Origin of the sequence: Ensifer sp. ENS07, from assembly GCF_014852185.1 — a bacterium.
Classification (GTDB): Bacteria; Pseudomonadota; Alphaproteobacteria; order Rhizobiales; family Rhizobiaceae; genus Ensifer; species Ensifer adhaerens.
The window spans coordinates 172660-229862 of record NZ_JACVBE010000011.1; the positions used below are offsets into that span (position 1 = coordinate 172660).

Sequence of the window (57203 nt, forward strand, 5' to 3'; positions counted from 1 at the left end):
GCGTGCATTGATCAAAGAAGGATTTGAACGCGCCAACACAAACCGGATTGCCGAAGAGGCCGGCGTCAGCATCGGCTCTCTCTATCAGTATTTTCCGGGCAAGGAAGCGCTCGTCGTTGCCGTCATCGAACGCCACAAGAGCGAGATGGTGGATGTCTTGCGGGGTACGCTGGCCAAAGTGGCGACGCTGCCGCTCGACAGTGCCGTGCGCGAACTGGTCAAGACGATGATCGATGCTCATCGTGTGAACCCGGACCTTCATCGGGTGTTGGTCGAGGAAACGCCACGTGCAGGGCGGATCGGTACGATCGACGGTTTTGACAGAGAGTTCTACGGGTTGATCAGGGCTTATCTCGAATTGCACAAGGAAGAACTGCGGCCGATGGATCTGGATCTGGCCGCTTACATTTGCGTCAGCTGCACGGAGGCGCTGACGCACGGCGCGGTGGTCGACAGTCCAGAGAAGCTAAACGATGGGAACGTCGACGCCTTCATCAACGAAGTGACGACGCTGATCACGCGCTACCTGAAGTAACGTCCTTCGGGTAGCAGACATCCAAGATGCGAGCTGGGTCTTGGCGACTTGATGTCGCTCCGTGAACGCCGGCGTCCAACTGCGCGAACTACCGGGGGAATATGAACCGGGAGCGCTCGCAGAGACAGCTTCTCGAACGCGAGTAGATTTTTGCGAGTGATCGCTCACAATTAGGGTTGCACGCGGCCAATCCGACAGCCAACCTCGTGTCGAAATCAAATGCAGCACGAGCGGTCGAGCGACCGCTTCTCGAAGCTCCATACCAAGGTAACAAGAGATGTACGCACACGTCGTGATGATTCATGCCGCGGCCATGGGCACGGCATTTCTGCTGTTTGCAGCAAGGGAGCTCCTTTTCATTTCTGCCCGGCGAGGGCAAATCGGGGCTGCAAAGTTGGCCCTGACCGCAAACAGGATTGCAGGTCTGCTCACCGGCATAGGGATTGCCGGAGGCATTGGCCTCATCGTTTTGGGTGGGTGGCCGCTATCGACACCCTGGCTACTGATGTCATTCACCCTGATCGCCGCCTTGATGATTGTCGAAAGCAGGGTCGTGCGGCCATGGGAGGCACAGGTGCATCCAGCCCTTGAAGGCACGATCGACAAAATGGAAGTCCGAACGCTTCTTAGAAACAAGCGCGCTTTGGGCGGCCGCCTGGCATCAATCTCGCTTTTTGCTGTGATAATAGCGCTGATGGTCGTCAAACCCGACCTACTCGGCGCCTAGGGCGACGCCATCGGACGCATCGGTCGCTCATCAACGGAGTTGAACTCACCGCCCCTATATGCGGAGCGATGAGTTGTCTTTTCAGGGCGTCATCACGCCAGCGCGGGCAGCAGCTGGTCGATGCTCTTCTTGGCGTCGCCGTAGAACATGCGGGTGTTGTCCTTGTAGAACAGGGGGTTCTCGATGCCGGAGTAACCGGTTCCCTGGCCACGCTTGGAGACGAACACCTGTTTGGCCTTCCAGACTTCGAGCACCGGCATGCCGGCGATCGGTGAGTTCGGATCCTCCTGGGCGGCCGGATTGACGATGTCGTTCGAGCCGATGACGATGACGACATCGGTTTCGTGGAAGTCTTCGTTGATCTCGTCCATCTCGAGCACGATGTCGTAGGGAACCTTCGCTTCGGCCAAAAGCACGTTCATGTGGCCCGGCAAACGGCCGGCGACCGGATGAATGGCAAAGCGCACGTTCTTGCCGGCCGCCCGCAGCTTGCGGGTGAGCTCGGAGACCGATTGCTGCGCCTGCGCCACCGCCATGCCGTAGCCCGGCACGATGATGACGCTGTCGGCGTCGTTAAGGGCTGCGGCCACGCCATCGGCATCAATGGCGATCTGCTCGCCGGTGATTTCCATGGCCGGCCCCGTGGTTGCCCCGAAGCCGCCGAGGATGACCGACAGGAACGAGCGGTTCATCGCCTTGCACATGATGTAGGAGAGGATCGCGCCCGAGGAGCCGACCAGCGCGCCAGTGACGATCAACAGGTCGTTGCCGAGCGTGAAGCCGATAGCCGCGGCCGCCCAGCCGGAATAGCTGTTCAGCATCGACACCACCACCGGCATGTCGGCGCCGCCGATGCCCATGATCAGGTGATAGCCGATGAAGAAGGCGGCGAGCGTCATGACAAGCAGCGTCCAGGTGCCGGCACCATTGACGTAGAGCACCAGCAGCACGAGCGAGAGAAGGGCAGCACCGGCATTGAGCAGGTGACCGCCCGGCAGCTTCTTGGCCTTGCCGTCGACCTTGCCGGCAAGCTTGCCGAAGGCGATGACGGAGCCGGTGAAGGTGACAGCACCGATGAAGACGCCGAGGAAGACCTCGACCTTCATGATCGACAGTTCCACCGGTTCCTTGTGGGCAAGGATCGCGGCAAAGCCGGTCAATGCAGAGCGGGCCGCCGCATCGAGGCCGGCGACATCAGCCGCCTCGATATGGGCGTTGAAGCCGATGAAGACTGCGGCAAGACCGACGAAGGAATGGAGTGCTGCAACGAGTTGCGGCATCTCGGTCATCTGGACGCGGGAGGCGACGAAGTGGCCGAGCACGGCGCCGCCCGCGATCATCAGCGCGATGATGAACCAGTTGCCGACATCAGGTCCGAAGACCGTGGCGACAATGGCAAGCGCCATGCCCGTCATGCCGTACCAGACGGCGCGCTTGGCGCTTTCCTGGCCCGAAAGTCCGCCGAGCGAGAGGATGAAGAGAACGGCTGCCGCAATATAGGCGGCCGATACGATACCGATCATCATAGTGAATACCCCTGCCCGATCAGGATTTCTGGAACATGGCGAGCATGCGCCGTGTGACGAGGAAGCCGCCGACGATGTTGATCGTGGCGATCAGCACCGACAGCGCCGCCAGCAGCACCACCAGCCAGTTGCCCGAGCCGATCTGCAGCAGAGCGCCGAGAATGACGATGCCGGAGACCGCATTGGTGACGGCCATCAGCGGGGTGTGGAGCGAATGCGAGACGTTCCAGATGACCTGGAAGCCGACGAAGCAGGCGAGCACGAAGACGACGAAGTGGCTCATGAAGGCAGGCGGAGCAAAGGCGCCGACCAAAAGCAGCAGCGCCGTGCCGACGGCGAGAAGCGTCAGCTGGCTCTTCGTCTGGGCCTTGAAGGCTGCGGTCTCGGTCGCACGCTTTTCCTCCGGCGTCGGCTCCTTCACCTTCTCCTTTGGTTTCTGCGCCGCGATCGCGGCGATCTTCGGCGGTGGCGGCGGATAGGTGATCGCACCCTGGAAGGTGACGGTCGCGCCACGGATGACGTCGTCCTCCATGTTGTGGACGAGTTTGCCATCCTTGCCCGGCGTCAGGTCGGTCAGCATATGGCGGATATTGGTGGCATAGAGCGTGGACGCCTGCGCGGCCATGCGGCTCGGGAAATCGGTATAGCCGATGATGACGACGCCGTTGTCGGAGACGATCCGCTGATCGGCAACGGTCAGGTCGCAGTTGCCGCCACGCTCGGCCGCAAGATCGACCACCACCGATCCCGGCTTCATCGCGGCGACCATGTCGGCAAGCCAGAGTTTCGGTGCATCACGGCCGGGGATCAGCGCCGTGGTGATGACGATATCGATCTGGGGCGCAAGCTCGCGGAACTTGGCAAGCTGCTTCTCGCGGAACTCCGGCGAAGAGGGAGCCGCATAACCGCCGGTGGCAGCGCCATCCTGTTGAGCGCCCCCCTCACCATCGGCAAAATCGAGATAGACGAACTCGGCTCCCATGCTCTCGATCTGTTCGGCGACCTCGGGACGCACGTCAAAGGCATAGGTCTGAGCACCAAGCGAAGTGGCGACCCCGATCGCCGCAAGACCGGCGACGCCCGCACCGATCACCAGGACCTTGGCCGGCGGCACCTTGCCGGCGGCCGTCACCTGGCCGGTGAAGAAGCGACCGAAATTGTTGCCGGCCTCGATCACCGCGCGATAGCCGGCGATATTGGCCATCGACGACAGCGCATCCATCTTCTGGGCGCGCGAAATGCGCGGCACCATGTCCATGGCGATGACGTTGGCGCCCTTTTCCCTGGCGAGCTCCAGAAGTTCGGCATTCTGGCCCGGATAGAAGAACGAGATCAGCGTCTTGTCCGCAGACAGATAAGCGACCTCGCTCGGCTCGGGCGGCCGTACCTTGGCGACCACATCTGCCGAAGCCCACAGCGCCTCTGCCGACGGGGCCACCTCGACGCCCACGGCCCGATAGGCATCATCGGAGAAACCGGCCGCAACGCCCGCGCCCGTCTCAATGATGCTGCTATAGCCAAGTTTCGCAAGTTGCACCGCGCTGTCAGGTGTCAGCGCCACGCGCGCCTCGCTTGCGGTTACCTCCCGCGGCGCGCCAATTTTAATCGCCATGCTTGTCTGTCCTCTCCTGCCGACTAGGCAATGCCTTGTCCCTCAACAATGCGACAGCAGAACAAGCAAACCTTGAGAGTACTGTCCAGTACGCTTTGCCGCGAATCCGTCCATTCTTGTCGCTTTTTAGTTTTCACTAATCGTTTTTATCGGCCAAGCACTCCAGCCGACGGGCCGCTCGGGCACCAATGGCCAACAAAAAGGGGACGGCGACGCCCCCACGAAGAGGGTGCTGCATCGGCTCCAGGGGGCCGCCGATTGCGTATGTGAAGCGACGCTTCACCAGAGAGAGGTCCCGAACCTGCGCGCGTTTCATGAAACGATCATGCCGAGCCGCGACTGACAATCCGGCGCCTGGCGTCGACGCGCCACGGGGCTGCTGCTGCAAGCCCTCCTTCAGGAGTTCTTATTTCAATGCCCTCGGCACGGCACGGCGACGCGGTCTCGCCGCGTGCCGCGCCGTGCGGCCCCTTGGGAGGACGTTCTAGTTGCGGCTTTCGTAGCTGCTCAGATTTAAAGGGGTGACGAGCTCGAACGTGAGCGACCCGCGCGTCCACGTCCTCAAAGGGATTCGTCGACAATGACGACCGGTCGCCCCAGGGAGCAGGCCTCCACCCGCGCCTCGACGCGATAAACCGAGCGCAGCATATCCGCGGTGATGACGTCGTGGGTGGGGCCGCTCGCCAGCACCGACCCGCCACTGATGACGATCGTGTCGTCGCAATAGCGCAGCGCATGGTTCAGGTCGTGCAGCGCGATCAACACCGCCATACCCGACTGCGCCGACAAACGCTTCATGAAGCCAAGGACCTCGATCTGGCGAAAGAGATCGAGCGCCGAGGTCGGTTCGTCCATCAACAGCACTTCGGGCTTACGCACGAGAGCTTGCGCGATGGAGACGAGCTGGCGCTGGCCGCCTGAGAGCTCACCAAGGCCACGAAAGGCGAGATCGGCGATCCGGAGTTCGCCCAGCACTCGGTCGATCTCGGCGAGTTCGGCGTCCTTCACCTTCCACCCTGAGCCTTGCTTGGCCGACAGCAGCACCGACTCGTAGACAGTCAGCACGGCATTGGCGCCGGTATCCTGCGGCATGTAGCAGATGCCTTCGGATCCCTTGACCGTATCGGACAGGTGGACAGTGCCGGGACCGGAGGTCAGGTTTGCTATGCGCTTGAACAGCGTCGACTTGCCGGCCGCATTAGGACCAATCACCGCCGTCAGGCCACCGCCGCGCAAGACACCGGTGTTGACATCTAAGAGCACCGTGCGCCGGCCATAATTCGCGCCGACCTTTTCCAGCGACAGGCTTACCATGCGCGCCTCCTGTTGGTGAAAATCAGCACGAAGAAGAAGGGCACGCCAACGAGCGCGGTGATGACTCCAATCGGCAGGACGGCACCCGGAATAATCATCTTGCTGACGACCGAAGTGACCGAAAGAAGGAGCGCGCCGCACAGCACAGAAGCTGGCAGGAAGAAGCGCTGATCCTCGCCGACCAGCATGCGTGCGATGTGCGGAGCGACGAGACCAACAAAGCCGATCGTGCCAACGAAAGAGACCGGGATCGCCGCAAGCAGGCTGACCGTCATCATTGCTTCGAGCCGGAGCCTTCGAACATTGATACCGAAGCTCGCAGCCTTATCGTCACCAAGCCGAAGCGCGGTCAGCGCCCAGGCGTGCCGTGCAAACAGCGGCAAGGCGAACAGCAGCACGGCGCCGGTGATCCAGACCTTTGGCCAGGTTGCCTTGGTGAGACTGCCCATCGTCCAGAAGACGACGGCGGCCAGCGCCTGTTCGGAGGCGAGATATTCGAGCAAAGACAGCGCGGCATTGAAGGTGAAGACGAGCGCAATGCCGAGCAGAACGATTGTTTCGACCGTAACGCCGCGCATGGTGGAGGCGAAATGGATGAAGAGCGCCGCCAACATCGCCATAAGGAAGGCGTTGATTGGCACCATGTATTGGACGGCGACGGGAAAAACCGCCACGCCGGCAACGAGACCGAGGGCCGCACCGAAGCCGGCAGCGGCGGAAATGCCGAGCGTGAATGGACTTGCCAGTGGATTGGCAAGGATCGTCTGCATCTGCGCGCCTGCGACCGACAATGAGGCACCCACCGTCACGGCCATCAGGGCGATCGGCATGCGAATGTCCCAGATCACCACCCGGAGCTGGTCGCTTACAGTTTCCGGTCGAAAGAGCGCGGTCAGCACATCCGCGAGCGGATAGTTCGCAGGCCCGAGAGCCATGTCGACTGCAACCGACGCAAAGAGCGCGACGATGAGGCAGAAGATCAACACCAAGCGGCGCAAAACGAGAGAGCGGTAGCGCCCTCGCCCTTCAACGCCGGATACTTGTTCGGTCATGGCAACCATCATTCACCACTCTTTGGAAGCGAGGCGAAGTAACCCGCGCGGTAGGTCACCGGCAGAAACTTCTCATGGAACTCGCGGAAAGTCCGGTCAGGGTCTATGTCGGCAAAGAGCTCCGGATGGAACCACTTGGCAAACTGCTGGATCGGAATGAACTCGTAAGGGGCGCCGTAGAACTGATGCCAGACGGCATGCACATTGCCCTCCTTCACCGCCTTCAGGCCGGGAAAGCCCGGGCGCTGCATAAGGCCGCGCAGGCGATCTTCTGCCGCCGCCGCATCGGCGCCGCGTCCGACGCTAACGAACTGGTTGAGATCGGATTCCGCCGACCAGTTACTGCCGGTGATAATGACATGATCCGGATCGCTGACGATCAGCTGCTCAGGATTGAGATCGCCGAAGGTCCCCTTGATGACGTCAGAACCGATATTGTGGCCGCCGGCCTCTTCCACCATTTTGCCGAAGTTGGCCGGACCGAAGGTGCGGCAGCAGACAACGTCGCCGGTGATGCCGGGAGAGCGCTCGATGAAGACTTTCGGCCGCGCAATTTCCCCCGCCTTCTTGAGGCGGTCCGTCACCAGCGCGATTTGAGCATTGCGATAGTCGATGAATTCGCGGGCCTTCGCTTCGGCACCGAAGAGCTGGCCGAGGATTTCGACCGATTTTTCGCTATTGGCGGCAGGATCCACGCGGAAATCGAGATAGACGACGGCAATGCCGGCGGCAGCGGCCTTTTCGATGAAGCCCGATTCTTCGACCGCCTGCTGCGCTTCGAGATTGAGCGTCAGAACGTCAGGCTTGAGCGCAATCGCTGCCTCGAGGCTGAAATCGCCCGAAGGGATATAGCCGAACCGCGGCAGTTTCTCGATTTCGGGGAAGCGCTCCACATAGGCAGCGTAGGAGTCCGGATCCTTCTTCAAAAGATCATCGCGCCAACCGACGATCGTGTCGAAGACATGCTCGCCTTTCAGCGCTGCGGCCACGTGGATCTGCCGCGCCTCGCCCACCAGGACGCGCTTGGCCGGAAGCGCAATTTCGACCCGACGGCCGGTGACGTCGACAATTTCAGCCGCACTGGCGGGCAAAGCCGCCAATACCAGGGCTGCGACCATCGCCGACGCGATTGTCCCGAAGATCGACATTCTCATTCCTTTTTAGTTGCGACGCCGGAGTCCTCCCCTCCTCCAGCTGTCGATCCGCTTACTTGGCTGACGTCAGCGAGACGAAGTAGCCGCTCTTGTAGGGAAGCGGCAGGAAGCGCTCATGCAACTCCTTGAACGTCGCCTCCGGGTCGAGGTCCGCGAAGAGATCCGGGTGCAGCCACTTGGCGATCTGCTGGATGGCCACGAACTGGTAGGGATTGTTGTAGAACTGGTGCCAGATGGCGTGAACCTGGCCGTCTTTCACGGCTTCAACGCCGGTGAAAGCCGGGCGCTTGGTCAGGTTTTCGAGCTTGCGGGCCGCTTCCTTCTCATCGGCGCCATAGCCGACGCCAACCCAGGCACCACCCGGCACATAACCCTGCCAGTTGCCGCCGGTGATGATGATCTGGTCGGGATTGGCAGCGATGATCTGCTCCGGATTGACCACGCCGAAGGTACCGGGAATGATGTCCTTTGCCATGTTTACGCCGCCGGCGAACTCGACCATCTTGCCGAAGTTCTCGTTACCGAAAGACATGCAGCAATCGTCGGAGTAACCACCGGCGCGTTCGACAAAAACGAGCGGCTTCTTCGGATTGGCCTTCGCCAAAACGTTTGTCACCTTGGCGATGCTCTCGGCGCGAAACTTGATGAACTCTTCGGCCTTCTCTTCCTTTCCCAAAAGCTTGCCCATCACGCGCATGCTCGGCTCGGTGTTTTCCATCGGCTTTTCGCGGAAATCGACGTAGACGAGCGGGATACCGACCTTGGCGAGCTTCTCGATGTAGCCAGCCTCCTCCGTCGCCGTCTTGGCGTCGACGTTCATCAGAACGACATCGGGTTTCAAGGCAACCGCCTGCTCGATGTCGAAGGTACCATCCTTCATGCCGCCAAAGGTCGGCAACTTGGCAATGTCAGGGTACTTCGCGAGATAGGCGGCATAGCTTTCAGGGTCTGCCTTTGCCAGATCGTCGCGCCAGCCGACGACGCGCTTGAACGGCTCGTCGCGGTCGAGCGCGCCGAGGAAGTAGATCTGGCGCCCTTCGCCGAGAATCACGTGCTCGACGGGTACGTTGACCTCGACGTCTCGGCCCGTGACATCCTTCAACGTCACGACATCAGCGAAGGCTGCCGTAGAAAAAAGCACGCAAAGGCTTGCGGCGGCCGCAGCCACCCTGTTGAAAAACCGCATTGTTTTAGCTCCGCTGGAAAATTCAGGCGATCTAATGTTTCATGACTTTATTAGTCAACATTTATCTTTTAGAACGCCTCCAAACAGGAACGAGCGGTATCGACATGAGCGATGTGACGGAGCGGCAGAACTACAACCTGCGCGATGAAATCAAGGCCTATTGGTCGGACCGCGCGGCAACCTTCGATCTGTCACCGGGCCACGAGATCTTCTCGGAGGAAGAACGCGCGGCCTGGCATCAACTGTTTCTCCGTCACCTTGGGCCGGGCGCAGGGCGTGCTGCGCTCGATCTTGCGAGCGGCACCGGCGTCATCTCGCATCTTCTCGATGAACTCGACTTCAAGGTGCAGGGCCTCGACTGGGCCGAGCCGATGCTCGAACGCGCCAGGGATAAGGCGCGCAAGCGCGGGCGAGCGATCCGCTTCGCCCTCGGCGACGCCGAAAATACCATGGAGCCCGACAACCACTACGATGTAATCGTCAACCGGCATCTGGTCTGGACGCTCGTGGACCCGGCCGCAGCCTTTGGCGAATGGCTACGGGTCCTGAAGCCCGGCGGCATGTTGCTGATCGTCGATGGCGACTTCGTCAATACAACCGCGCTCGAGCGGCTGTTCTCCAAGCTCAGCACATGGGGGCAGCGCCTCGGCCTGTTCAAGGCTGAGACGCCAACCGGTTCGCCGCAGATGATGGCGACGCACCGCAGTATCCTCTCCCGCGTGCATTTCGCACAAGGCGCCCGCGCCGAGGCCGTCGTCGCGCTGTTGTGCGAAGCCGGCTTTACCGAGATTACGATCGACAGGGACCTTCGCGAAATCCATCGCACCCAGGCCGCAAATTGGAACCTTTTCAAGGGCTTGGCGCGACAGTCGCAGCATCGCTACGCCATTCGCGCGACGAAACCTTAGGGTCGAGGCAAACCCTACGCAGTCAGTGACTGCGTTCCTGCGCAAAAACGACCAGGCTCACGACTGCGCAATCTCCCTGCCAATCCGCAGGACCTCCGAGATTAAAAGGTTCAGGTCGTCCGGGCGGGTGCGATGATTGCAGATCGCCGCGCGCAGGCAATGCTTGCCCCGGATCGTCGTGTCGGAAAGCGCCGCCACGCCGGTTTCCTGCAGGCGCAGCATGATCTCGAGGTTGGTCTCCTTCAGTCGCTCCTCATTTAGACCTTCGGGCGCATAGCGGAAGCAGACGATGTTGATCTCCGGTTCAACGATGAGTTCCAGCGGCGGATTCCAACGGACGAGATCGGCGAGGAAGGCGGCCTGCGCGACGTTCTGGTCGATCAGCCGGCCGAACTTGGCGATGCCGTGCTCCATCAGCGCCATCCAGACCTTCAGCGCCGCAAAGCCGCGACTGGTCTGAAAGCCGAATTCGTGAAGCCATTGGCCGGAAGCGATGCCACGTGACATGCCTTGGAGGTATTCGGGCGACACCGCAAAGGTTTCCCGGTGCCTCGTCCGATCCCGCACAAGCGCGCAACCGACTTCGAACGGGGCATGCAGCCATTTGTGCGGGTCGAGTGCGACGGAATCCGCCCGCTCGATGCCCTTGACGCGCCAGGCGTTCTCGGGCGCGATCGAAAGCAGCGCTCCGATACACCCGTCCACGTGGAACCACAGGTTCTCCTCCGCGGCGATCCCGGCCAAGGCGGTGAGATCGTCTACTGCGCCGGAATTGACCGTACCGGCAGTACCGATGACGCAGGCAGGCCGGAAGCCCCGCGCGCGATCCTCGGCGATCGCCGCGCGAAGCGCCTCAAGGTCGATGCGGTAACGGGTATCGGTCGGGATCCGTCTGAGTGCCTTGTTGCCGAGGCCGAGCGTCTCGACCGCCTTGCGATGGCAGGAATGCACCTGATCCGAGGCGTAGAAGCGCATGGGTTCCTTGAGGGCCGCAACGCCCTCTTCGCGCAGATCGATGCCCGCCATGGCGTTGCGGGCAACCGTCAGCCCGACGAGGTTGGCCACCGAACCGCCACTGACCAGCGTGCCGCTCGCTGCCTTGGGAAAGCCGATCATATCTCGCAGCCATCCGACGACCTGCTGGTCGACGAGGGCAGCGGCATGGCGTCCGCCCCCGAGATTGGAACCCTGGATCGCTGCAAGGAAATCACCGAGCGCTCCGGTGAAGTTGCCGGAGCCCATGTACCAGGACCAGAACCGTGGATGGATGTTGCCCATTGGATAGGCGAGCACCGTGTCCTTGACCTGTCGGTACACGTCCTCGAGGGGCGTCGGCCGATCCGGGACCGGCGCCTGGTACAGCGCTTCGATCTCCTCCGGCAGCGGTTGCCAGACCGGACGCTCGCGCACGCGGCAGAGATGGCCGACGGCATCGTCGACGATCCGGTGGGCGAGCGCCGAGACGGACGCCCAATCGGGTGGGTCGAGGGTCTCGACCGTAGCCAGGAGTTCCGGTTGGGTGAAGGCTCCCGCGCTTTGCCTCGGTGATCGCGCTCCCATCGTTCCTCTCCCTATTCGGCGGCGAGCTGGAAGCCAGGCGTGGATCGCGACAGCTCCATCTCCTCGTCATCCATGTCCGCCGGGATCGTTTCGAACAGCGGCGTCGACAGGTAGCGCTCCCCTGTGTCAGGCAGCATGCACAGGATCACCGAGCCGGCCGGCGCGTGCTCCGCGATCTGGCGCGCAACACCGAAGGTCGCGCCACCCGAAACGCCAGTGAAGAGGCCCTCTTTCTGTGCGAGCGCCTTGGCCCATTCCATCGCTTTTAGACCAGCAATCGGGACGAGTTCGTCATAGTAGCGGTTGTCGACCGCCTCCTGCAGGACGTCGGGTATGAAGTCCGGTGTCCATCCCTGGATTGGATGCGGCTCGAAGGCGGGATGGCTGGCGGCCGGCGCACCGCCCGTTCCGCGCTGTTGCGCATGACCGCTGCCGAGCAACTGCGCGTTGGCGGGCTCGGCAAGCACGATCTTCGTCTCCGGACGTTCACGCCGCAGCACCCGGGACACGCCAACCACTGTGCCACCGGTGCCGTAGCCTGTGACGAAATAATCAAGACGGGAGCCGGCGAAGTCGTTGACGATTTCCCGGCCGGTCGTCGCCTCGTGGATCGCGGCGTTGGCTGTGGTCTCGAACTGCCGGGCGAGGAACCATCCGTTCTTCTCGGCGAGTTCGATCGCCTTGCGATACATGCCCAGGCCCTTCTCGGCGCGCGGCGTCAGAACGACCTTGGCGCCCAGCATGCGCATCAGCCGACGGCGCTCGACGGAGAAACTATCGGCCATGGTGACAACCAGCGGATAGCCTTTTTGCGCACAGACCATCGCCAGTCCGATGCCGGTGTTACCGCTGGTGGCCTCGACCACGGTCTGTCCGGGCTTCAGCTTGCCTGTGCGCTCGGCCTCCTCGATGATCGCAATCGCCAGCCTGTCCTTCACCGACGAAGCCGGATTGAAGAACTCCGCCTTGACATAGATGGTCGCGTTGCTGACGCCGAGATTGTTGACGCGGATCGCCGGCGTGTCGCCGATCGTCTCCAGCACGCTGTCGAAAAGCCGCCCGCGGCCGCTCGTGGTTCTCAGTCCAGAATTGTTTGGCATGGGTCCTCTCACTCTTCCGGATGCTAGGTTCGGCGAGGGATGCTAAAGTGCTGGCGTGGGAGCCGGCGTGGGAGTGCGCATGGAAACGGATGGCCCGGACGTGGTTTTTTCGGCAAAGGAGCTGGAACTGCGGCTCCTCGGGCCGATGAAACTCACGCGCCGCGGGGTGGCCGTGCCGTTACCGCCGTCGCGCAAGGTGCGCGCGCTGCTCGCTTATCTGGCCCTGACGCCAGGTTCGGTTCCTCGGGAACGGCTCTGCGATCTGCTCTGGCAAGTGCCGAGCGATCCGCGCGGTGAATTGCGCTGGAGCCTGAGCAAAATCCGCTCGCTCATGGACACGGATGGCCGCAAGCGCGTGATCACGGCTAACGACCGGATTTCTCTCGATCTCGAAGGCTGTGACATCGACGCACGCCACATCCAGGAAGCAAGGCGGCGGGGTATCCGAAACCTCGATCTGGAGGCATTGCGGCCGATTGCGGGACGATACGGAGGCGATCTGCTCGAAGGCGTCGAGATCGACAACAGCCCTGCCTTCGAGCACTGGCTGACATCGGTGAGGAGCGAGTTTCGCCTGTACGCGCTGGAGATCGCGGCAGAAATCAGCAAGAAAACACCCGTCGGCGGTGAGGACGGCTTGCCGGCAGCCCGGCAATGGCTCGAGCTCGCGCCGCTCGACGCAGACGCAAATATCCGCTTCCTGGCGGAACTGTCCCACAGGCGGATGGGCGACGCCTGCAACCGCCATCTCGATGCGGCAGCGCGCCTCTTTGCCGATGAGGGCGAGGACTTCGCGCCGATCCGGGAGGCATGGGAACGCCTCGGGGCCCTGCACCAGCAACCGGCGGTCGTCATCGTTTCTGACGGTGTTGGCAGACCTTCCGAGCCCATCCACGTGACGGTCTCGCGCCGCGCCTCGATTGCCGTCATGCCGTTCCGCGAACTTGTCGCGGGCCGGGCGGGCCGCAACGATCTCGGCAGCGCGGTCGCGCATGACGTCATCAGCAAGCTGGCGCGCCTGCGCAGTCTCTTCGTAATTGCCCGAGGCTCCGTTTTTTCCATCGCTGGCGAAGGGCTCGAACTGCCGGAAATCGGCCGACGGCTCGGCGTCGACTATGTCGCCACCGGCTTCCTGGAACAGCACGAACTCGGGATCGGCGTAACCGTGGAGGTCGCAGAGGCGGCCACCGCGCATATCGTCTGGACTGAGCGGTTCGAGGCGCGTGCGGCCGAGCACTTTGCCGTCGTCGACGAGATCAGCAACAGCATCGTGTCGTCGATCGCGGCGGAAATAGAGAACGAAGAGCGCAACCGCGCGATCCTGAAGCCTCCGGATTCGCTCGACGCCTGGGAGGCCTATCATCGCGGCCTCTGGCACATGTTTCGCTTCACCGCCGAGGAAAACGAGCGCGCCGCCGAGTTCTTCCGCCTTTCGACACGCCTCGATCCAACCTTCTCACGCGCCCATGCAGGGCTGTCCTTCACGCACTGGCAAAGGGCCTTCCAGCGCTGGGGCGACCGCGACGGCGAGACCCGGGACGCGCTCAAGGCCGCCGGGCAGAGCCTGTTGGTCGACGATCAGAACCCCGCCGCGCACTGGTCGATGGGGCGTGCCCTCTGGCTGACCGGAGACCACGACCAGGCGGTGCGCGAACTGGAGCACTCGGTCCATCTCAGCCCCAACTTCGCCCTCGGCCACTACGCGCTCTCCTTCGTGCACGCGCAGTCCGGCGACCCCGCAGCGGCGATCACCGCATCCGATTACTCGCGGCTTTTGAGCCCCTACGACCCGCTGCTGTTCGGCATGCTCGGCACCCGCGCGATTGCCCTCATCCGGCTCGGCGCCTTCGAGGAGGCTGCAGACTGGGCGATCAAGGCGGCAGCCCGTCCGAACGCGCATGTGCACATCCTCGCGATCGCAGCCCATTGTCTTGCGCTCGCCGGACGCCTCAGCGAGGCTCGCAGCTACGCGGCCCGCATCCGCCTGCAGAACCCGGATTACCGTACGGACAATTTCCTCGACGCCTTCCACTTCACACCCGACGTCATCGCCCGATATCGCCAAGTGGCGGCCTTGATCGGGCTGGCGACCTGAGTGATCGGTGCCGGCCAAATTCGCCTGCGTGTCTTAGAGCCGCTAGAGAAGGCGGTAGCGTTCAAGAATTTCAGCGATCTGTTCATCCTGTGCCTTGTTTGGCAGAAGTGCTGGCTGTCGGCTTGCGCCGACAGATGCATCCTGCAGGTAGAGGGCGCGCTTGACCATCGCCGGGGCAAAGCCGAGTGCATAGAGGTCGGTCCGAAAGGCAGCAAAGGTTGCCTGCTGCTTCTGCGCTTCGACAACGTCGCCGGCATTGAAGGCCTTCAAGATACCTGCAAGTACATCCGGCATGGCGTTGCCGAGGCCCGAGATGCAGCCAGCCGCACCATTCTGCAGTGCCCAGAGCACGAGATGATCGGGGCCGGAGTAGACTTCGAAACCATCGACCTCGTTGGCAACCTGCAGATAGGCTTCCAGCGTTTCTTTCGCACCGCCGGAATCCTTGATGCCGGCAATGTTGCCGTGGCCGGCAAGGGCGCGCGCCGTGTCGGGCTCGATATGGTTCTGCGTGCGGGCGGGTATGTCATAGAGGTAGACTGGCGTCTTTACGGCATCGGCGACGGTCGAGAAATGACGGACAAGGCCATCCTGGGTGCAGGCAATGAAGAACGGCGTGATCACTGCGATCCCGTCGACGCCGATCCGGTCGAATTCTCGGGCGAGCTTTACCGTCTCGAAGGTGGCCGGCATGCCGGCATTGACGATCACCTTGACGCGGCCGCCGACCTCGTCGACCACCTCCTCCGTCAGGCGCACCTTTTCCTCGTATGTCAGCGCGGTGAAGTCACCGTTGGTTCCGGCGCACATGATGTTGTTGCCGGCTGCGACCTGTCGGCGGACCTGGGCGCGCGTCGCCTGGTAGTTAATGGTCTCGTCCTCGTTGAAGCAGGTCACGAGGGCGACGAAGGCTTGCTTGGTCATGCGGATTTTCCTCTCAATGGACGGCGCCTCAGGACGCGCGCTGAAGACGAGCGGCGCGATGAGCGGCCTGGACGTCGGGATCGGGGTCGAGGCCGGCTGCAAGCAGCGCACGCGTATAGTCTTGCTGCGGCGCGTCGAACACCTCGCGCACCGTGCCAAGCTCTACGATGTTGCCCTTCTGCATGACCATGACGTGGTCGGCAAAGTCGCGCACCACCGGCAGATCGTGGGCGATGAAGATAAAGGCGATGCCCATTTCCTTGCGCAGCCGGTCGAGCAGCGCGATCACCTGTGCCTGCACCGAAACGTCAAGCGCCGAGACCGCCTCGTCGCAGATGATCAGCTGCGGCTCGAGTGCGAGTGCGCGGGCAATTGCGATGCGTTGGCGCTGGCCGCCGGAAAACTGATGTGGGTAGCGGCCCATGTGCTCCGGGCCGAGACCGACCTGCACAAGAAGATCAGCCACCCGCTCGCGCCATTTCGCCTTGGGCAAGATATCCGGATGAATGACCCAGGCCTCGGAAATGAGCTGGTAAACGGTCATACGCGGATTGAGCGACTGCGTCGGGTCCTGGAAGACCATCTGCAGGTCGCGGCGCAGCTTGTAGAGTTCGGCCGGCGACATGGTGAAGAGGTCGCGGCCCTTCCACAAGGCGCTGCCACTATCCGGTTCGTCGAGGCGAAGCAGGATGCGCGCCAGCGTCGACTTGCCTGACCCGCTCTCGCCGACGACGGCCATGGTCTCGCCGGGCATGAGGTCGAAGGACAGGCCCTTCAGCGCCTCGAAGGAGCCATAGCGTTTGCGCACGTCGCGAACTGAAAGAACGGGTTCGGCGCGAGCGGCTGGCACATGCATCTCGCCCTTGCCTGGAGCGGCGGCAATCAGCTTTTTGGTATAGGGATGCTGCGGGTTCTTGTAGACCTCGCGCACCGTGCCGGCTTCGACCAGGACGCCTTTTTCCATCACCACCACGCGATCGGCGATCTCCGCGACCACGCCGAGGTCGTGGGTGATGATGAGGACCGCCATGCCGGTCTCTCGCTGCAATTCCTCAAGCAGCGCGAGCACTTCGGCCTGCACGGTGACGTCGAGCGCCGTCGTCGGCTCATCGGCGATCAGGAGATCTGGCCTGAGTGCCAATGCCATCGCAATCATGACGCGCTGGCGCTGGCCGCCGGAGAATTCGTGCGGATATTTGTCGAGCGAGCGCTCAGGGTCGGGGATGCCGACCCGGGTCAACAGCCGCAACGCCTCGGAAGCGGCTTTCGCGGCGTCGGTCCCGTGGGTGGTGAGCGCCTCGCGGATCTGCCAGCCCACGGTATAGACCGGGTTGAGATGGCTCAGCGGGTCCTGGAAGATCATGGCGATACGGCGCCCGTTGACCTTGCGCCTTTCCTGCGCCGGCATTGTCAGCAGGTCGACGCCGTCGAGCAGGATCTCACCCGAGCTGATGCGTCCCGGCGGCATGTCGATCAGGTTCATGATCGCCGAGGAGGAGACCGACTTGCCGGATCCGCTCTCGCCAAGGATTGCGAGCGTCTCGCCACGGTCGAGATGGTAGGAGATATTGCGGACCGCTTTCACGACGCCGACTGCGGTGTGGAATTCGACCGACAGGTCGCGAACTTCCAGGAGATGGTCAGCCATTCTTGCGACCTTTCATTTCGAGACGCCAGCGCTGCACTGGGTCGAGCGCGATGCGCAGCCAGTTCGACAGGAGGTTCAGCGACATGGTGGTAAGGATGATCGCAAGGCCGGGCCAGAACGAAAGCCACCATGCGTTGGTGAGGTACTGGCGTCCCTGCGAGATCATCAGGCCCCAGGTGATTTCCGGCGGCTGGATGCCGATACCGAGGAACGAAAGCGCGCTTTCGGCCAGCATCACATAGGCGAAGTCGAGCGTCGCAAGCGTCGTCAGCGTCGGCAGCACGACAGGCAGAATGTGGCGGAACAGGATGCGCTTGCTTGATGCGCCCATCACGCGCGCGGCCTGCACGAACATGCGTTCACGGATTTCCAGCACTTCGGCGCGTGTGGTTCGCAGGTAAACCGGGATGCGTGTGATCGCCAGCACCAGCATGAGGTTCAGGATCGACGAGCCGAGAATATATAGAACGATGACCGCGATCAGCAGCGACGGAAAGGACATGATCACGTCCGCAAGCCGCATGATGATCTGATTGACGCGCGGCGAGGAAAAGCCGGCGACAAGGCCGAGGAAGGTGCCGACGGTTGCTGAAAGCGCGACGGCACCGGCGGCCACCATCAGCGTGTTCTGGGTGGCAACGATGATGCGGGCAAGCAGCGGCCGCCCGAGGGCATCAGCCCCCATCCACCAGACCCAGCCGCGCTCCCAGTCGAAAGGCACGGCGTTGCGGCCTCTAAGGTTCTGCTTGGTCGCGAGATCGCCGAGCCAGGTCGGCCCGATGATTGCGATGATGAGAACGAAAAGCAGGAAGATCGCGGCGCAAAGCGCGAATTTGTCGGCAAGCAGCATGCGGAACATGCGGGTCGCAAAGCGCGGTTCTTCGGTAACAACGGTATCGGCGGTCTGCAGGGTCATGGTCCCCTCCTCAGTGCCGGATGCGCGGATCGAGCAGCGCGTAGGCCAGATCGATCAGCAGGTTCATGAGGAAGATCGCCAGCGCCGTGACGAGGATGGCGGCGAGCACGACGTTGAAATCGCGCTGCAAGATGGAATCGATCATCAGCTTGCCGACGCCCGGAAACCCGAAGATCGTCTCGACGATTACCGCGCCGTTCAAAAGGCTCGCGGCCTGGTCGCCAATGACGGTGATGACCGGCAGCATGGCGTTGCGCAGCGCATGCACGAAGATGATCGGCCCGGATTTGACACCCTTGGCGCGCGCCGTCTTCACATAGGCCGAAGAAAGCGCCCCGATCATCGAGCCGCGCACCACCTGGACGATGATGCCGAAAGGCCGGATGAACAGAACCGAGATCGGCAGGATCCAATGAAGCAGCGACCCCGTGCCCGAAGTCGGTAGCCAGGCGAGGTTTACCGAAAAGAGGACGATCGCGACGATGGCGATCCAGAAATCGGGAACGGAAGCGCCGACCAGCGAGATCAGCGAGGAGAGCCGATCGAAGAAGCCTCCAGCGCGGAAGGCGGCAAGCGAACCGACGACGATCGCAGCACCAGCGACCAGCGTCATGGTGATGACTGCGAGCCAGAGCGTCCAGGTGAAGGCCTCAAGCACCACGTCCAGAGCAGGACGCGCCTTGCGCAGGGATTCGCCAAAATCGCCGGTGACGACGTCGCCGACATAGCGTCCGAACTGCACCAGCATTGGATCGTTCAAACCATGCAGCTCGCGGAATTGCGCCTTCATCTCTGCGGAGGCTTCGACCGGCAGGAACAAGGCGGCCGGATCACCTGTCAACCGCGACAGGAAGAAGACCATGACGAGCAGCCCGACGAGCGAGATCAGACTGGCCACGGCGCGTTTTCGAACGAATTTCAGCATGGCGCCCTCGAAGAAATCCGGCGGCGGGATCATCCCACCGCCTTGATTGCTGTTGTGACTGGCGAACCTGTCGTTCGCCAGGGCAGATTACTTGATCTTGATCTCCGAGAGCTGCAGCGTCCCGTTGGTCGCCATCGTCGGCTTGAATTCGAGCCGCTCGGAAACGCGGGAGAAGCCTACCATGTGGAAGAGCAGGACGTCGGCAACGACATCGTCATGCACATAGGCGATCAGTTCCGACCAGAGCTTGGCACGCTCGTCGCCGACGGCAGCCGACGCGCGCTTGATCAGGTCGTCGACCTTCGGATCGGAGAAGCCGGACTGGGTGCCTTCGGTTGCGTATTTGAAGAACATCGAGAACGACGGATCGCCCTTGGAATTGTCGTGCATGGCGGCAACGATCTGCGGGCCGCGACCTTCCTTGAAGGGCTTGGAATAGTACTGCTCGTGCTCGGCGACCTCGACGAATTTCAGCTCGACCTTGAAGCCGACTTCCTCAAGCTGCGCCTGAATGGCCTCCATGATCTCGGTCACGTTCGGAAAGTTTGCAGAACGGGCGATGATGGTGATGGGCGTGTCGACTTTGACGCCATCGGCCTTGGCTTCCTCAAGCAGCTTCTTTGCCCCTTCCGGATCGTAGGGGAAGACCTTTACGTCGGGGTTCCAGCCAAGCGTCGGTGGCGGCACGATCGCGGTGGCGAGCAATGCACTTTCGGGAACCAGGGTACCGAGGAAGGCCTGGCGGTCGATGGCGACGTTGAGCGCGCGGCGGACACGAACGTCGTTCAGCGGTTCGATGTTGTGATCGATGCGCAGGTAGACGGTTTCGCTGTCGAGGTAGGAAAAGTCCGTTGCCGGGTTCGTGGCATCGAGCTGCGAGATCGACGGCGAAAGGTCGGCTTCGCCGGTCTGCACCATGGCTGCGCGCACCGACGGGTCGGCGCGGAACAGATAGGTGGCTTCCGTCACTTCGGGCTTTGCGCCCCAATAGTCGTCACGGCTGGTCAGCACGATCTGCTGGCCCGGCGTCCAGTTGGTCAGCTTGTACGGACCGGTGCCGACCGGTTCGCGCACGAACTCAAGCGGCGTTTCCTCCGGCACGATCGTGACGAGAGACATCAGCAGCGGCAGGATCGGCTGAACCGGATCGGCCTTGAAATCGATGGTGTAGTCGTCGACGACCGTCGGGGTCACCGTGATGCCGCCGAAGTAGCGGCGCGATTCACAGGTGTTCTTGTCGCTCATGATGCGATCGAAGCTGTGCTTGACGTCCTTGGCGTCAAAGGTCGTGCCGTCGGAGAACTTGACGCCCTTGCGCAGGTGAAAGCGCCAGCTGCTGTCTTCGTTTTGCTCCCATTTTTCGGCCAGGCGCGGCATGACGCCCTTGTCACTGCGAACGTCGAGTTCGGTCAGCGTTTCGCTGACGTTCTGCATGATGACGCGGCCGATGTTCGAGCGCGTGGCCATGCAGGGCTCCAGCAGGTCGGCCTCCTCGGCCAGCACGATCTTAATGGGGCCAGACCCGGCGAATGCGGGCGACAGGGCCGAACTCAACATGAGTGCACTCAAGACAAATAATTTCTTCACGGCATTTCCTCCCTAGTGAAATTCGTTCAGCTGGATGTTGCTTTTCCGGATCGCGCGGCAATTAGCGCCGCGCAACCGATGAGCCCGCCGCCGCAAAGGGTGGTGAGGGCGATCTGTTCGCCAAAAAGCGCGAAGCCGCCGAGCGCCACGAGCGGCAAGCGCAAAAAATCGACCGGCGCGACGATCGTGGCGGGCGCGAGTGAAAAAGCATGGGTCATCATACCCATGCAGGCAGTTCCCACGACACCCTGCAGCGCCAGAAGCGTCATCTCCCTCGCCCCAGGCATGGTCCAGAACGGCAAGGCGAAAAGAAGCGCGATCGGAACGGTCAAAAGGAGATTCCAGACGACCAGCGTTGAGGTCTTATCGCCCTTCGACATGGACTTCAGGATCAACTGAATGGTCGACTGGAGCATCGCGCCAGTGAGGGCGAGAAGGATGGCGAGACTGAAGCCGGTTCCCGCGGGGCCGATGATCAGCATCGCGCCGCCAAAACCGAGCACCACCGCACCGATCATAGCCGGGCCAGGCCTTTCGCCCAGCGCCAGTGCGGCACCGAGCAAAAGGAAGATCGGCGACATGAAAGCGATGGCCGTCACGTCAGCAAGCGGCCCCCAGCTGAAGGCAGCGAAGAAGGCGACCATGGCGAGCAGCTTGAAGCCGGCACGGACCGCATGCTGACGCAAGGGGTGGCTCGACTTGAGCACCGATGGGCGCAGGGCAACAAAGGGCAGAAGGATGAGCGCGCCGAAGAAAGCGCGGAAGAAGCCGATGACGAAAGGATGCACGGCGCCGTTCAGCGCCCGCACGATCACCGCGTCGGCGGCAGCAAGGATCGCTGCACCAACCGCGAACATGACCGCCATCTTAGCCCCCTTCGGGCTGGCTTCCAGCATCAGACCTCCTCCCGGCATCCTCTTGCCGGCTTGTTCAGACCATCCACCTTTCACCAAAGTTTGTCAAATTAATTCGCGATGTAAATTTTGTATGGAAATAATCACAATAAATATTTCAGTAAAATCAGTGTGTTATGTGTCATAGTAAACGAGCATGCGTCTATTTGTAACTTTATCAAACTTGACAACTTTGAAAATTGGGTGATTTTCGAAGCACACAGGAGGAACTCATGGACCCTGAAGAAATCGCCCGCAGCATGAATGGCCTGCTTCAAACCGTGTCGCCCGAGCGTATGGAAGCGCTGTTGCCGTCGCCGATGATCCAGAACCATGCAGCCTTCCTGCATCTGCTTTCAGACGGCGCGCTCGCCTGTGCCTGGTTCGGCGGCACGCTCGAGGGAAAATCGGACATTTCCATCTTTGCTTCGGTGCTGCCCAAGGAGGCGACGCAATGGGGACCGCCGCAGCGCCTGAGCTTCGATGCCGCGCATTCGGAGCAAAACCCGGTGCTCTTCACTGCGCCCGATGGCAGGCTGTGGCTCTTTCACACCTCCCAACCCTCAGGCAATCAGGACGAGTGCCGGATCCGGATGGCTGAGGTCCGCCGCGATGCTTCCGATCCGCTGGTACTAACGACAAGCGAAGGCCGCTATCTGGACCTTCCCCGTGGCTGCTTCATCCGCGCGCCGCTCGTGGTGCGCGGTGACGGCGCGTGGCTGCTGCCGATCTTTCGCTGCGTTCAGCGCCCCGGGCAGAAGTGGAACGGCAGCCATGATACGGCAGCCGTCGGCATTTCGCTTAATCAGGGCGAGACCTGGCAACTGGAAGAACTGGATCAGTCCATTGGCTGCGTGCACATGTCGCCGGTGTCGCTTGGCGAAGGCCGTCTTGCAGCCTTTTTCCGCCGGCGGCAGGCCGACTGGGTCTACAGGACCGAGAGCCTCGATGAGGGCCGCTCCTGGTCCAGGCCCGAGGCCAGTGACATCCCGAACAACAATTCCTCTATCGCCGCTCTCAGTCTGAAAGACGGCCGGATCGCGATGATCTGCAACCCCGTCAGCGCGGCCGACACCGCCGAACGACGCACGTCGCTTTATGACGAGCTCGGCGAGGACGACAACCGCCCGGACGCCGACCCCACGGGCGGTTGCGTTCCGATCTGGGGTGTCCGGCGCGCGCCAGTCTCTCTTTGCCTCTCTCAAGATGGCGGCAAGACATTTCCCGTGCGCCTGCTGATCGAGGACGGCCCCGGGACATGCCTTTCCAATGACTCGACCGACGGCCGCAACAAGGAGATGTCCTATCCCTGGCTGCTGGAGGGGCCGGACGGCGCCATGCACCTTGCCTACACCTACCACCGGCGCGCCATCAAATATGTCCGCCTGGCCCCTGGCTGGGACCACGCTGACCAACGGAGACCTTCATGAGCAATATCATCGGCATAACCATGGGCGATCCGTGCGGCGTCGGCCCCGAGATTTCGGTGCGCGCGCTGGCCGACATGTCGCCGCAAGAACGCGATACGGTCCGGATCTACGGCAATCTCGCGACGCTCGAAGCGGCCCGCGCCGCTCTCGGCCTTGAGGTTGATCTCACCGGACATGTCGTCGATCTGCCGATTGAAGGTGCGCCGCTTGCCTGGGGACAGCTGAGCCCTGTCGCCGGCGACGCGGCCTTTCGCTTCATCGAAAAGGCAGTGCGCGACGCAGAAGCCGGTGTGATCGGTTGCATCGTCACGGCGCCCATCAATAAGGAAGCGCTGAACCTTGCTGGTCACCACTATGACGGCCACACCGGAATGCTGCGCAGCCTCACGGGCTCCAAGGCCGCCTACATGCTGCTTGCCTCCGAGCGCCTCAAGGTCATCCACGTTTCCACCCACGTGGCGCTGCAGGAGGCGATCCGACGCTCGACGACCGAACGGGTGCTCGCCACGATCCGCGCCGGCGACGCTCATTTGAAGCGTATCGGCTACGTAGCGCCCAAAATCGCGGTCGCCGGTATCAATCCCCACTGTGGCGAAAATGGCTTGTTCGGCACCGAGGATGACGACCAGATCGTGCCGGCCGTTGCGCAAGCACGCGCGGAAGGCATCGATGCCTATGGCCCGATTTCAGCAGATACGGTGTTCCATCGCGCCTATTCGGGCGCCTTCGACCTCGTGGTCGCGCAGTATCACGACCAAGGGCACATCCCCGTGAAGCTCGTCGCCTTCGACACCGCCGTGAACGTCTCGGTGGACCTGCCGATCGACCGAACCTCGGTCGATCACGGCACGGCCTTCGACATCGCCGGCAAGGGGATCGCCAACCACGGCAACATGAACTCCGCCATCGCCTATGCCCGCAAGTTGGTGGCAGGCGACGCCAAGCGAGGATGACACCATGACCATCGCTCCCATCACCCTTTATCAGCCGCGCCGCCTCGCCGTCGGCGCCGGCACAATCGCAGAGGTCGGCGCCTGGGCGGCCGATGCCCGTTCTGTGCTCGTCATCGCCACGCCGATCACCGCAGGCTTCGTCGACCGCCTGAAGCTTTCCGGCCGCGTTGCGGTGTTCGACGCCATCCCGGGCGAACCCGATGTCGACACGCTCGATGCCGCACTCGACTTCGCGCGCCAAAACAGCCCGGACCTCATCGTCGGCCTTGGGGGCGGATCGGTGCTCGACGTCGCCAAGCTTGTCGCCGTGCTTTGGGACTCCGAGCAGACGCTTGCCGATGTCGCCGGACCAAACCGCGTACTCGGCCGCAACACGCGCCTGGCTCAGGTCGCAACGACCGCCGGCACCGGCTCGGAAGCCGGGATCCGCTCGCTCATCACCGACCCGGTCAAGGGAAACAAGATCGCGGTCGAAAGCCCGCACATGATTGCCGACCTGGCTGTTCTCGATCCGGAACTCACCTATTCCGTGCCGCCGGCGGTAACCGCCGCCACCGGCGTCGACGCCATGGCCCATTGCGTGGAAGCCTTCACCAATCGCCGCGCCCATCCGATGATCGACGGCTTTGCCCGAATGGGCTTCAAGCTCGTGGGCAAACATCTCGCCCGCGCAGTCAGGGATGGAGCCGATACCGAGGCGCGAGAAGGGATGATGCTTGCTTCCTACTACGGCGGCATCTGCCTTGGGCCGGTCAATACCGCGGCTGGCCATGCCATCGCCTATCCGCTCGGCACGAGGCTTCGCCTGCCCCACGGATTGGCAAACGCCATCATCTTTCCGCATGTGCTCGCCTTCAACCAACCGGTTGCCGCGGGCAAGACGGCAGAAGTCGCAAAGGCGCTTGGTCTCGGCGAAAATCTCTCCTCCCGGGAACTCCTGGGCGCTGCCCGTGGCTTCTGCCGTGATCTCGGCATCGAGATGTCGCTTGCCGCTCACGGCGCAAGTGCCGACGACTTGCCGCTCTATGCAAGCGAGGCCCATGCCAACCGAAGGCTCATGGACAACAACCCGAGCGACATGAGTGTGGAGGACGTGCTTGCCGTCTACAAGGCAGCTTTTTGATCCATAGACCATGCAAGAAACAAAACCCCGGCGTCTGCCGGGGTTTTTGCTTTGTCGATTACTTGGTCGCTTGGAACAGACGTTCGCGGGATCCGGAAAGGTGGTCATGCATGAGTTGTCTCGCCTTTACGCCTTCACGCGCGGCAATCGCTTCCGCGATCGCTTCGTGCTCCCCGAAAACGCGCGTCAGCCCGGTCGTCTCCCGTTTGACCGAGGCGCCATGAAACCGCATCCCGACCGCGATGTGATCCTTGAGCGCTTCCATTGCCGTGAAAAAATAGCTGTTCTGGGCCGCACGTGCGATCGCAAGATGAAACTGGAAGTCCGCATCCTCCCGGTGCGATTGCCGGTTGGTGGCGTCCCGCATCAGTTCCAACGCCTGGCGGATGGCGGACAAGCTGGCCGCGTCATGCCGCTCGGCAGCAGCCTGCGCGGCAGCCGGCTCGACCGTCAATCGGAACTCGTAGCAGTTCAGAAGATCGGCGACATTTTCCAGTTGTCCGAAGCCCAGCGGCTCACGCATGCCGACAGCACGAACGAAACTGCCGGCGCCGCGGCGTGAATAGATGAAACCCTGCTCGCGCAGCCGGCGCAACGCCTCGCGAATGATCGGACGGGAAACCTCGAATTCACTTGCCAGTTCGTGCTCGGTCGGCAAGCGCTCGTCCGGCTTGTAGGCGCCGGACTTGATCGCACGGTGCATGCGCTCAAAGACGAGATCGCCGAGGCTCTTGCGTGCTGTTCCGTTCTCCAGTCCCATCCGTCATCCCATCTTGCGAAGGACAGCCTCCGCGATTTCCTTAAGCGTATCCGGCGCGCCGAATCCGCCGGACTTGGCAATGATGCAACGTCCATCGACCTCAGCCAAGCCCAGGCCGGGCAGGCACTCGCCCAGCAGGCGAAAACGCTGGATGCCCATTTTCCTCAAAACTGCCTCTGCAGTTGCGCCTCCAGACAGAAGCAGTGTCCCTGCCCGTTCGACAAGGCCCGGACAGACGCTCTCGGCAAGCGCCTCGGAAACGGCCTCCGGCGTCACCTCCCCTTCACCAGGCACCGCCTGAACGAGCGTGATTGCGTCGCCGGTGTCGTCTGCGGCCGAAAGCCGCCCGTTGGGCGCGGGCAAATAGGATAAGGCAAGGTCGTTGCGAAGCGTGTCGATCTGGGCAAGGGTAATCGGGTCTCGGGACCCAACGACGAACAAAGCCCTACCGGCAGCCACCTGGGCAGCCCGCGGTTGTTGACCGCCACTCATCCGTTCGGCAAGCGCCTCGGCCAGACCGCGCGCCCCAATCAGCAGATCCGTACCACTTCTTTCCGCATTCTCAAGCAAGGCGCGCATCTCGGCTTCAGTGGATACGTCCGGGATGATGGCCTTGGCCGCATGCCGGCCGAGCTTCTCGGCAACGGAGATGGGCGCATCTACCCCAAAGCCTTGCACGCTGCCGGACATGACAACCCGACCGAAGGCCGGGATGGCGGGCGCCACGAGCGCCGATCCGAAAGACATTGCGTCGAGTTCGGCAACGATGTTGCCCTTAAGACGGGAGTCGACCTTCTTGAATATGCGCGAACCCGAAGGCAGCGCAGCGAGCGTGGCAACTGTTCGTTGCCGGGCGGATGCGGGGCTGTGTTCTCGCGATCCGAGATTGACCGAAACCACGTCCGGCCCCGTTTTCAGGACATCATCGATCGCTTCGGGCGCCAAAGCGACTTCGACATAAAAGCCCCTCGCGGCAAAGGGCGCCGCAGCATCCAGAGCGCCGGTCAGATCATCAGCGACAATGACGAGCATCTCAAAATCCAGACGATTTGTTGTTATCTTTAATTGTCCATTTTATATTGAAATGTCAATATTTTTTGAAAGGAAATTACAAATTAGGCGCACTCGGCCGCGACCGATGTTAGGCATCGGTTCTCGTCCTTGAGCTTCCGTGTGCCTATTTTCAGGAAGCGCTCGCCATAGCCTGGCAACGGCAGGTTTCCCGGCGCGATGCCATAAGCCTCGATCACGAGGACTGCGACGGTTTTCGCCGCTCTCGTCTAAGGGCGCCACGTCATCTGACCGAACAACACTGAGCTTCCCGGGCGCCGTCGCGAACGCATGGTGGCTGGACGTCGCGAGCGTTATCGCTGTGCGACTGGGCGTACCAGTGGCGTCACGCGTCGGATGGTCACGCGGCGGTTCTCTTCCTCCGGCTCGGGCGTACTGATCTTGAGGAAACGCTCGCCGTAACCTTGCGTCACCAGGTTCTCCGCGGGGATGCCGTAGACTTCCGTCAGGAGGACCGCGACGGACTCGGCACGCTCGTCGGAGAGGACGAGGTTCGACCGGTCGGAACCGACAGCGTCCGTGTGCCCCTCGATGAAGAAGGTTTCACCGGGATCCTTGCCGAGCACCTTCTGCATGGCGTCGGCGACCGTTCGCAGCGTCTTTGCCTGTGACATCGACACTTCGGCGCTGCCGGTTTCGAAATGGATCGTGTCGAGATCGATGCGCCGGACCTTGTCACGGAGACGGGCGGAATTGCGGACTTCATCGATGGAATAGACACGCTCCACGCGCTCGACCGGCGGTTCGGACAGAAACGCGTAGTAGTCTCGATCCGGCTCCTGCGAATAGTCGACGATGTAGTCATCGACCGGGATCGTCAGGCGCATCGGCGGCAGGTCATAGCCGACGTCGACGATCGCCGGGCGCCTTTCGTCCTGATAGTCCGGCGCGTACATCAACACATATTCGTTGCCGTCGCTGTCGACGCGCGAGCGCTGCAAGACGTCACCGTAACGGTCATAGACGGTGACGATCCGGTAGCCGCCCGGGCGCACGATCGTTTCACGCACGCGGCCGCGCGGAAGCTCGTCGTAGTACGCCTCCCGCGCGTCGTGGCGCAGGCGCGGACGATCATCACCACGCACGAAGATCTGGTCGCCGACGCCAAGGACGACGCGATCGTCGAGCCTCTCGACCACGTGCACCTCAGTCACCTCATTGTTCGTGGTGTTGTTGACAGTCCTGTTGTTGATCACCGTATTGTTGATGACGGTCTTGTTGACGATGTTCGTCGTGTCCGGAACCGCGAAGGCTGGCGCCGCGTCAACGCGTCGACCTTCCTCCTTCATCCCGGCCTCGATCCTCTGCGGGGCCGCCTGCCGCACGTCGGCCGGGATTTCGGCCTGGGCCGCGGCGTCATCTGTCGGCGGCGCTACGTTCTTTTCCTGGACGCGCAATTCTTCGCGCTGCTTGCGCCGAGCCTCGCGCCCCTGGTCGCCGCCGGACTTGTCGGCGTCCTTGTCACTATCGAGCACAGCTGCGCCGTTATCGACCGGAAGCACAACGGTTTCGTCGCTCGCCGCCGGATCCTGGGCGATCTTTCGCTTGTCTGCCTTCGTGCGCTTGTCGACGACAACAGGTGCAGGCTTGGCCTGAGGCTCCTCACTCTGGCGCTGCTCGGCCGTCGCGGGCTGTTCAGACCCTGGAACGGGCTGCGGCTCACTCTCACCGGTCTGTGGCGCCGGCTTTTGCTCTTCCGGCTGCTGACGTTCAGCTTGCTGCTTGCGCTTCTTGGGCACCGGTACCTGCGCTTCCCCAGCGTTCTGCGGAGTGCTCTCATCTATAGCGGGTTGCTGTCCTTCTGCCTGCTCTTTGCGCTTCTTGCGTTCAGGTGCTTGTTGTTCCTCAGCCTGCCGCGGAGCGCCTTCCTCTATGGCGGGTTGCTGTTCTTCCGCCTGCTGCTTGCGCTTCTTGCGCTGAGGCGCCTGTTGCTCTTCAGCCTGTCGCGGCGCGCCTTCTTCTATGGCGGGTTGCCGTTCTTCCGCCTGCTGCTTGCGCTTCTTGCGCTCGGGCGCCTGTTGCTCTTCAGCCTGCCGCGGAGCCCCTTCCTCTATGGCGGGTTGCTGTTCTTCTGCCTGCTGCTTGCGCTTCTTGCGTTCGGGCGCCTGTTGTTCTTCAGCCTTCCGTGGCGCGCTTTCCTCGGTACCGGGCTGCTGTTCTTCAGCCTGTTGCTTGCGCTTCTTGCGAGACGGCTCTTCTGCCTGGCGCTGCGGCTCCTCGGCCTGCGGTTGCTGCTGTTCTACCTGCCCTTCCCCCGCGTCCTGCTGCTTCTTGCGCTTCTTGAGCAGCAGCAAATCCTCGGGCGACTGCTGGTCGACGCCTTCCTGAGCGACCTGGAACGGCACCCTCAGGCTCTCGGCCAGCGCCGGCTGTATCACGAATGATGCGGCGAAGACTGGAAGGGCCACCGTTGCGAAAAGTTTGGAAGGCATCGACATGATTTTCACTCCTGTTACTGGGAGACCCGAGCGCCCGTTGGCGCTGTACGAACGGCGCGCCTTACGACGCGGCACAAGCGGGGCCATCACCCGAGCCTCCGACTTTTGTGGCCGTCAAAGGCTAGTCCCAACGCAGCAGCGAGCGAACGGTTCCGCCCAGCAGACCCTATTGCGAAACTGCTAGCTGCAGGGTCGGGCGGCCGGTCCCGGGAAACGGAAAGGCAAAAATGGGGAGTATCGGCCGGGTGTACGAGCAGCCGTGATCACAAAGATGGCTGTCGGTCGTGGCGATCCACTTGAGCGGCCGCCAGCCGCGACGCAAGCCGATCCGGATTGCCGTTCAGTAGAGGCGCGAGGCGGCATTGGGCATGCTGGGGTTCGATAGCCCCATCGGCGGAGCAGACGTCCGTCCTGTTGATCCTGGATGAAGTGGTGTCGGCAAAAAACTCGCTCCGCCGCCACCATTGCTCGCGGAGCTCTCCGGCACGCCGGAAGGCCGCCAGGTGCTGGAAGAGGCCACGGCCCCGGCCCGCGCTCTTGAGCGACGTCTTGGCAGTTCGGATCCGCGAAGTTTCAAGAAGGAGCTCGATCGTCTGGGGGTGAAAGATCCGGCCGTAGTCGACCGCATCAAGGACGTCGCCAGCCTTGTCAATAGGACACACCGGGCGGAGTTGAGCCGGGCCTATGAACTCACGTGCGGGCTGAAGAAGGGACTGGGCTTGGGCATGTGAGGCATGTCGGCGATGTAAGGTACCCAGAACCGCTGAGCCAGATTTAAGAAAGAATGCCCTGTATTTCACGGCGCTGTTCGAGGTGTTTCGCGGGGTTCTGTTCCTTCAGCTTTACGAGGTTGAGGACCTTCCAGCGGACAGCCGGAAGCTCCGCTGCCTGTGGAAGGCCGATCGCGTCGAAATCGGGCTCGCCGTCATGGAGCGTTAGAAGGAACCGCATGGCCTTTTCATCCAGCCTTGCGAGAATATCGCCGGTCAATCGGTTCCTCACCCCTTCCAACTCGTTAAGGCTGACTGCTTCCGATGTCATGCCCTCGAACTCTTTTACGAAAGCCTCGTCGAGCTTCACGAGCGAGGGACGCACCAATTCGTGCGGCGGTCGGCCGGAGCTTGCGACATAAACGAGGAACGTGTGAAACAACGCATCTGTCAGACCTTCGTTCTCGTACAGCAGCTTCACGTCGAACAAGTCACGTGGATGCTGGCGGTCGACAGCTGCATGCAGCTTGCCGCCGAAAAGGTCCTCGAACGAAACGACCTGCATTTCCGCAAAGCCGAATTCGTCTTCGACCGCTTCGCTCACGCGTCGTAGTTCAGGCGGGTGGACCGTCCCTCTGGCGACCGGCGAGGTCTCGATCTTGATTTCGGCGCCTCCTTGCCGGACGAGGACGCGCGTGTCGTTGTTGCCTCCGCCGGCTATCCTCTGCACCGTGACACCCCGGAGGTTTCGCAGTAGGTCGTCGCGGATTTGCTCGAGTGTGGTGTCGATACCTTTCAGCGTCGTCTCGCGATCCTCGATCGGGAGATAGGTCAGATCAATATCGACTGATAGTCGCGGCATGTCGCGGTAGAAGAGGTTGATCGCCGTGCCACCTTTAAGGGCGAAGGTTTCCTGACGTGCAATGAAAGGAAGGGTCCTCACCAGGAGTTCCACTTGCCGCATATATTGCTCACGCGCCACGGGGCGTCTCCTTTGGCATCAGCTCGTCTGGAATGGTGATTCGGTAATCCGGGTGAAGCCGACCACCTGGGGTGAGTGCTCGGTCGCCCGTGCCGAGATCGATCGCCGACATGTCGATGTGCCTGCGCCAGGCGTGCCCGTGCTTGTCTGCATAAACGAAGAAGAGGCGCTTGGTCTTTACACTTCGGCACTCCGCCAGAAGTCTTGTCAGCAGCTTCGGGCGCAGATTGGCCAGGCTCTCGAACGCCATGTCGACGGTGTGGAAGCTTTCGCTCTTTGGCAGCTCATCGAGCATTTCGATGATCGCGCGTTCAGGAGACGACATCGGGATCGGCCAGCGCCACGGGCTCAGGGCGAGCTCGCCGTCGGCATCGTCCGATAGATTGAAATCAGAATGTTCAACGCCGAGGGCCGCGTCTCCAAACAAATTGGCGCTTCTGGTCAGGATCCGCGCATCGGTATGCAGTTTCGACAGCCACAACGGAATGTCGGAGCCGTAGAGGCAAAGAACGAACTCGCCGCTGAGCGAGAGATAGTGACTGTGGCCCCGCAGGGAGAGAGCACTTGCCCCGCCAACGTGGAATTTGTGCCGCATCAGCCATACGGCCGAAAGCAAAGGGATCTTCCATCCCGTAACGGCATCCGGGTTCGTGTCTGGCGAAAATGGACGTCGATAGAGGCCCGTCAATGCTGGTTCCAACCAACCGCGTTTGACGTAGCCCGAAACCGATTGTCGCGAGATGGCGTGACGAGCCATCCACGCAGTGTCCACCAGGAATCCAGGTGGGACGGCTTGGAGAAGCTGCTTTAGCTTTGTCTCGCTTTGTCCACTCATGTTTGACATCGTAGCGCGTCTGTAAAGTTATCGCCACTCCTACTTTAATGAAAGCTGCAAATGTCAATTGAAAATTGACAAAAATCGGCCAATCCAAAGTAGGTCGTCCGTTTTTTCTCTCGGTTTTGATAGCCGCAATCAACGCGCCCGGGAATCGTTGGCCTACTGTCTTCTCGTCCCGTTGCCACCACGAGATCGGATCGCGACAACTGCCGCAGCGATCACCGACGCCTCTCAACCGAGCTCGCATTCGGGATTGCCGGCTCTCTCTACGTTCGGGCGATCACGCGCGTTCCACGGCTCGCGCTTGTGCAGCACTTCGCCATGGCGACAGGCCCAAGCACGAAAGAACGGGCCCCGGACGTTGCCTTTTTGGCAATCGACCTTGCGAATATCTGTGCTTCTTCGGCAAGGGAAACTCTGAATAATTGGCCGTGCAAGCAACTCTTCAGAGATCCGCAAGATGGCCTATGTCATTACCGAACCCTGCATCGACGTGAAGGATGGCGACTGCACCGCCGCCTGCCCTGTGGACTGCATTTACGAGGGTGGCCGCACCTTCTACATCCACCCCGACGAATGCATAAATTGCGGGCTCTGTCTTTCGATCTGCCCCGTCGATGCCATTGTCTGGGATCAGGAGATACCAAACAACCAGCGCCACTTCATCGCTGTGAACAAGGAGTTCTTCGGGTCCGATGTCACGGGGATCGGGTCGCCCGGCGGCTGGAGCAAGGAGTGCTCCACGACGCAGGACCATCCTTTCGTTGCCGCCTTCGAGAAGGCAGCCGCGATCGCTTAGCAAGTCCGCCCCCTATAGGAGACCAGAGGGTGACGCCTACCACCTTGTCGCCGCGCTCACCAGCTGGCGTAATAGGCCCTTGTTGCCGCGGCCAGTTTGGTCACGCGTCCGCGCTCGGCGGTCAGCCGCGGAAGGTCAGCGCGCGCCTGCTGCAGGAGTTCGGCCCGGGCAGCCTCGAAATCGACCCGGGTCAACCGTCCATCGCACAGGATCTCCTGTCCGCCGACATAGAGCGCCTTTGCATGCGCGGCGGTCATCCGGGTAAGCAGCACCTCCGCTTCATCCAGGTCGTCCATCAGGCTGTCGGCAATCAGCGCAGCATAGTCCACGAGCACCCGGTCTTCGTTCGCCGGGGCGTTCACCACCTTGGCGCCGACATGGATCGCGGCATCGAAGACACGTCCCGCCGTAAAGGTTCGCGTCAGGTCGCGGCCGCCATGCAGCAGATGGGCAAGGCGCAATTCGCGCCAGAGATCCTGGTCATCGTCAAAGCCCGTTCCGTCGAGGCCGAACGCGAAAGCGGGGCCGCTTGGCGGAATGGTGGCGACCGGCGCCACGCCTGAACGCAGGCGCAAATTCGCCGACGGGTTCGAAACGAGCTGCACGCCGCGCGCAGCCAGCAGCTCCAACTCGTCCGGTCGCAGCTGGACGCCGTGGGCGACGGCGAGGTGGGGCGACAGGAAGCCGATCTCGTCGAGGTATCGGACAACCCCTTGCGGAAAGCGCCGATCCAGCCATTGCCTCTGCCTCGGGCTTTCAAGGAGGTGCATGTGAATGCGCCGGCCGGTTGCGTGAGAGGCCTCGGCGATCGCTTCGAGCAGTGCATTGGAACACCATTGCGGCCCGATCGGACCATACTGCACATCGATCAACGGACTTGTGTTGGCCGCAGCGACCGCGTCGGCTGCCGAGATCTGCACCGATGGCGACGCATAGCTCGGGATCGAGCCGCTGAGATCGTCCCAGTCTGCCGGATCAAGATATGGCCGCAATCGCTGAGGCCCGCCGTCATAGGCCCACGGATCGTAGTCGAGAAGCGGGCAGGAAAGCGCAAGCCTTATGCCTGCGTCGCACGCCGCGCGCATGACCGCGCCTGCCTCGTCGACGAGACGGTCGATGTTCAAAGAATTATGGCAATGCATGGTCGCGCCGACGCCCGTTTGGGCCAACCTTGAGAAGGCCACCAGCGCTTCCAGATAGGGCTCGGTTCGCGGTCGAAGCCGAAGTCCCGGGATCCACACTTCCAGGGCATCGTCCGCGTTGCCAAAATCGAGCGTGCGGATGCCATAACCATGGTCATGGGCGTTGACGGGGGGCGGCATGAGCAGAGCACCAGCCGGGATCGTCGTCCATGAGGCGCCGTCAGGCAAATGATCCAACAGATTTTGCGTGCGCCCTGCGGCCTCGTGGCCCGGTCGCAAGAGAAGTCGCCCGGGAACGGATGCTGTATTCACGGATGGATCGCCTCCATGATCTGGTCGCTGAACCTCTGCAGTTCCGCGCCAACGAATTCGATGACGGCTTCCGCCGCATGCGTGCGCTGTCGGCGTCGCTGCACCAGAATCCCGACATGCAGGTTCTGAAGGCGCGAGCCGGAAAGCGGTATGGCGACGAGATCGCCCGACCTGATCTCGGCGAGGAAACCGATTGGCGTGAAGAAAGCCACGCCCTGACCGGACAGGATGAAAGGTTTGAGCATCATCTGGCTGTTCGAGAGAACAAAAGGCCGCCCGGTCCGCTCGAAGACCGAGAGTTCGATTTCGATGAGCGAGCGGATCGGTTGCGTGTCGAGTTGCAGGAGAAGGTCGTACTGGGCGCATTCGGCAAGCGAAACCTGCCGCTGTTTGGCCAGCGGATGTTCCCGTCCGACGAAGGCCATCAGCGGCATCGGCACGCGAAAGAGCATCTCGGTATCGTCAGGCCGGGCCAGATCGAAGGTCAGGCCCATATCGACATCGCCCTCGGCGACCAGGCTGCTGATATTGCCGTGGCCGGCGGTGTGGATGTGAAAGCTCACGCCGGGATGGATACTGTGGAACGCGTTGACCATGTCCGGCAGGAATTGGATCGCCAGGCTATCGAGGCAGGACATCTGCACCCGACCAGTCTTTTTCCCCTGCAGGGCGCCGAGGTCGCTGCGCAGCAGTTCGAAATTTTCCAGCGTCACCCGGGCGTGGCGCAGCACGTTTTCCCCGGCAACAGTCAGCCTCAGACCATTCGAGAGCCGCTCGAAGAGCGCGATCCCAAGCTCGTCCTCCAGTTTCTTGATCTGCCGGCTGACCGCCGAGGATGCGACATGAAGCTCCTCGGAGGCCTTGCGAATGGACCCGGACCGAGCGACCGAGACGAAGTATTTCAGGATGCTGGCGTGCATTCGATTGGACCCCTCCTCCCCTGGGCCCCGACCTATAACACGCTCACCGTCCCCTCCAAACGGGCGCGCGCTTCTCCTGAAAAGCGCGCACACCTTCCAGCGCATCCTCGCTGTTCAGCGCCTTCACAAGCGCGGGCGTGCGTAATCCCTGGGCTTCCGCCGGAGACAGGTGTGCGGTGCGATTGCCCGTCTGCTTGATGGCGCGCAGCGAGAGCGGCGCACAGGCGACGATTTCCTTCACCCAGCGGGAGACGGCCGCGTCGAGCTCGCCCGGTTCGGCAAGTTCGTTGACGATACCAAAGGCGTGCATCTCGGCGGCCGAGAACCGCCGACCGGTCAACAGCACACCCATGGCAAGGTTGTGCGGGATCCTGCGCTGAAGAAGAACCATGCCGCCATCGAGCGGCAGGCGCCCGACGCGAGCCTCGGGCAAGCCGAAGGCCGCCTCCGTCGAAGCTATGACGATATCGCAGCCGAGAACCATCTCGAATCCACCACCGAGCGCATAGCCATTGACCCTCGCGATGACGGGAACATCCAGAGACCGGCGAAAGGCCAGTCCTCCAAAGCCGTTCGGCCGGCTTTCGGTCCAGTAATCAAGGCCGGTCTTTTCAGCCCCCTTCAGATCCGCCCCGGCGCAGAACGCCCGTTCGCCGGCGCCCGTCAAGACGACGCAGCTGATGTCGTCGCGTGCTTCGATCTCCTCCCAGATCGCATCCAGTTCGCGCTCGGTTGCGGCATCCACCGCGTTCATCCGCTCGGGACGGTTGAGAGTGACGCTTGCGACGCGATCCTCTACCACGAAAGTGACGCTCATGCCGCATCTCCCTGACGAACCGAAAGCCCCGAAAGGATCTCGTCATTGTGCTCGCCGAGCGTCGGCGGCGCGATGCGAACCGTCACGGTCGCCGCCGACATGTCGATCGGCGAACCAACCAGCCGGATCGGACCGGCCTTCGTCTCTCCCGCGTCCAGGATCATGCCGTTGATCGTCGTCTGCTCGTCGTTAAGGGCTTCGGGAAGCGAGCGTACCGGTGCGCAGAGAATGTCCACCTGTTCCAAGCGGCCGAGCCAATGGGCGCTGCTGTTTTTTGCGAACGCCTCGCGGAAGATTTGCTGCAAATCCGGACGGCGCTGCATCTGCGCGTCGAAATCGACAAATTGCGGCTGGAGGGACAGGTCCTCGATCTCAAGGGCATTGCAGATGTCGCGCAGCGGATTCTGCTTGAAGGCACCGACCATGACGATGGCGCCGTCGGTCGTCTCGAACACGCCCGTCAGCGGGAAGGCGCCCCAGTTCAGGTCCTTTTCCCGCATCATGTGCGTGGTGCCTTCCTGCATCTGCATGGCGAGCATCGAACTGTAGAGGCTGACCGCCACTTGCTGGCCGTGCCCGGTCTTTTCGCGATGCAGCAAGGCAAGCAGAATGCCCTGCACCAGGTGCATGCCGGCCGAGTAGTCGGCAAGCGGCGTCGCGTAGATCGACAGCGGATGGCTCGCGTCGGACTTGCGCCGCATGACGCCCGAAAGCGCCTGCGCCAAGATGTCCTGCCCGCCCTTGTGCCGGTAGGGGCCTTCAAGGCCGAAGCCCGTGCCGACGGCGTAGATCAGCCGTGGGTTTGTCCGCTTCAGCTCTTCATAGCCGAAACCCATGCGCTCCATGACGTCAGGACGGAAATTGTTGACGACCACGTCGGCAGTGTCGATCAGCGCGCGGACGGCTGCCCGCGCCTCGTCCTGCTTGAGGTCGAGTGCAAGGCTCTTCTTGTTGCGGTTGAGCGAGGAGAAAACCGGATTGTTGAGGCCATCCGGGTCGGAGCCCAGCGACCAGCGCGAGAGGTCGCCGATCTTGGCCTTTTCGACCTTGATGACCTCGGCGCCGTAATCGGCCAGCATCTGCGTGCAGCACGGGCCAAGCATGACCTGGGTAAAGTCGACGACGCGGATACCGTCGAGGGGAAGAGACGTCATTCTGCGGCCTCCAGATAGGTTGCATTTTCGGATGGTACGTCGCCGGGATCGGCACCCTGCGCCCGCAGCTGCTTCTGGATCGCCTTGACGTCGGCGTCTCGCACCTTGACGCCGGCATTGAGCGCGACGGTGGCGGCAACACCGGCCGCCTCGCCCATCGCCATGCAGGGCGGGATCTCGCGGCTCGATTTTTGCGCCTGAATGGTCGCGGAATAATGCCGGCCTGCGACGATCAACTGATCGACCTCCTTGGGCAGCATGGCCCTATAGGGCGTGTAGTAGTCGCGGCCACGGCACACTGTGTCGGTGAAGTGCTGGCGGTTCATCACGTCGTCCTTGGTGACGACATATTCGCCCTGGAGCAGTCGCGACTGGCGCACGCCCGTCTGCGGCGCAAAGTCGATCACATGGGCATTTTCGAAGCCCGGCAGGTTGGCGCGGGCGAAGTCGAGCAGGCGGGCAATGCGGCCACGGCCCTCGAGTTCCGCATAGGTTAAGTCTTCGACACGGAGGCCAGAGAGCTTCGGCATGTGCGGGCAGTTGAGCCAGATGACGCCCGGCAGCGGGGTCTTCAACCACCAGAACGACCAGCAACCGCCAATCAGACGCTTGGCCTCGTGGTCGATTGCCTTGAACTTTTCGGGTTCCTCGAACTCGAAGCGCTCGGCGGCTTCAGTGTCGATGCCCCCCCAGCGGGAAACCGTCGTCAGGATGAAATTGCCGTCCGTATGCTGGGCGCCGGCATCGGCCGCAACGTCGAGGTCGCCCGAGGCGTCGATGACGACGTCGCCCATGATGGCCTCGCGGCCGGATTTCGTCTGGCAAACCACACCCTTGATCGTGCCGTTCTCGACGATCGCCGAGGAGAACCAGCTATGGGTCCTGAGCTTCACGCCGGATTCGCGCAGGATGTCATAGGAGACGCGCTTGAAGGCGTCCGGATCGAAGGCGGCCGCATAGCAGATCGGGTGCGGCGCAGACGGCGTGTGGAAGTCGAACAGGCCCCAGCGCGCCCATCTTTGCCAGGCCTCCGGCGTATCGCGAATATCGAGCTGGCGGTCGCCATCCGTCGGCGTGACGCAAAGGCCGAGCGTCTTCATCCGTTCGATCATTTCCATGCAGATGCCACGCACGGTGATTTCGACGCCGTTGACCATGTCATCGAGCACCAGAACCATACCGCCTGCGGCAAGGCCACCGACATAGGGATAGCGTTCGATAAGCGTGACGCTGGCTCCGGTGCGTGCCGCCGAAACCGCGGCGGAGATCCCAGCCGGTCCACCGCCGACGACGACGACGTCCGAGCGGTCGACGATCCGGGCATTGCGCAGGGGTTCTCTGATTGTTTCCATAGTTGTTTCCTCCATAGGGGAAGTGTCCGGCGAAATGTGAGGAGCTCACAGCCAGTGACTTCGTCGGTGGACCGGACCCGGTTATCCAGGTCCGGTAGCAAAGAGTTTGGGGGTCAGTGGTCCGTCGTCGGTTTCCAGCGGACGATCTTCGATTCCGCGTAGGAGACGGCAAAGAAGAGGACCACGGCAAGCGAGGCCGCAATCACCACCGTCGCGTAAAGCAGCGGCGAGCGGAAATTGTAGGTCGCCTCGATGATCAGCGCACCGAGACCGTAGCTGGAGCCGATCCATTCGGCGACGATCGCGCCCATCACGCTGCTGGTTGCCGCAATCTTCAGCGCGGCGAACAGAAAGGGCAGCGAGCCCGGCAGGCGAACCTTCCAAAAGATTTCGGAATTGCTGGCAGACAGGATGCGCATCAGGTCGAGCATTGCGGGGCTCGCCGACTTCAGTCCCTGCACCATGTTGACCAGCGTCGGGAAGAAGCAGATCAGGCCGGCGATGATGATCTTCGGCGCGATGCCGTTGCCGACAAGCAGCACCAGGATCGGGGCAAGCGCGATGATCGGGATCGACTTGATGATGACGGCGATCGGATAGAAGGCGCGTTCCGCGAGCGGGCTATAGACGAACCAGACCGCCAGAAGGACGGCGATGACATTGCCGAAGATGAAACCGAGAACGGCCTCCATGAGCGTCGGCCAGAAGTTCGTCCAGAGCACGCCGGCGTTTTCGCCGAAGGCCTTGATGACGTCGACCGGTCCGGGCGCCATGAAGGTCGGCACCGAAAAACCCCAGACGACGAGTTGCCACAAAAGGATGCAGCCAAGGATCGCGAGTGTCGCCGGAAGATGCCGCAGGGTCGCAGCGGCAAGACCATCGAGTATCCGGAACCGGTTGCCGTCGGTCAAAGCGCGGCCTTCCGCCTGTGAAGGAAGGGCATTCGCCATCAGCATTCTCCCAAAAGTTTGCGCAGGTGGGCGGTCACCTGGATGAACTCGACCGTGTCGCGCATCGCGAGAGTTCGCGGATAGGGCAAGTCGACTTTCATGAACTCTTTGACGCGGCCGGGATGGGCGGCGAGCATCAGCACATGTTGACCGAGGAAGACGGCCTCGGGGATCGAATGGGTGACGAAGAGGATCGTCGTGCCGGTTTCCTGCCAGAGGCGCAGCAGTTCTTCGTTCAGCTTGTCGCGCGTGATCTCGTCGAGCGCGCCGAAAGGCTCGTCCATCAAGAGAATGCGCGGGCGGGTCACCAGTGCCCGGGCGATCGCCACGCGCTGGCGCTGGCCGCCCGACAATTCGTGCGGCATCGCCTTCTCGCGCCCCTTCAAGCCCACGAGGGCGAGAAGCTCTTCCGGATCGGCATAGGTCGCGCCCGGTTCGCGTTTCCCCACCAGCAGCGGGAGACGCACATTGTCGATCACGTTGCGCCACGGCAGCAGCGTCGCTTCCTGGAAGACGAAGGCGAAATCGCGTCCCTCGCGCGCCTTGCGCGGCGTCTGGCCATGGACGGACACCGAACCGTCGGTGATGTGCACGAGATCCGCCACCGTACGCAGCAAAGTCGACTTGCCGCAACCGGATGGGCCGAGCATGGTCACGAGCGAGCCGGCCGGTATCTCGACCGAGACATCGGAGAGTGCGGTGAAGCCTGAATCATCCGCGCCAAAGCGAATGTGAAGGTTCTTCACCGACACCGCGGCGTTGCCGAGCGAAGCCTTGCCGGGTCTGATAAGCGTTTCCAACATCGCCTTATCCTACGCTCTTGCGGACATCGGCTGTCGCATCCAGGATTGCCATTGTGTAGACGTCATCGACATTGGGAACCGGACCTGTGAACTGGCCGAGGTCCGCATAGGTCTTGATCTGCTCCGCCCAGTTTGCCTGGTCCATGCCTCCCCAACCCTCGCTCGCGGTGGTTTCGTTGAACACGAACTTCATCAGCGGTCCGATGGCCTCCAGCTCGCTCGCCTTGTCGAGGTTGGGGTAGGATTCAAGCAGGATGTCGACGGCCTCTTCCTGATGGTCGCGGGCATAACCCCACCCGCGCGCCGAACCGGATACGAAGGCTGCGAGCTGGTCCGCGTGATTTTGCAGCTGATCGTCGGTGGTATAGTAGACGTTGGCATAAAGCCGGATACCGCCATCCCAGAGCGTCAGATCGACCCGGTCATCCCCGAGCACCTTCAGGGCGTTGACGTTCGTCAGCCAGCCACAGACCGCATCGGCCTGGCCGGTCACGAGCTGGTTCATGTCCGAGCCCATGTTGACGATCTTGACCTGGTCTTCCGATATGCCGTTCTTGGCGAGAAGCGCGCGCAGAAGAATGACCGAGGTCGGGATCGCGGCGATCGTCTTGCCAATCATGTCCTGAGGCTTGGCGATCGGATTTGCCTTGCGAGAGAAATAGGCGAAAGGATGTTTTTGGTAGCCGGCGGCGAATGCCTTGATCGGTGCGCCGGCCGAACGAGCCAGCATGACTGACGGGCTGGAGGAAATCTGACCGATGGTCGACTGGCCAACGGCAACACCCGCAACACCATCGACATTCGGTCCGCCGGGCACGATTTCGAGCTCTATGCTCTTCTCGGCGTAGTAACCCTTCTTGCGGGCCACAAGCTCTCCGAGAAGCCCGTTCGATGGCAGCCAACCGAGCTGCATGCGTATCGTCGCGGAATCGGCCGCAAGGCCTGGTGAAACATTGATGAGGCTATGAGTTGCGGCAATCGCGCCCATTGCGGCCGCATTCGAAAGGAAACCTCGGCGGTTCATCATAAAACGAGACATATCGTTCCCCTTGCTTGTTATGGGAGCGATGATGATGGAATTTGGCATCTCATAAAGCACAATTTTTAGCGGTTGGTATTGCCGATACGGCAACGCTCGGGTCGGAATTTAGGTTTGCCGTTTTGGCAATGGCGGGGTCGAAAGATTGTTCTTTCTGCCCGATCCATCGCATCCGATAAGCAGAGACATGATCAAAGTGTGAGCGCCGCGGAGGATAGATATGGTGCAGAAAAACCTGATCGATGGGGAATGGATCGCCGGTAGCGAAGCGTTCCGCAACATCAACCCGTCCGATACCAACGACGTGGTCGGCGAATACGCCCGCGCGTCGGCGGACGATGCGCGCGCAGCGATCGCTGCCGCCAAGGCGGCGTTTCCGACCTGGTCGCGCTCGGGTATTCTCGAGCGCCACGCGATCCTGAGGAAGACCGCCGACGAGATCCTTGCGCGTAAGGACGAACTCGGGAAGCTCTTGTCGCGTGAGGAAGGCAAGACGTTGGCCGAAGGCATCGGCGAGACGGTGCGCGCCGGCCAGATCTTCGACTTCTTCGCCGGCGAGTGCCTGCGGTTGGCGGGCGAGGTGCTGCCGTCGGCAAGACCCAATATCGGCGTCGAGATCACCCGCGAGCCGGTCGGTGTCGTCGGCATCATCACGCCCTGGAACTTCCCGATCGCCATTCCCGCCTGGAAGATCGCGCCGGCGCTTTGCTACGGCAACACCGTCGTCTTCAAGCCGGCCGAACTGGTGCCCGGCAGTTCCTGGGCCATCGTCGACATTCTTAACCGCGCCGGCCTGCCGAAGGGCGTCTTGAACCTCGTCATGGGCAAGGGCTCGGTCGTCGGCCAGGCGATGCTCGACAGTCCCGACATTCACGCCATCACCTTCACCGGCTCGACCGGCACGGGCAAACGCGTGGCGCTCGCCTCCGTCGAACACAATCGCAAATACCAGCTGGAAATGGGCGGCAAGAACCCGTTCGTCGTACTTGACGACGCCGATCTTGCGGTTGCAGTGGAAGCCGCGGTCAACTCCGCCTTCTTCTCGACCGGCCAGCGTTGCACCGCATCTTCGCGCCTCATCGTCACCGAGGGTATTCACGATCGGTTCGTGGCGGCCATGGGCGAACGGATGAAGGGGCTTGTTGTCGACGACGCCTTGAAGGCCGGCACCCAGATCGGCCCAGTGGTCGATGAGAGCCAGCTCAACCAGGACACCGACTATATCGCCATCGGCCGCCAGGAAGGCGCAAAGCTTGCCTTCGGCGGCGAGCTTCTGAAGCGCGACACGCCCGGCTTCTACCTGCAGCCGGCGCTGTTTACCGAAGCGACGAACGCCATGCGCATCAGCCGGGAAGAGATCTTCGGGCCGGTCGCATCCGTCATCCGCGTCAAGGACTACGATGAGGCGCTCACGGTCGCCAACGACACGCCCTTCGGTCTGTCCTCGGGCATTGCCACCACCAGCCTGAAGCACGCGACCCATTTCAAGCGCAATGCCGAAGCCGGCATGGTGATGGTCAACCTGCCGACCGCGGGCGTCGACTTCCACGTGCCCTTCGGCGGCCGCAAGGGCTCGTCCCACGGCTCGCGCGAGCAGGGGCGTTACGCCGCCGAGTTCTACACAACCGTCAAGACGGCCTACACGCTCGCTTGAATGTGAGGCAAGCCCCGGCGCCCAACATCCATCTCGGTGTTGGGCGGCGGGGCTGTTTCGATATACAGATGAGGCCGCAAGGATAATTTCCGAGGCCGCCAGCTCAGGAGGTCGCGATTTTCTCTCAGAGAACCGGATAGAGGCCTCGCGAAGACACCACGTACTGGATCGCCGCAAGCAGGATCGCGACCACAACGATCACACCGATACGCAACGTTCTTTCAAGGAAAGTTTCCTGGCCCTGCATCGTCAAACCTCGTTCTGAAACAGGTGTATCGACAATCGGCAAGGTCAGAGTATCAGGCGCGCGAGCGCGAGCACAGACCGCAATGACAAGTCGCAGAACGGGAACGACCTTTAAAAACCCGTCCGCCGCTTCAGATCAGAGACGGACAGGGGCCCCGGGGAGAAGAAGCGGCCTAGAAAGCAGCTCGCCTGTCGTATCTCGCGAGACGGGCAAGCAGATAGTCCACTTCCGCCCGCGCTGTCGGGGTCAGCATCTGGGCTGGTTTGCGTTGCGCGTCGGTGGCGATAACGCCGCGACGCTTCAGAACGTGCTTGCGAATGGCAAGGCCAATCCCGAGCTGCTGCTCGTAACGGATCAACGGCAGGTGCGCGTCGAATAGATCGTGCGCTTCATCCCTTTTCCCGGCCGCAGAAAGCTTCATCAGTTCGGTAAGCATGTCCGGAAAGCCGTAGCCGGTCATGGCACCATCGGCGCCGCGCTCCGGCTCAAAGTCGAGGAAGAGGCCGCCATTGCCGCACAGGATGGAAAATTCGCGAAGTTCGCCCGCCTTCTGCATGGCGCGCAACTTTGATATTTTCTCAAGACCGGGCCAGTCCTCGTGCTTCAGCATCAGGCAGGACGAATGGTTGGTGATGATCTTCGCGATGACGCCAGGCGCCATGACAACCGTGAGGGTCAGCGGATAGTCCTGCAAAACCCACGGCACATCTTCGCCGACCGCTTCCACCGCACCTGCGAAATAGTTGACGATCTGATCATCCGTGCGCAGCGCAGGTGGCGGAGCGATCATGACGCCGGCGGCACCCATCTCCATCGAGTCACGCGCCAGCGAGCGCATGCTGGCAAAACCTGGAGCGGATACCCCGACGATGACAGGAATCTTCGACCGGGAGACCACCCGCTTGACGATGGCTCTGCTTTCCTCCGGTTCGAGCTTCGGGGCCTCGCCCATGATTCCAAGGATCGTGACGCCGGTGCAACCGCTCTCCTCATAAAAGTCTGTCAACTTGTCGATCGAATTGAAATCGATCGAGCCGTCCTCGAAGAACGGTGTCGTCGCGATGGCGTAGACGCCCTTGGATTGCGTGCTGAACGTCATTTCTGGCTTTCCTTCCAGGCCTCGTACCGGGCCTTCGTTTCAGCGTTCATCGGGTAAAGACCGGGAAGCGGCACGCCCCGATCCACTTCAGTCATGATCCAGGCTTCCATAAGCTCCTGCTCGGGTGCCTCAGCGAGCACCTCTTCGAGAAGCGCGGCCGGGATAAGGACTGCGCCGTCGTCGTCGACGACGACAATATCATCAGGCAGAACAGCAACGCCGCCGCAATTGATCGGCTCCTGCCATCCAACGAAGGTCAAGCCTGCGACTGAAGGCGGTGCCGCAACACCATTGCACCACACCTTCATGCCGCTCGCCAGCACCCCCTCGGCGTCGCGCATCACGCCGTCGGTAACGAGGCCGACAACTTTGCGTTTCGCCATGCGGGCACACAGAATGTCGCCGAAGATGCCGGCATCACTGACGCCCACTGCATCGGCGACGGCGATGCAGCCCTCTGGCATCGCTTCGATCGCCGCCCGCGTGGAGATTGGCGACGCCCAGCTCGCAGGCGTGGCGAGGTCTTCCCGGGCAGGAATGAAGCGCAGCGTAAAGGCCTTGCCGACAACCCGTCCCTGGCCGGGCTTCAGTGGTTTCGTGCCGCGCAGCCAGATGTTGCGAAGCCCTTTTTTCAGGAGAACCGTGGTGAGCGTCGCGGTGGAGACGCTCTTCAGAGTTTCAACGACGTGAGGCTCAAGTGTCATTAGAAACCTCGCACATCAGATGCTGTTGATCAGCCCGCCATCGACACGGATGACTGAGCCGGTGATATAGGATGCGCGGGGGCTCGCAAGGAAGCTGACGGTGTCGCCATATTCCTTCGGATCGCCATAGCGGCCGACCGGGATCGACCCGGTGCTTTCAGCCGTGACATCGGCGACGGGGCGGTTCTCGCGCTTGGCCTTCTGTTCGTCCAGAAAGACGATCCGCCCGGTGGCAATACGCCCCGGCAGTACGATGTTTGCGGTGATACCGTCGCGACCAACCTCACGCGCCAGGGTCTTCGACCAGCCGACCAAGGCCAGGCGCAGGCTGTTCGATATCCCGAGATTTGCAATCGGCGCGACGACTCCGGAGGACGTCGAGGTAATGATACGTCCCCATTTGCGCTCGCGCATACCCGGAAGCACCGCATCGGTGACCGCGATCACCGAGCGAACCATGAGGTCGAAATATTTCGACCAATCGTCGGGCGACTGTCCGGCGGCGGGCGTTGGCGGCGGCCCCCCGGTGTTGTTCACAAGGATGTCGACCGGTCCGAACGCAGCTTTTATGGCATCGAGCTTCTGACCGATCAGGGAAAGGTCGCCGATGTCCCAAACGAGCGGAATGGCCTTGCCGCCTGCGCCGCTGATTGCCTCTGCCGTCGCCGTGGCGCTTTCCTCGTGGATGTCGGCGACAACGACGGAAACGCCTTCGGCCGCGAGCGACCTGGCGATCGCGCCGCCAAGCCCACCACCGGCGCCGAATACGAGCGCCGTCTTGCTGTTCAACTGAAGATCCAACTCTTCCTCCTGTTGTTTGACGGCACTATGCCAAGGCGGAAACGGAAGAAAAACCTTCCTTTTTATCCCTTCAGACGATAGTAAAAATAACGATGGAAACGCGCTTTCTCGAAACCTTTCTGGCGGTGGTTCAGCATGGCTCGCTCGCCGAGGCATCACGCCGCATGGGCGTCACGCCAGCGGCGGTCGCGCAACGGATCCAGGCGTTGGAAGACGAGATCGGACTGCCTCTTCTTGCGCGATCAGGCCGGCGGGTGAAGCCAACCGAAGCGGGCCTCGCAATCCTGGAAAAGAGCCGGCGCGTTCTGGCCGAAGTCAGGCAGTTGAAAGGCGTGGCGCGCGACGACCAGGCATTCGGAGAACTCCGTCTGGGCGCCATCTCGACGGTTCTGACCGGCCTGCTTCCGAACGCCTTGCGGCGGGTTTTCGACAGGACGCCGGGCATCGACATCTTCCTGCTGCCGGGCACGTCGGCCGAACTCTATAACAGTGTCGCTGAAGAGAAGATCGACGCGGCAATCCTTGTCAAACCGCCCTTCCCCATTCCAAAGACGCTCAACTGGGACCTCATCCGGTCGGAACGGTTCGTACTCCTGGCCCCCCCGGACCTTTCAGAGACCCCCGTCGACCGCCTGCTTCGCGAGCAACCGTTCATTCGATACGACAGAAGCAACTGGGGTGGCCGACTGGCCGATACCTACCTTCAAACCCAGCGAATTCTCCCTCGAGAGTGGCTGGAGCTTGATTCACTTGAAGCCATATCGATGATGGTTGAGGCTGGACTTGGCGTGTCGCTGATGCCCGACTGGCGCTCGCCGCTCTTCGACAACCTGCGCGTCGCCCGGCTACCGCTGCCGAACGCGCCGAGCCGTGAGATCGGCCTGCTCAGGCCACGCAACGCACCGTCTGGCCGACTGATACAGACCGTCCTCGACGCCATCCGATCATAGAAAACGCGGGTGACGTCGGCGGTCGAACGCTAGGGGATTTGCTCTAAGCAGCGGCCTGCCGCCGGAACCGAGGCCGACGATCCGGCAACGCGAGCACAGATTATTCGCCAACTCCGAAATAACATTTCTGTCCGTGACGGATTATCGGACCGGGCTGCACCGCACTATCGTCACTTGGTCGATCAGGGCTCCCTGGATGTACCTCGATCGGTCCACGGCATTTCAAACCCGTTCACACTCCACCAACCCGCAGAACCACCCCGAGATCGTTCGCACCAGCGCCCGACGCAAGGAACCGTCATGACCACAGAAAAGGTAATCTCCATCGCGATTTTGAAGGCCAAACCGTACCAACGCGAGGCGCTCCGGCAAGGCCTGCTTGGTCTCATCGCTCCAACGCGGGCAGAACCCGGCAACCTCGACTATGTCTTGTTCGAGCTGCGGGATGAGCCCGGTACCTTCTACATGCGCGAAGCTTTCGCCGACCAGCTTGCGCTCGACGCACATTTCGCGACACCCCATTTTCAAGCCTTCGCGGCCGAAATCGATGCTCTCCTTGAAGAACCGCTACGCCTGATTTTCCTGGATCAGGTCTCCGCCTGAGGCGCGGTGACGATCTCGAAGTTGCGGGCGGTATCTCCGGAACAACTGGCTAGGAGGTGAAATTGCGCTTGTAGGTCGACGCGATCAACGCTGCAGCGCGTTCGAATGCCTTGTCCTCGTCGCGTTCTTCGATCGCGACGAGGATCGCCTCATGCTGGGCCAGGGATTGGCCGAAACCGCCTGTAGCCGCCATCGTCTTCGGGATGCTGATGGAGAGCGCTGCCCGAATGACGGAAGCAACCGGCAGGAGGAAGCGGTTGTGGGCGGATTGAAAGATGTTGAGGTGAAAGGCGATATCAGCCTCGATCGCGTCTTCGACACGAGCGCCGCCTTCCGCCATTCGTGCGAAAGCGGCACGAATCTCTCCATGCTCGGCCGCAGATCCGCGTCTGGCGGCAAGGCGTGCAGCAAGCGGTTCGATCGACAGGCGGAGCTCGAACAGTTCTTCGGCAAGCGTTGCCTGATCCTCCGCGTCACTTTGCCACGAAAGCACGACGGGATCGAGGGTGTTCCAGTGTTCGGCCGCCCGCACGCGTGTCCCGAGCCGGGGCTTTGCCTCAATGAAGCCCTTGGTCGACAGGATCTTCAGCGCTTCGCGCAACGTCGTGCGGCTGACGCCGAGCGTCGCCAGCATGTCGGCTTCCTTCGGCAGGGTATCGCCAACCTTCAGCTCGCCGAGCGTGATGCGGCGGCCAATATCGCCTGCGATGCGAGCAGGCAGGCCGCGATCCTCCCGAGCGATTGCCTTCATGCCCACTCTCTCCATTGCATCACCGCCCCGTTCATAGCCGGTCGCCCCGATCAGGAAAAGCCACCCATCGCGGCCGCGTAGCGGCGGGTCATCTCGATGCCAATCGCGGTCGGTCGCATGGCCGGCGCACGGTCGTGGATGGTTATGCCCGCCCGTTCGCCGAAAAGGCGCTTCCCGTAACAAAGCAGCGTCTCGATGCCCTGCATGGTGAAGACCACGCCGGGCAGCATCTGCCGATAAGCCTCTTGCGCGTGCTCGTCCCAACCGTCTGAAAAGAACTCGTAGGCGCGCACGGCATAGTCGATCGAATCTGGCGCAAGGATCAGGCCGTGGCAACCGATGCGCAGGTTCTCGAGCAGCTCGAGGCCCGCACGACCATTAAATACCGGCAGCCGGCCCTCGGTAACCTCGATGAGATGGGCGATGTCGACGACAGGCCCCTCGCCCTTCACCAGCCGGATGTTCGGGTGCTGGCGCACCAGCTCGCGAATATCGGCGGCCGTCAGCCCTCGTCCCATCAGGGCCGGGGCGTTCTGAATGGCAAGCGGCAGCTCGGTCTGATCGGCGACGCGGCCGAAGAAGCGGATGTACTCGGCGGCCGAGAACTGGCCGACCATCGGCGGCTGGAGGATCAGCCAGTCGGCGCCGGCCCGTGCCGCATGGCGCGCCTGGCGCACCTGTTCCTCGACCGACGCGCCAAAGATCGTCAGGGCGACCGGCACCTGCCCGGCCGTATCCTCGACCAGCCACTCCATGATTGCCATGCGCTCGGCCTCGTCGAGCTTTGAGGCTTCGGTTGCAAGGCCGAGCCCTGCCATGCCGTGCACGCCGCTTGCCAGGCAGATTTCCGTCTGCCGTCGCATGGCGGCACGATCGAGCCGCTCTTCATTGTCGAAGAGCGCGTAGAGGATGGCGTGGATGCCATGAAGGTTTTCGATGCGGAAGTCGTCCACCGTCGCCTCCTCAATGGCTTTCGCGCGGAACTGCGTGGCCGCGGCCGCCGACAAGAAAATCGAGATCCGCGCCGGTGTCGGCCTGCATCACGCGCTCGACATAGAGGCCCTGATAACCACCGACCATTTCCGGGGGTGGCGCGGTCCAGGCGGTTTTTCGGCGCGCCAGTTCCTCGACGCTCACGTCGAGGTGGAGGCGGCGGCCGGCAACGTCGAGCTCAATCCAGTCGCCATCCCTTACCAGGGCCAGCGGGCCGCCAACCGCAGCTTCGGGTGCCGTGTGCAGGACGACGGTGCCAAAGGCCGTCCCCGACATGCGGGCATCCGAGATCCTCACCATGTCGCGCACGCCCTTTTTCAGGAGCTTCTGCGGGAGAGCCATGTTGCCGACCTCGGCCATGCCCGGATAGCCCTTCGGGCCGCAGTTCTTCAGCACCATGATCGAGGTCTCGTCGATGTTAAGATCCGGGTCATCGATCCGCGCCTTGTAGTGGTCGATGGTTTCGAACACGACAGCGCGGCCGCGGTGTTGCATCAGCGCCGGGGTCGCCGCGGAAGGCTTGATGATCGCGCCGTCAGGCGCAAGGTTGCCGCGCAACACGGCGATGCCGCCACTCGACGTCAGGGCCCGATCGAGCGGCAGGATGACGTCGTCGTTGTAGTTCTCGACAGACTCGATGTTGGCGCCGACGCTTTGGCCGGTCACCGTCAGGGCGCTGAGTTCCAGAAGCGCAGCAATCTCCTTCATGACGGCGGGCAGCCCGCCGGCATAGTGGAAATCCTCCATCAGATAGCGCCCCGAAGGCATGAGGTTGAGGATGGTCGGAATATCGCGGCCGAGCCGGTCCCAGTCGTCGAGAGAGAGCTTCGTGCCAATCCGCCCGGCGATTGCCAGGAGATGCACAACGGCGTTGGTGGAGCCGCCGATCGCACCGTTGACGCGGATGGCATTGGCGAAGGCGTCACGGGTCAGGATCTTCGACAGGCGCAGGTCCTCGGCAACCATTTCGACGATCCGCCGCCCGGTCAGCCGCGCCAGCCGGGCGCGGCCCGCATCAACCGCCGGACAGGCGGCATTGCCGGGCAGCGCAAGCCCGAGCGCTTCAACCATGGACGCCATGGTCGAGGCGGTGCCCATCGTCATGCAATGGCCTGGCGAGCGCGACATGGCGCTTTCGGCCGCCATGAAATCCTGTTGCGACATGACACCGGCACGCACGTCTTCGGAAAACTTCCAGACATCGGTGCCTGAGCCGATCGTGCGACCCTTGAAGCGGCCGTTCAACATCGGCCCGCCGGAGATGACAATCGAAGGAAGATCGCAAGAGGCGGCCCCCATCACCAGCGACGGCGTGGTCTTGTCGCAGCCCGCCATGAGCACGACGCCGTCGATAGGGTTGCCGCGGATCGCCTCCTCTACGTCCATCGAGGCGAGGTTGCGGAAAAGCATGGCGGTCGGCCGCAGATTGGACTCGCCGCAGGAAAACACCGGGAACTCCAGCGGCAGGCCACCGGCCTCGAGCACGCCTGCCTTGATGTGTTCGACCAGCGCGCGGAAATGCGCATTGCAGGGCGTCAGCTCCGAGAAAGTGTTGCAGATGCCGATCACCGGCCGCCCGTCGAAGACGTCGTCGGGCAACCCGTTGTTCTTCATCCAGCTGCGATGAATGAAGGCGTCCTTGTCCAGTCCGCCAAACCAATGCTGCGATCTTAATTTCCTGGACATGTGTCCTCCCGATTACCTCGAGCGCTCGCGCTCTTTTCATTTCTCATATAATCGGAGTTATTGCAGGTCAAGCGATGACCGGCGTGACGTGAAGGCAAAGAAAAACCTCCGGCTGGTGAGGCCGGAGGTCGAAAAAAGTGGAGGGGAGCTGTCGAAGTGGCCCTTCAGGGATGGTGCAGCACGCTCATACCGCCATCGACCGTCAGGCAGGTGGCGTTCATGAACGGGCATTCGTCCGAGATCATGAAGAGTGCAGCCTTGGCGATTTCCTCCGGTGTTGCGATGCGGCCACCGGGATGGAGCTTCATAGTATCGGCCTCGGCGGCGACCGGATCGGGGAAACTGTTCCAGTATTCCACGGCCTTCTGCGTGCGGACATAACCCGGCGCCAGCGCATTCACGCGCACGCCCTGCCCGGCATATTCGAGCCCCAGCGCCTTGGTCATGCCGAGAAGCGCATGTTTGGCGACCGGATAGGGGAAGGTGTGCGGGATGATGGTGAAGGCGTGGGTCGAGGCAATATTGAGGATGACGCCGCCGCCCGCCTCGATCATGCCCGGCAGCACAGCCTTGCTGCAATTCCACGCACCCTTGAGATTGATGTCGAAGCAGCGCTGCCAATCGGCATCCGAGAGTTTCAACGGCTCGAAGAAGACGTTGACGCCGGCATTGTTGACGAGCGCATTCGGCTGACCGATCTGACGGGCGGCGGCAACGACGACCTGCTCGATGGCATCGGCATCGGTGATATCGGCCGTGGCGTAGCCCACCTTCCCGCCCGACATACGCAGGCGCTCGGCTTCGCTCGCCAAGAGGTCGCCATCACGGTCGATGAGGAAGAGGCCCGCCCCCTCGCCAAGGAAGGCTTCAGCGATGGCGAGGCCGATGCCTTGCGCTGCGCCGGTGACAACGACGCGTTTTCCCTCAAGACGACCCGCCATATCCGCGCTCCCTACCACTCGGCTACGCTGCCATCGGCGTGGCGCCAGATCGGGTTGCGCCAGCGATGGCCTTCCTTTGCGCGCTCGATGACATATTGCTCATCCACCTCGATGCCGAGGCCAGGGCCTTGCGGGATAGACACGAAGCCGTCCGCGTAGTGGAACACCTCCTTGTTGGAGATGTAGTCGAGAATGTCGTTGGCCTCGTTGTAGTGGATGCCGAGGCTCTGTTCCTGGATGAAGGCGTTGTAGCTGACGGCATCGACCTGAAGGCAGGCGGCAAGCGCAATCGGTCCCAGCGGGCAATGCGGTGCCAGCGCCACGTCGTAGGCCTCCGCCATCGCAGCAATCTTGCGGCATTCGGTGATGCCGCCGGCATGCGACAGGTCCGGCTGCAGGATATCGACATAGCCGTCGGCCAGCACCGACTTGAAGTCCCAACGCGAATAGAGCCGCTCACCGAGCGCGATCGGCGTCGAGCAATGGTTGGCAATTTCCTTCAGCGCCTCGCGGTTTTCCGAAAGCACCGGTTCTTCGATAAACATCAGGTTGAAGGGCTGAAGCTCCTTCGCCAGGACCTTCGCCATCGGCCGGTGCACGCGACCGTGGAAATCGACGCCGATGCCGATATGCGGGCCGATCGCCTCGCGGATCGTCGCAATGGTTTCGACCGCCTTTTCCACCTTCTCCCAGGTGTCGACGATCTGCATCTCCTCGCAGCCATTGAGCTTGATGGCCTTGAAGCCGCGAGCGACGACGTCGCGGGCATTTTTGGCGACATCGGACGGACGGTCACCGCCGATCCAGGAATAGACCTTGATGCGGTCGCGCACCTGGCCGCCAAGCAGCGCATGCACCGGTTGGCCATAGGCCTTGCCCTTGATGTCCCAGAGCGCCTGGTCGATGCCAGCGATCGCCGACATGTGGACCGCACCGCCGCGGTAGAAGCCGCCGCGATACATCACCTGCCAATGGTCCTCAATCAGCAGCGGATCCTTGCCGATCAGATAGTCCGCAAGCTCGTTGACGGCGGCTTCCACGGTCAGGGCGCGGCCTTCGACAACCGGCTCACCCCAGCCGACGATGCCCTCGTCGGTCTCGATCTTCAGAAACAGCCAGCGCGGCGGAACGATGTAGGTGGTGAGCTTGGTGATCTTCATGGTGCGATATCCGCTGGGTCAAACAAGGCGACGACGTCGGCCGCCGGGAAGGGGTTTCAGCGCGCCGACGGGGCGGGCCGGTGACGTTCTACGGCAAGCTTGAGGTCGCGGGCGGCAAGATCCAGCATGCGCGTGGAACAGTCGCGCGCCCTCGCCTTGTCGCGCAGACGCAGTGCCTCGACCAGTTCGCCATGGATATCGATTGCTTCGTCACGACGTTCGGCAACTTCATTGGAGGCATACAGCGAGAACTTCAGCGCCGCCTGGATGATGCCGACGAGTTGCAGGAAGACCTGGTTATGGCTGGCCTTGAGCAGGCAGGTATGAAAGGCGACGTCGGCATCGGTGAAGCCGACGACATCGCGCTCGCCGTCACGCATCGCCTGCCAGGCGCGCTCGAGGTCGGCAATTTCCTGGACGGTCGCGCGTTCGGCCGCAAACTCAGCGGCCGCCGGCTCGATCGCGCGGCGCGCCTCTAAAACGCAGTTCAAAAGATCGAATTCAAAGATGCGCTCGCCGATCCATTCGAGCACCTGGGAATCGAGGATGTTCCACTCGTCCTTGTTGCAGACGATCGTGCCCACCCGCGAACGGCCGCGGACCATGCCCTTCGATTCCAGCACCTTCAAGGTTTCGCGGATGACGGTCCGGCTGACGCCATAACGTTCGCAAAGGTCGTTTTCGCGCGGCAGGAAGGAGCCGACCGGAAAGACGTCGGCGCAGATGTCCGAGGCGATGGCGCGCGTCACATTCTTTTGAACGCGAGGGCGACGCTGGCCGCGCTCCTGCGCGCCGTTGCTGTAGTCCTGCTCTTCCACCGCCATTTTCCTCCCGCTCCCGTCTCCCTGTCGCTCCATAGCGCAGACGCTTGGAGGCGACAACGCAGCGAAGCACATTATCGTTATACATCACTATCTCATTCATCATACAAAGGCAATTGACGAATATGATGATTCATCATACACAAATGCTCACTGCAGGAGGCAGTTCACCAGGGAGAGACATCATGCGCTTTATCAAGGCAGCCATTCTGGCTGGTACCGTCGCCGTGTTTGCGGCAACCTCGGCGTTCGCTGCCGACGTCAAAATCGGCTTCATCGTCAAGCAGCCGGAAGAGCCGTGGTTCCAGGACGAATGGAAGTTCGCCGACGTCGCCGCTAAGGAAAAGGGCTTCACGCTGGTCAAGATCGGTGCGGAAGACGGCGAGAAGGTTCAGTCGGCAATCGACAATCTCGGCGCCCAGGGCGCGCAGGGCTTCATCGTCTGCACCCCTGACGTCAAGCTCGGCCCCGGCATCGTCGCGAAAGCGGCTGCCAACGACCTCAAGCTGATGACGGTCGACGACCGTTTGGTCAACGCCGACGGCAGCCCGATCGAAGACGTGCCCCACATGGGCATTTCGGCGACGAAAATCGGCGAAGCCGTTGGTCAAGCCCTGGTCGACGAAATCAAGAAGCGTGGCTGGGACATGAAGGACGTCGGCGCGATCCGCGTTTCCTACGACCAGCTCCCGACGGCGGTCGACCGCGTTGAGGGCGCACTTTCAGTTCTCAAGGCCAACGGCTTCCCGGAAGCCAACATCTTCGACGCGCCGCAGGCCAAGACCGATACGGAGGCAGCACTTAACGCCTCGACGATCGTGCTCAATAAGAACGCCGGCATCAAGAAGTGGGTTGCGATCGGCCTCAATGACGAAGCGGTACTCGGCGCCGTGCGCGCAACCGAGACGGTCGGCATTGCTCCCGACAGCATGATCGGCGTCGGCATTGGCGGCGCGGACTCGGCGATCAACGAGTTCAAGAAGCCTGCGGCGACCGGCTTCTTCGGCACCGTCATCATCTCGCCGAAGCGCCACGGCTATGAGACCGCACTCAACATGTATGAGTGGATCGCCAACGGCAAGGAACCGGAAAAGCTGACCCTGACCGCCGGCCAGCTTGCGCTGCGCGACAACTACGAGGCCGTACGCAAGGATCTCGGCATCGAGTAATCGCTGCTTGCGACACGAGATCACGATTGTTTGGGTCGGACCGACCCAAACAATCAACGTGATCGATTCTGGTAGTTTAGAGCGGGATGCGGGCGGAAAACCGCGCACACTTTCCTCATCCCGCTCTATCGGCCCGGCGGCTCGGCTGCCTGGCGTTCCGTATCGGAGCCGCATATGCAAGACTTCCTCGAATTCCAATCGATCTCCAAGGGCTATCCCGGCGTCCAGGCGCTGTCGGACGTCTCGTTTTCTGTGCGCAAGGGCGCCGTCCATGGCCTCATGGGCGAGAACGGCGCGGGCAAGTCGACGCTTATCCGCCTGCTCTCGGGCGACCAGTCTGCCGATAACGGAGAGATCCGTATTGAAGGCGAAGCACAAGGCTATCGCTCCGTGCGCGATGCGTTTCGCGCCGGTGTTATCGTCATCCACCAGGAACTGCAGCTCGTTCCGGAACTGACGGTCGCCGAAAACCTCTGGCTCGGCCACTTCCCCGGCAAGGGCGGGGTCATCGATCGGCGCCAGTTGCTTCGCGTCGTCGGCGAGAAGCTTGCGGACATCGGCATTGACGTCGATCCGTCCGCCAAGATCGCCTCGCTCTCGATCGGCGAGCGCCAGATGGTCGAGATCGCCAAGGCCGTCATGCTTGATGCGCGCGTCATCGCGCTCGACGAGCCGACCTCGTCGCTGTCGTCCCGCGAAAGCGAAATCCTCTTTGCCCTGATCGAACGCCTGCGCTCGAATGGCACCGTGATCCTCTATGTCTCCCACCGGCTCGACGAGATCTTCCGGCTTTGCGACAGCCTGACTGTGCTGCGCGACGGCAAGCTCGCCGCCCATCATCCTGACATTTCCAAGGTCACGCGCGACCAGATCATCGCCGAGATGGTCGGACGCGAGATCTCAAACATCTGGGGCTGGCGGGGCCGCGATCTCGGCGCGGAACGTCTGCGCGTCGACGCGATCTGCGGTCCGAAGCTGAAGACACCCTTGAGCTTCTCGGTCCGGCGCGGCGAGATCCTTGGCTTTTTCGGCCTGATCGGCGCTGGCCGCAGCGAGATGACCCGGCTGGTCTATGGCGCAGACAGACGCCACCAGGGAACCGTGACGATCGACGGCGCGATCGTGCCGGCCGACAACCCGCCACAATCGATCCGCGCCGGCATGGTCCTGTGCCCAGAGGACCGCAAGTTCGACGGCATCGTTCAGGGGCGCAGCATCGAAGAAAACATGGCGATTTCGTCGCGCCGGCACTTTTCGCCCTTCGGCATCCTGAACCGCAAGAAGGAAGCGGAACTGGCGGACCGCTTCATCGCCAAACTTCGGGTGCGCACGCCGTCCCGCAAGCAGGACATCATCAATCTGTCCGGCGGCAACCAGCAGAAGGTCATCCTTGGCCGCTGGCTCTCCGAACAGGGCGTGAAGGTGCTGATCATCGATGAGCCGACGCGCGGCATCGATGTCGGCGCCAAGTCGGAGATCTATGAAATCCTCTACGAACTCGCTGGTCAGGGCATGGCGATCGTCGTCATCTCCAGCGAATTGCCCGAGGTGATGGGCATTACCGACCGAATCCTCGTCATGTGCCAGGGCCGGATCGCCGCCGATTTCGCGCGCACCGATTTCGACGAAAGACGCATCCTCGCCGCCGCCCTTCCCGATGTTCCAACCGAGCAGGTTCAGCCGTCATGACTTCCTTGAAAAAACTTCTTCTCGGCGAACAGGGTCTGGTCGTCATCTTCGCCGTCGCCTTCGCCATCGTGGCGCTGACGGTTCCGAACTTCTTGACCGAGCGCAACATGCTCGGCCTGCTGCAGTCGGTCGTCACCATCGGCATCGTCGCCTGCACGATGATGTTCTGCCTGGCCTCGCGTGACTTCGACCTGTCGGTCGGCTCCACCGTTGCCTTCTCGGGCATGGCCGCCGTCATGGCATCGAACGCCTCGGGTTCGATCCTCGTCGGCCTGATTGCGGCACTCCTGTGCGGCGGCTTCGTCGGCCTCGTCAACGGCGTGGTGATTGCGCATTTCCGCATCAACGCGCTGATCACGACGCTTGCTACCATGCAGATCGTGCGCGGTTTCGCGCTGATTGCGTCTGACGGTCGCGCCGTCGGCATCAACGACCCGAGCTTCTATCAGTTGGCACTGTCGAAGTTCCTGGGCATCCCGACGCCAATCTGGGTGATGGGTTGCTTCTTCCTCGTCTTCGGTTTCGTGCTGAACCGCACTGTCTTCGGCAAGAACACGCTCGCGATCGGCGGCAACCCGGAAGCCTCACGCCTCGCCGGCGTCAATGTCTCCAACATGCGCATATGGATCTTCGCACTGCAGGGCCTCGTCTGCGCTGTTGCCGGCGTGCTGCTCGCCTCG

The 57203-nt window shown here is 62.1% G+C and carries 52 protein-coding genes (2 of these 52 only partly in view); 15 read left to right on the forward strand and 37 right to left on the reverse strand.

The annotated features are described in order from the left end of the window. Positions 1 to 535 carry the 3' portion of a TetR/AcrR family transcriptional regulator gene (locus IB277_RS27335; RefSeq protein WP_060580784.1) on the forward strand. Its footprint begins 89 nt before the window's first position, so 535 of the gene's 624 nt are visible here — the last part of the coding sequence; its start codon lies off the left edge, out of view; the stop codon is at positions 533 to 535. Between the two features lie 277 nt (positions 536 to 812). Then, positions 813 to 1262, forward strand: coding sequence for a DUF2269 family protein (locus IB277_RS27340; protein WP_192372071.1), 450 nt, complete (start codon positions 813 to 815; stop codon positions 1260 to 1262). A gap of 92 nt (positions 1263 to 1354) precedes the next feature. On the opposite strand, the gene IB277_RS27345 is transcribed toward IB277_RS27340, so the two are convergent. The 6 genes from IB277_RS27345 to IB277_RS27370 form a co-directional block, all read right to left on the reverse strand. Beyond that, positions 1355 to 2788, reverse strand: a complete 1434-nt coding sequence (locus tag IB277_RS27345) for an NAD(P)(+) transhydrogenase (Re/Si-specific) subunit beta (RefSeq protein WP_060580786.1) — start codon at positions 2786 to 2788, stop codon at positions 1355 to 1357. 19 nt (positions 2789 to 2807) lie between these two features. Then, positions 2808 to 4394, reverse strand: coding sequence for a Re/Si-specific NAD(P)(+) transhydrogenase subunit alpha (locus tag IB277_RS27350; protein ID WP_113136080.1), 1587 nt, complete (start codon positions 4392 to 4394; stop codon positions 2808 to 2810). 567 nt (positions 4395 to 4961) lie between these two features. Next, on the reverse strand, positions 4962 to 5714 hold the full coding sequence (locus tag IB277_RS27355) for an ABC transporter ATP-binding protein (RefSeq protein WP_192372072.1): 753 nt from the start codon (positions 5712 to 5714) through the stop codon (positions 4962 to 4964). Beyond that, complete coding sequence (locus IB277_RS27360) at positions 5708 to 6775, reverse strand: iron ABC transporter permease (protein WP_226020927.1); 1068 nt, start codon at positions 6773 to 6775, stop codon at positions 5708 to 5710. The genes IB277_RS27355 and IB277_RS27360 overlap by 7 nt, the downstream gene beginning before the upstream one ends. After that, positions 6775 to 7914: an ABC transporter substrate-binding protein gene (locus IB277_RS27365; protein ID WP_113294749.1), complete on the reverse strand. Its 1140-nt coding sequence runs from the start codon at positions 7912 to 7914 to the stop codon at positions 6775 to 6777. The genes IB277_RS27360 and IB277_RS27365 overlap by 1 nt, the downstream gene beginning before the upstream one ends. A gap of 58 nt (positions 7915 to 7972) precedes the next feature. Beyond that, positions 7973 to 9106 (reverse strand): ABC transporter substrate-binding protein, encoded by a 1134-nt coding sequence (locus IB277_RS27370; RefSeq protein ID WP_090301930.1) that lies wholly within the window; start codon positions 9104 to 9106, stop codon positions 7973 to 7975. A 104-nt stretch (positions 9107 to 9210) separates the two neighbouring features. Between IB277_RS27370 and IB277_RS27375 the strand changes: the two genes are divergently transcribed. Next, a complete protein-coding gene (locus IB277_RS27375; RefSeq protein WP_113294750.1) occupies positions 9211 to 10014 on the forward strand; it encodes a class I SAM-dependent methyltransferase in 804 nt (267 codons plus the stop codon). Positions 10015 to 10071: 57 nt separating this feature from the next. On the opposite strand, the gene IB277_RS27380 is transcribed toward IB277_RS27375, so the two are convergent. Together IB277_RS27380 and IB277_RS27385 are read right to left on the reverse strand one after the other, a co-directional pair. Further along, positions 10072 to 11574, reverse strand: a complete 1503-nt coding sequence (locus tag IB277_RS27380) for an aspartate aminotransferase family protein (protein WP_192372073.1) — start codon at positions 11572 to 11574, stop codon at positions 10072 to 10074. An 11-nt stretch (positions 11575 to 11585) separates the two neighbouring features. Beyond that, complete coding sequence (locus IB277_RS27385) at positions 11586 to 12674, reverse strand: PLP-dependent cysteine synthase family protein (RefSeq protein WP_192372074.1); 1089 nt, start codon at positions 12672 to 12674, stop codon at positions 11586 to 11588. 79 nt (positions 12675 to 12753) lie between these two features. Between IB277_RS27385 and IB277_RS27390 the strand changes: the two genes are divergently transcribed. After that, positions 12754 to 14769, forward strand: a complete 2016-nt coding sequence (locus IB277_RS27390; protein ID WP_113294753.1) for a transcriptional regulator — start codon at positions 12754 to 12756, stop codon at positions 14767 to 14769. Between the two features lie 42 nt (positions 14770 to 14811). Here the strand turns inward: IB277_RS27390 and IB277_RS27395 are convergent, their stop codons facing one another. From IB277_RS27395 to IB277_RS27420, 6 genes are all read right to left on the reverse strand, one after another. Further along, a complete protein-coding gene (locus IB277_RS27395) occupies positions 14812 to 15693 on the reverse strand; it encodes a dihydrodipicolinate synthase family protein (RefSeq protein ID WP_113294754.1) in 882 nt (293 codons plus the stop codon). Between the two features lie 28 nt (positions 15694 to 15721). Then, entirely contained in the window at positions 15722 to 17341 is a 1620-nt protein-coding gene (locus tag IB277_RS27400) for an ABC transporter ATP-binding protein (protein ID WP_112985009.1), read from the reverse strand. Then, on the reverse strand, positions 17334 to 18257 hold the full coding sequence (locus IB277_RS27405; RefSeq protein WP_034796145.1) for an ABC transporter permease: 924 nt from the start codon (positions 18255 to 18257) through the stop codon (positions 17334 to 17336). The genes IB277_RS27400 and IB277_RS27405 overlap by 8 nt, the downstream gene beginning before the upstream one ends. 10 nt (positions 18258 to 18267) lie before the next feature. Then, positions 18268 to 19182, reverse strand: coding sequence for an ABC transporter permease (locus IB277_RS27410; RefSeq protein WP_192372149.1), 915 nt, complete (start codon positions 19180 to 19182; stop codon positions 18268 to 18270). 87 nt (positions 19183 to 19269) lie between these two features. Further along, positions 19270 to 20739 (reverse strand): ABC transporter substrate-binding protein, encoded by a 1470-nt coding sequence (locus tag IB277_RS27415; protein WP_210333340.1) that lies wholly within the window; start codon positions 20737 to 20739, stop codon positions 19270 to 19272. Between the two features lie 56 nt (positions 20740 to 20795). Then, a complete protein-coding gene (locus IB277_RS27420; RefSeq protein WP_246812833.1) occupies positions 20796 to 21665 on the reverse strand; it encodes a DMT family transporter in 870 nt (289 codons plus the stop codon). Positions 21666 to 21895: 230 nt separating this feature from the next. Between IB277_RS27420 and IB277_RS27425 the strand changes: the two genes are divergently transcribed. From IB277_RS27425 to IB277_RS27435, 3 genes are read left to right on the forward strand one after another with little or no spacing between them, the layout of a single operon-like run. Continuing rightward, the gene (locus IB277_RS27425; RefSeq protein ID WP_060580795.1) at positions 21896 to 23092 is read left to right on the forward strand and encodes an exo-alpha-sialidase; all 1197 of its coding nucleotides are present in this window, start codon (positions 21896 to 21898) and stop codon (positions 23090 to 23092) included. Further along, positions 23089 to 24045 carry a 4-hydroxythreonine-4-phosphate dehydrogenase PdxA gene (gene pdxA, locus IB277_RS27430; RefSeq protein ID WP_060580796.1) on the forward strand — a complete coding sequence of 319 codons (957 nt, stop codon included), beginning with the start codon at positions 23089 to 23091 and terminating at the stop codon, positions 24043 to 24045. The genes IB277_RS27425 and pdxA overlap by 4 nt, the downstream gene beginning before the upstream one ends. A gap of 4 nt (positions 24046 to 24049) precedes the next feature. Continuing rightward, positions 24050 to 25168 carry an iron-containing alcohol dehydrogenase gene (locus tag IB277_RS27435; protein WP_060580797.1) on the forward strand — a complete coding sequence of 373 codons (1119 nt, stop codon included), beginning with the start codon at positions 24050 to 24052 and terminating at the stop codon, positions 25166 to 25168. 58 nt (positions 25169 to 25226) lie between these two features. Here the strand turns inward: IB277_RS27435 and IB277_RS27440 are convergent, their stop codons facing one another. From IB277_RS27440 to IB277_RS27450, 3 genes are all read right to left on the reverse strand, one after another. Beyond that, positions 25227 to 25928 carry a FadR/GntR family transcriptional regulator gene (locus IB277_RS27440; protein ID WP_034796126.1) on the reverse strand — a complete coding sequence of 234 codons (702 nt, stop codon included), beginning with the start codon at positions 25926 to 25928 and terminating at the stop codon, positions 25227 to 25229. 3 nt (positions 25929 to 25931) lie between these two features. Next, positions 25932 to 26960 carry a four-carbon acid sugar kinase family protein gene (locus IB277_RS27445; protein ID WP_192372076.1) on the reverse strand — a complete coding sequence of 343 codons (1029 nt, stop codon included), beginning with the start codon at positions 26958 to 26960 and terminating at the stop codon, positions 25932 to 25934. A 332-nt stretch (positions 26961 to 27292) separates the two neighbouring features. Further along, positions 27293 to 29437, reverse strand: a complete 2145-nt coding sequence (locus IB277_RS27450) for an OmpA family protein (protein ID WP_192372078.1) — start codon at positions 29435 to 29437, stop codon at positions 27293 to 27295. 464 nt (positions 29438 to 29901) lie between these two features. Between IB277_RS27450 and IB277_RS27455 the strand changes: the two genes are divergently transcribed. Beyond that, on the forward strand, positions 29902 to 30168 hold the full coding sequence (locus tag IB277_RS27455; RefSeq protein ID WP_246812834.1) for a hypothetical protein: 267 nt from the start codon (positions 29902 to 29904) through the stop codon (positions 30166 to 30168). A gap of 43 nt (positions 30169 to 30211) precedes the next feature. Here the strand turns inward: IB277_RS27455 and IB277_RS27460 are convergent, their stop codons facing one another. After that, positions 30212 to 31129: a nucleotidyl transferase AbiEii/AbiGii toxin family protein gene (locus tag IB277_RS27460; RefSeq protein WP_060518075.1), complete on the reverse strand. Its 918-nt coding sequence runs from the start codon at positions 31127 to 31129 to the stop codon at positions 30212 to 30214. After that, positions 31119 to 31973 carry a type IV toxin-antitoxin system AbiEi family antitoxin domain-containing protein gene (locus IB277_RS27465; protein WP_371813687.1) on the reverse strand — a complete coding sequence of 285 codons (855 nt, stop codon included), beginning with the start codon at positions 31971 to 31973 and terminating at the stop codon, positions 31119 to 31121. The genes IB277_RS27460 and IB277_RS27465 overlap by 11 nt, the downstream gene beginning before the upstream one ends. A 454-nt stretch (positions 31974 to 32427) precedes the next feature. On the opposite strand from IB277_RS27465, the gene fdxA reads away from it, so the two are divergent. Then, positions 32428 to 32766 (forward strand): ferredoxin, encoded by a 339-nt coding sequence (gene fdxA, locus IB277_RS27470; RefSeq protein ID WP_192372080.1) that lies wholly within the window; start codon positions 32428 to 32430, stop codon positions 32764 to 32766. A 56-nt stretch (positions 32767 to 32822) separates the two neighbouring features. On the opposite strand, the gene IB277_RS27475 is transcribed toward fdxA, so the two are convergent. From IB277_RS27475 to IB277_RS27510, 8 genes are all read right to left on the reverse strand, one after another. Continuing rightward, a complete protein-coding gene (locus IB277_RS27475) occupies positions 32823 to 34088 on the reverse strand; it encodes an amidohydrolase family protein (RefSeq protein ID WP_192372153.1) in 1266 nt (421 codons plus the stop codon). 128 nt (positions 34089 to 34216) lie between these two features. Then, on the reverse strand, positions 34217 to 35140 hold the full coding sequence (locus tag IB277_RS27480; protein WP_034796085.1) for a LysR family transcriptional regulator: 924 nt from the start codon (positions 35138 to 35140) through the stop codon (positions 34217 to 34219). Positions 35141 to 35183: 43 nt separating this feature from the next. Further along, complete coding sequence (locus tag IB277_RS27485) at positions 35184 to 35957, reverse strand: enoyl-CoA hydratase-related protein (RefSeq protein ID WP_192372082.1); 774 nt, start codon at positions 35955 to 35957, stop codon at positions 35184 to 35186. Next, positions 35954 to 37111: a CaiB/BaiF CoA-transferase family protein gene (locus tag IB277_RS27490; RefSeq protein ID WP_060518083.1), complete on the reverse strand. Its 1158-nt coding sequence runs from the start codon at positions 37109 to 37111 to the stop codon at positions 35954 to 35956. The genes IB277_RS27485 and IB277_RS27490 overlap by 4 nt, the downstream gene beginning before the upstream one ends. Then, positions 37108 to 38463 (reverse strand): FAD-dependent oxidoreductase, encoded by a 1356-nt coding sequence (locus IB277_RS27495; RefSeq protein ID WP_034796075.1) that lies wholly within the window; start codon positions 38461 to 38463, stop codon positions 37108 to 37110. The genes IB277_RS27490 and IB277_RS27495 overlap by 4 nt, the downstream gene beginning before the upstream one ends. 113 nt (positions 38464 to 38576) lie before the next feature. Next, positions 38577 to 39413, reverse strand: coding sequence for an ABC transporter permease (locus IB277_RS27500; protein ID WP_192372086.1), 837 nt, complete (start codon positions 39411 to 39413; stop codon positions 38577 to 38579). Further along, entirely contained in the window at positions 39413 to 40216 is an 804-nt protein-coding gene (locus IB277_RS27505; RefSeq protein ID WP_192372088.1) for an ABC transporter ATP-binding protein, read from the reverse strand. Before IB277_RS27505 ends, IB277_RS27500 begins: the two co-directional genes overlap by 1 nt. A gap of 4 nt (positions 40217 to 40220) precedes the next feature. Then, the gene (locus IB277_RS27510) at positions 40221 to 41255 is read right to left on the reverse strand and encodes an ABC transporter substrate-binding protein (protein WP_034796052.1); all 1035 of its coding nucleotides are present in this window, start codon (positions 41253 to 41255) and stop codon (positions 40221 to 40223) included. A 220-nt stretch (positions 41256 to 41475) separates the two neighbouring features. Between IB277_RS27510 and IB277_RS27515 the strand changes: the two genes are divergently transcribed. Then, on the forward strand, positions 41476 to 42909 hold the full coding sequence (locus IB277_RS27515) for an aldehyde dehydrogenase family protein (protein ID WP_192372090.1): 1434 nt from the start codon (positions 41476 to 41478) through the stop codon (positions 42907 to 42909). Positions 42910 to 43033: 124 nt separating this feature from the next. Here the strand turns inward: IB277_RS27515 and IB277_RS38715 are convergent, their stop codons facing one another. The 4 genes from IB277_RS38715 to IB277_RS27530 form a co-directional block, all read right to left on the reverse strand. Further along, a complete protein-coding gene (locus tag IB277_RS38715; protein ID WP_255381371.1) occupies positions 43034 to 43156 on the reverse strand; it encodes a hypothetical protein in 123 nt (40 codons plus the stop codon). Between the two features lie 172 nt (positions 43157 to 43328). Next, positions 43329 to 44255, reverse strand: a complete 927-nt coding sequence (locus IB277_RS27520) for a dihydrodipicolinate synthase family protein (RefSeq protein WP_192372092.1) — start codon at positions 44253 to 44255, stop codon at positions 43329 to 43331. Beyond that, positions 44252 to 44959, reverse strand: coding sequence for a ribonuclease activity regulator RraA (locus IB277_RS27525; RefSeq protein ID WP_192372094.1), 708 nt, complete (start codon positions 44957 to 44959; stop codon positions 44252 to 44254). The genes IB277_RS27520 and IB277_RS27525 overlap by 4 nt, the downstream gene beginning before the upstream one ends. Before the next feature lie 15 nt (positions 44960 to 44974). Further along, positions 44975 to 45760 (reverse strand): SDR family oxidoreductase, encoded by a 786-nt coding sequence (locus IB277_RS27530; protein WP_112977101.1) that lies wholly within the window; start codon positions 45758 to 45760, stop codon positions 44975 to 44977. A gap of 92 nt (positions 45761 to 45852) precedes the next feature. Between IB277_RS27530 and IB277_RS27535 the strand changes: the two genes are divergently transcribed. After that, complete coding sequence (locus IB277_RS27535; protein ID WP_192372098.1) at positions 45853 to 46710, forward strand: LysR family transcriptional regulator; 858 nt, start codon at positions 45853 to 45855, stop codon at positions 46708 to 46710. A 300-nt stretch (positions 46711 to 47010) separates the two neighbouring features. Continuing rightward, positions 47011 to 47313: a putative quinol monooxygenase gene (locus tag IB277_RS27540; RefSeq protein ID WP_192372100.1), complete on the forward strand. Its 303-nt coding sequence runs from the start codon at positions 47011 to 47013 to the stop codon at positions 47311 to 47313. 49 nt (positions 47314 to 47362) lie between these two features. Here IB277_RS27540 and IB277_RS27545 read toward each other — a convergent pair whose 3' ends face one another. From IB277_RS27545 to IB277_RS27570, 6 genes are all read right to left on the reverse strand, one after another. After that, positions 47363 to 48064 (reverse strand): FadR/GntR family transcriptional regulator, encoded by a 702-nt coding sequence (locus IB277_RS27545; RefSeq protein WP_192372102.1) that lies wholly within the window; start codon positions 48062 to 48064, stop codon positions 47363 to 47365. 50 nt (positions 48065 to 48114) lie between these two features. Continuing rightward, on the reverse strand, positions 48115 to 49017 hold the full coding sequence (locus tag IB277_RS27550; RefSeq protein WP_192372104.1) for a dihydrodipicolinate synthase family protein: 903 nt from the start codon (positions 49015 to 49017) through the stop codon (positions 48115 to 48117). A 10-nt stretch (positions 49018 to 49027) separates the two neighbouring features. Then, positions 49028 to 50743, reverse strand: a complete 1716-nt coding sequence (gene araD, locus IB277_RS27555; protein ID WP_192372106.1) for an L-arabinonate dehydratase — start codon at positions 50741 to 50743, stop codon at positions 49028 to 49030. 164 nt (positions 50744 to 50907) lie between these two features. Next, complete coding sequence (locus tag IB277_RS27560; protein WP_192372108.1) at positions 50908 to 51684, reverse strand: SDR family oxidoreductase; 777 nt, start codon at positions 51682 to 51684, stop codon at positions 50908 to 50910. Positions 51685 to 51695: 11 nt separating this feature from the next. Further along, positions 51696 to 52844, reverse strand: a complete 1149-nt coding sequence (dgoD, locus tag IB277_RS27565; protein ID WP_060530195.1) for a galactonate dehydratase — start codon at positions 52842 to 52844, stop codon at positions 51696 to 51698. A 56-nt stretch (positions 52845 to 52900) separates the two neighbouring features. Then, positions 52901 to 53668 carry a FadR/GntR family transcriptional regulator gene (locus IB277_RS27570; RefSeq protein ID WP_090301412.1) on the reverse strand — a complete coding sequence of 256 codons (768 nt, stop codon included), beginning with the start codon at positions 53666 to 53668 and terminating at the stop codon, positions 52901 to 52903. Positions 53669 to 53850: 182 nt separating this feature from the next. On the opposite strand from IB277_RS27570, the gene IB277_RS27575 reads away from it, so the two are divergent. From IB277_RS27575 to araH, 3 genes are all read left to right on the forward strand, one after another. Then, positions 53851 to 54834 (forward strand): arabinose ABC transporter substrate-binding protein, encoded by a 984-nt coding sequence (locus IB277_RS27575; protein WP_029742701.1) that lies wholly within the window; start codon positions 53851 to 53853, stop codon positions 54832 to 54834. 174 nt (positions 54835 to 55008) lie between these two features. Continuing rightward, the gene (gene araG / locus IB277_RS27580; protein WP_192358812.1) at positions 55009 to 56523 is read left to right on the forward strand and encodes an L-arabinose ABC transporter ATP-binding protein AraG; all 1515 of its coding nucleotides are present in this window, start codon (positions 55009 to 55011) and stop codon (positions 56521 to 56523) included. Next, on the forward strand, positions 56520 to 57203 hold the 5' portion of the coding sequence (araH, locus tag IB277_RS27585) for an L-arabinose ABC transporter permease AraH (protein ID WP_029742703.1). 267 nt of this gene lie beyond the right edge of the window; only the first 684 of its 951 coding nucleotides appear in the window; it begins with the start codon at positions 56520 to 56522; its stop codon lies off the right edge, out of view. The genes araG and araH overlap by 4 nt, the downstream gene beginning before the upstream one ends.

Bases quoted from the DNA above. Each gene is read 5' to 3' on its own strand.
- IB277_RS27340 (WP_192372071.1), top strand. From the start codon at position 813: ATGTACGCACACGTCGTGATGATTCATGCCGCGGCCATGGGCACGGCA.
- IB277_RS27345 (WP_060580786.1), bottom strand. From the start codon at position 2,788: ATGATGATCGGTATCGTATCGGCCGCCTATATTGCGGCAGCCGTTCTC.
- IB277_RS27355 (WP_192372072.1), bottom strand. From the start codon at position 5,714: ATGGTAAGCCTGTCGCTGGAAAAGGTCGGCGCGAATTATGGCCGGCGC.
- IB277_RS27360 (WP_226020927.1), bottom strand. From the start codon at position 6,775: ATGGTTGCCATGACCGAACAAGTATCCGGCGTTGAAGGGCGAGGGCGC.
- IB277_RS27365 (WP_113294749.1), bottom strand. From the start codon at position 7,914: ATGTCGATCTTCGGGACAATCGCGTCGGCGATGGTCGCAGCCCTGGTA.
- IB277_RS27370 (WP_090301930.1), bottom strand. From the start codon at position 9,106: ATGCGGTTTTTCAACAGGGTGGCTGCGGCCGCCGCAAGCCTTTGCGTG.
- IB277_RS27375 (WP_113294750.1), top strand. From the start codon at position 9,211: ATGAGCGATGTGACGGAGCGGCAGAACTACAACCTGCGCGATGAAATC.
- IB277_RS27380 (WP_192372073.1), bottom strand. From the start codon at position 11,574: ATGGGAGCGCGATCACCGAGGCAAAGCGCGGGAGCCTTCACCCAACCG.
- IB277_RS27385 (WP_192372074.1), bottom strand. From the start codon at position 12,674: ATGCCAAACAATTCTGGACTGAGAACCACGAGCGGCCGCGGGCGGCTT.
- IB277_RS27390 (WP_113294753.1), top strand. From the start codon at position 12,754: ATGGAAACGGATGGCCCGGACGTGGTTTTTTCGGCAAAGGAGCTGGAA.
- IB277_RS27395 (WP_113294754.1), bottom strand. From the start codon at position 15,693: ATGACCAAGCAAGCCTTCGTCGCCCTCGTGACCTGCTTCAACGAGGAC.
- IB277_RS27400 (WP_112985009.1), bottom strand. From the start codon at position 17,341: ATGGCTGACCATCTCCTGGAAGTTCGCGACCTGTCGGTCGAATTCCAC.
- IB277_RS27405 (WP_034796145.1), bottom strand. From the start codon at position 18,257: ATGACCCTGCAGACCGCCGATACCGTTGTTACCGAAGAACCGCGCTTT.
- IB277_RS27410 (WP_192372149.1), bottom strand. From the start codon at position 19,182: ATGCTGAAATTCGTTCGAAAACGCGCCGTGGCCAGTCTGATCTCGCTC.
- IB277_RS27415 (WP_210333340.1), bottom strand. From the start codon at position 20,739: ATGTTGAGTTCGGCCCTGTCGCCCGCATTCGCCGGGTCTGGCCCCATT.
- IB277_RS27420 (WP_246812833.1), bottom strand. From the start codon at position 21,665: ATGCTGGAAGCCAGCCCGAAGGGGGCTAAGATGGCGGTCATGTTCGCG.
- IB277_RS27425 (WP_060580795.1), top strand. From the start codon at position 21,896: ATGGACCCTGAAGAAATCGCCCGCAGCATGAATGGCCTGCTTCAAACC.
- pdxA (WP_060580796.1), top strand. From the start codon at position 23,089: ATGAGCAATATCATCGGCATAACCATGGGCGATCCGTGCGGCGTCGGC.
- IB277_RS27435 (WP_060580797.1), top strand. From the start codon at position 24,050: ATGACCATCGCTCCCATCACCCTTTATCAGCCGCGCCGCCTCGCCGTC.
- IB277_RS27440 (WP_034796126.1), bottom strand. From the start codon at position 25,928: ATGGGACTGGAGAACGGAACAGCACGCAAGAGCCTCGGCGATCTCGTC.
- IB277_RS27445 (WP_192372076.1), bottom strand. From the start codon at position 26,960: ATGCTCGTCATTGTCGCTGATGATCTGACCGGCGCTCTGGATGCTGCG.
- IB277_RS27450 (WP_192372078.1), bottom strand. From the start codon at position 29,437: ATGTCGATGCCTTCCAAACTTTTCGCAACGGTGGCCCTTCCAGTCTTC.
- IB277_RS27465 (WP_371813687.1), bottom strand. From the start codon at position 31,973: ATGTCAAACATGAGTGGACAAAGCGAGACAAAGCTAAAGCAGCTTCTC.
- fdxA (WP_192372080.1), top strand. From the start codon at position 32,428: ATGGCCTATGTCATTACCGAACCCTGCATCGACGTGAAGGATGGCGAC.
- IB277_RS27475 (WP_192372153.1), bottom strand. From the start codon at position 34,088: ATGCCGCCCCCCGTCAACGCCCATGACCATGGTTATGGCATCCGCACG.
- IB277_RS27480 (WP_034796085.1), bottom strand. From the start codon at position 35,140: ATGCACGCCAGCATCCTGAAATACTTCGTCTCGGTCGCTCGGTCCGGG.
- IB277_RS27485 (WP_192372082.1), bottom strand. From the start codon at position 35,957: ATGAGCGTCACTTTCGTGGTAGAGGATCGCGTCGCAAGCGTCACTCTC.
- IB277_RS27490 (WP_060518083.1), bottom strand. From the start codon at position 37,111: ATGACGTCTCTTCCCCTCGACGGTATCCGCGTCGTCGACTTTACCCAG.
- IB277_RS27495 (WP_034796075.1), bottom strand. From the start codon at position 38,463: ATGGAAACAATCAGAGAACCCCTGCGCAATGCCCGGATCGTCGACCGC.
- IB277_RS27500 (WP_192372086.1), bottom strand. From the start codon at position 39,413: ATGGCGAATGCCCTTCCTTCACAGGCGGAAGGCCGCGCTTTGACCGAC.
- IB277_RS27505 (WP_192372088.1), bottom strand. From the start codon at position 40,216: ATGTTGGAAACGCTTATCAGACCCGGCAAGGCTTCGCTCGGCAACGCC.
- IB277_RS27510 (WP_034796052.1), bottom strand. From the start codon at position 41,255: ATGTCTCGTTTTATGATGAACCGCCGAGGTTTCCTTTCGAATGCGGCC.
- IB277_RS27515 (WP_192372090.1), top strand. From the start codon at position 41,476: ATGGTGCAGAAAAACCTGATCGATGGGGAATGGATCGCCGGTAGCGAA.
- IB277_RS38715 (WP_255381371.1), bottom strand. From the start codon at position 43,156: ATGCAGGGCCAGGAAACTTTCCTTGAAAGAACGTTGCGTATCGGTGTG.
- IB277_RS27520 (WP_192372092.1), bottom strand. From the start codon at position 44,255: ATGACGTTCAGCACGCAATCCAAGGGCGTCTACGCCATCGCGACGACA.
- IB277_RS27525 (WP_192372094.1), bottom strand. From the start codon at position 44,959: ATGACACTTGAGCCTCACGTCGTTGAAACTCTGAAGAGCGTCTCCACC.
- IB277_RS27535 (WP_192372098.1), top strand. From the start codon at position 45,853: ATGGAAACGCGCTTTCTCGAAACCTTTCTGGCGGTGGTTCAGCATGGC.
- IB277_RS27540 (WP_192372100.1), top strand. From the start codon at position 47,011: ATGACCACAGAAAAGGTAATCTCCATCGCGATTTTGAAGGCCAAACCG.
- IB277_RS27545 (WP_192372102.1), bottom strand. From the start codon at position 48,064: ATGAAGGCAATCGCTCGGGAGGATCGCGGCCTGCCTGCTCGCATCGCA.
- araD (WP_192372106.1), bottom strand. From the start codon at position 50,743: ATGTCCAGGAAATTAAGATCGCAGCATTGGTTTGGCGGACTGGACAAG.
- IB277_RS27560 (WP_192372108.1), bottom strand. From the start codon at position 51,684: ATGGCGGGTCGTCTTGAGGGAAAACGCGTCGTTGTCACCGGCGCAGCG.
- dgoD (WP_060530195.1), bottom strand. From the start codon at position 52,844: ATGAAGATCACCAAGCTCACCACCTACATCGTTCCGCCGCGCTGGCTG.
- IB277_RS27570 (WP_090301412.1), bottom strand. From the start codon at position 53,668: ATGGCGGTGGAAGAGCAGGACTACAGCAACGGCGCGCAGGAGCGCGGC.
- IB277_RS27575 (WP_029742701.1), top strand. From the start codon at position 53,851: ATGCGCTTTATCAAGGCAGCCATTCTGGCTGGTACCGTCGCCGTGTTT.
- araG (WP_192358812.1), top strand. From the start codon at position 55,009: ATGCAAGACTTCCTCGAATTCCAATCGATCTCCAAGGGCTATCCCGGC.